This is a genomic window from Pseudovibrio sp. M1P-2-3 (assembly GCF_031501865.1).
Classification (GTDB): Bacteria; Pseudomonadota; Alphaproteobacteria; order Rhizobiales; family Stappiaceae; genus Pseudovibrio; species Pseudovibrio corallicola.
Genome location: NZ_JARRCW010000001.1, coordinates 1490172 through 1547152, shown reverse-complemented (window position 1 = coordinate 1547152; position 56981 = coordinate 1490172). Strand labels below are relative to the sequence as shown.

The window sequence follows — 56981 nt, the reverse complement described above, 5'->3', positions numbered from 1 at the left end:
TATTCTGGATTTCTTGACCAATATGCTTAATGATAACTCTATAGAAAAATAGAGCCTACAACCCTCTACTTACCTTTGGCTTCCATTTTTTGCAGAGCAACGGTAATTTGTCTTTCCGATAATCTAGAAAGCAAAATTTGAAGACGAAGAAGCCTAGACTCACTAATCATAACACCCCCTGAATCTCAATAGTAAGAATATTGAGGGCCTAGAGCACCTAACGTCAACGACGTTACTTTCCCAAAATGGGTTATCTATAACTGATTTCTTGACAACGGAAATGGCGGCTATCTGCGATAAAAGCAGCCTAAAATATAAACAACCCCTTAACGCATTTATTAAATCACCCCAAAATGGGTTATCGATAATTAAATATGCGCCATTCTACTTATGGCTGTTGATACATTGTCTACAACTCTGTTGAAAGTGTCTCTATGGGTTTGGTTTGGCCCAATAACCGAGATTGTATCAATCCACTTCTGAGTAAACGTATAGTGGTAGCCATTAGCCCCCCTATGACGTAACAAGTCCCCTCGCTTCAGAAAGGTGGCAAGGTGCCTATCAACGGTAGTCTTTGGTATTCCGGTTTGCTTCTCAAGACTACTAACAGTCGGTAGCTGACCAGAGTAAATCTGACTTGCGAGCGCTATAAAAAGCGCCGTCTCATTATAATCAATCGCCTTTGTCAGCGATTGCGCTTCCTTAAACGCATCCAGCATCGCTGTAGAAAATAGCTGCACACTTTGCATAGCTTCCGTTGTTTTTGTAATCATTTTCACGTTTTAGCATGCACCTAAATTCAAACTATGTTTCTTAAAGCATCATCCACACTCGTTTCTGCTGCAAAATCTATCCCCACACTATAAACAGGCTAAAATATGCTTTAGCATTATTTGGTGTATTTTTCTCCTTTACATTGATATGCAATTGCATATACGATAATCCACATCAACAGCACATAGCTGAGGGGGCCACATGGAAATAGAGATTGAAGACGTTGTTGAATTGGGCGGCCTGTATTTAGGCGACGAGCTATCACTCAAATGCGAAGTAGACATAGACCCAGATACTCAAGACACGCTCATCATCTCTTCCATTTCCGTCACTGACCTCAACAAAAAGACAATTATGCTAACGCCCAATTCTACGGACGAAGAAGCGCATTTATGGGCGCTGATCTCCGCAAGGGCTTATGCAAATGACTAATTGAGAAGTGAATTTTGGCAGCAATTTGAAGAGCTGGAAAGGGCAGCGGCATGACACCTACGAAAAGCATTACCGAATGTGATGGATACAGAAGCTTAAGGGCATCCGTAGACCACGACCTAGATCGCAACTTCCGCTCCCATAATTACGAAGGAAAGTTCCAATGGGTGATTGATCGGGCTAAGCATTATGCCGATGCGCTCGACATGGAGCCAGCCGACATCCTAGATGCTTGGGAGACTTCGCGCGATTATTGGTACATGAACTATTACCAAGAGTGTAACCAGCCGAAAATTGAAGCAGATAGTGTGCGGGTTTTTGAGACTATTGAAGAGCTTAAAGCTTCCATTGGCCCCCCTCGCTTCCGATGTCCTTCCTGTGAGGGTGTATCAAGCAGCGCATATACTTGTGATAGCGGGATCAAACGTGACGGCAAGCCTTGCAACTGGAAGGTTTACGGCCTGTTCGGAGCACTTGGGAAAGGTACCTTTGTCTATGTCAAAGAAAAGTTATCAGGACAAACCATATTCATGCCAGTAGCGTGGGAGTCTACCTCCGCTGAGCAATCAACAACACCCCAAGCAGCCTAACCACCCCTGCCCGTCTAACAGCGGGCACCCTCTCCAAGCACTCTCTGAGTGTTTTGAAAGGGAATAGGACTAGAGGAGATGGGAATGGAAGAAGTTGTGATCCGCTGTGAGATAGACGATACAGAGCTTGTATCCTGCTTGGAAGAGATTGAGCAAATTACCTCTAGTAAAAGCAATTTCTCGGATAGGCAAAAGGCAGAGATACTTTCTTTAGATAACCCTGACCTATTCAATTCTTTCTGTGATATTACCGACACTCCATCGCACATTGCTGAAAACGAACAGCATGTATTGTATAACTTCCGCCCCTCACAGCGCCTCCTAAACCTTCTCGCAGATTTAAAAGAGGCCGCATGATGGGATGGAGAAAAGCAGAGCGGCTAAATCTTGATTTTGATGGGCTTTGTAACCTTTTTCATCAACTTGTCGAGTTGAGCACTACTTGCATGTCCCTGAGGGATTTCTGCTTTCACTTCAAAGATATTATTGCAAGAGGTGCAAGCTACAGAAGCTCCAGTCTCCGCTACTGCAAAGCTAATTTTGTTCTCATACCCACACTTGGGGCACTTTGGATATACCGACATTCTCTTGGAAATAGACATTCATCTCTCCTTCTTTGGAGAGGAGTTCAAACCGAGTCTGCTGGAAGTGTCCAGCTCAAGAACTAGCAGTACTTTAAACCGGAGGATAGTGAAATGCTCTACCCTTTCAACGCAACTATACCCGTTCATACTGCGTCATGGGACACTCTGCCTGTATGTGACCTGAATGTACTTGCAGCAGTCAGGCCCTATCTGGACAAGGATAACACCGCCTACATCGAAGGCCATGAGACTGAGTTTTATATCCCTTTCTCAAGTGGTCCAAGCATAAGCCCGCGCTTTATCGTTGAGCATGGCGGCAAACAGTACGCCAGAGTTGACAGCTCACAGCAAGAAAATCATTGGCTCACAAATAAGCTGACCACAGCACTAGAAGACCATGAAGACAATATCTCTGACATGGCAATCCAATCAGGCGAGGCCCTTGTCTGGTCTGATGAACATGACCACTACATCCCATTTTCACAACTCACCGTAGAGCAGAAGGACGCCGCATGATGGCTAAGTATACCGATGAACAAATCCAAGAGCTTTTCACCGAAGCAGCCAAAGCAGAGTGTGCACTGCTCGGTTACTGCGAAGAAAATGAAATCACTACAGATGTGATTGGCAGCTCTATGGGAAGAAGCCTGTTCTGTTCTGCCTTCACCAGCTCAAAGCAGTGTGAAGAATACATGCGCCTCCAAGGCCAAATGCGCACAGCTCAGGAAGCTTATTACCAAGCGCTAGCTGTCAATCGGAAAGCCAAGCTTAGAGCTGAAACGGAGGCACTTAAAAAGGCAGCATAAGGCGCTCCCTCCCAAGCGCCAAGGTCAGCTGGTCCCCCTCCCTCGTCTCCCAAGACCAGCTGACCACCTTTCCAAGCCCTGTGCGCAGGGTTTCGATGGGTATAGCGGGAAACCTTCGACCGGAGCCGAACAAAGCCGAAGGGAAACAAAGGAGGCAGTTATACGAACTAAGGGCAACCCATACCAGCCGAAGATAAAGGCTGGTGCCCCTCCAAGCGCTTTACGAAGCGTTTCGATGGGTAGCAAGGAAAGGAAGCCGCATGACAGAACCAGGTGGAGTCGCAGCCGATCAACTCAAGTCTTTCATAGAGCGAGTGGAAAGATTGGAAGAAGAGAGGCAAGTCCTCTCTGACGATATCAAGGACGTTTACGCAGAAGCCAAGGGAACAGGCTTTGACGTGAAAGTCCTTCGTAAAATCGTAGCCCTTCGCAAACGCAAGCCTCATGAGCGTGAAGAGGAAGAGGCAGTCATGGATTTGTATCTCCACGCTTTGGGCATGGCCGGACCAGTGGAGGCTTAGGGCGATGGGAGTATCAAGCATCGCCGACAACGAACTGCTGAGACGAGCCGTAGGGAATGCAAGGCGCAAACAGGGCCGCAGCAGACATCCTCGATGGGTTGCTGTGATGGATGTATTTGGTCTTGGCTCTACCTACGCATGCGAGCTTTGTCGCCGCTTCGACTTAGACCCTGACGAACAAGTCAAATAACCCACCTCACAGGAGCAAGGCATGCGGGAACACTATACCAAACTAGCTCATAACCACCTTGCTCTTGCAAAGAACTGGGAGCGGGCAGCAAAGCGCACAGGGCAGTATTTCAAGCAGATCAATTACCACAGACGGGCAGCGAAACAGTACACGGCTAAAGCGGGGGTAGCAGTATGACTTTCCCAACCCTTCGCCCAGCGCGCGCAGTTTCAGAAATTGATTTTCATATAGCGGAGGTAATTAGATAAATGGCTTTCCAATTTCGCCGTCCCGCCAGTGCATTTAGTCTGGATCCGTCAGGTAAAAAGCAAAAGCGCTTGGAAGACCCTAAGCACTTAGCCTTTATCCGCACCCTGCCTTGTCTAATTACGGGCAAGTATGGAGTTGACGCCTGTCACATCAGATATGCGGACCCTCTCTACCGTAAAGCTGGAACTCCCAAAGCTAGAAAGCCAGACGATGCCTGGACTGTTCCAATGGTGCGTGAAAAGCACGATGAACAGCACAGCATGGAAGAGCGCCTCTTCTGGAGAAAATACAACATGAACCCGCTAGAGATTGCTTATGCGCTTCATGAGGTCAGTGGCGATCCGTCCGCCGCGAAAAAGATCATAGAAATAGCTCGAAAACAAAGCGCCCAGCGTCGGGGTATTTGAATTTCAGAAGAGGAAGGGAAAAACGGCATGACCGCCCCACACACTTTACCCCGCGCCAAGATCACGACTTTCCATGACAAAGGCACCCTATTTCACCGCATCCACTGGTGGGGTGTGAATGGATATTCATCAGAGGCTTACAAGTCCATAGCAGAGGCAGAGGCCAAGCTTAAGAGCGTTCGTAGGGCTGCAACTCAGTTAGCGGGCAGGAGGTGAATATGTCCAAATGTGCTTTTGACATTGCATGGATTGGAAAGTGCGGGAAAGAGGATTGCAAAGAGCATGGCAATCTTAAATGCGTTTCCTGCGGCGCAAAAGCTACCCGAGAGTGTGACGCAACAATGGGCTTGGTTTGCGGTGCCCTTCTTTGCGGCGATTGTGAGCATGAGCTTGACGAAAAAGGTACAACTGGTTGGGGCACCGGTCACGTTCCAAAGGCGGAGCAAAAATATAAGCCTTGGGATGCCCGCTCTCAGCAGGCAGGAGGTGAGGAATGAGTAAATCAGCATTTCAGATTGCAGAGGAACTTACCGCAGGTGCGGAGCGGGCAAGAGTTGCTGGAGATGCCGTCGCCAGCATCGCATTGGCAGTAAAAGCAGCCGAGTATCTACAGTTGGCAAAACTGCTTGGTGACAGCATTGCCACCACTGAGAAACAACAATCCAACGAGGCCCGCAATGCCAATCACACATAGCGACCCCATAGGCCGCTTTGCCGATTATCTAAACAGTAAAGCGGCTTTGCTAAAGAGGATGCAGAGAGAGGGAGGGAAGGATGGAAAGGAAGGATAGAATCCCCTTGGTATCCCCAAGAGGCTTAGGGAGGGCAGATGCAGCATCCTACATCGGTGTTAGCGTAACCACCTTCAATATGCTGCTAGATAAAAAGATGATGCCAGCTGCAAAGCTCATCGCCACCAAAAGAGTCTGGGATATTGTGGAGCTGGATAAGGCATTCTCTGATCTGCCATCGGAAGGCGGCGACGCTTATCCAGACGAAGGCCCTAACTGCGACTTTATTTAGTGAATTATCATGACACGTAAAACAAAGCCCAAAGAAAAGTACCTCTATTACGATATAGACCGCCACGGCAATCAGCGCTGGTACTATTGCCGGAAAGGTGCTCCTAAAATCCGCATTAGAGCTGAGTACGGAACAGAAGAATTTGAACTGGAGCTGACCAAGGCCAAACTTGGGATCATAGAAAAGAAGCCGGTCTCATATAAAAAACTGCCCGCAGAGGGGAGTTTTAAGTGGCTGGTCGATCAGTACATGACAAGGGCGCTAAAGTCCCATGCCCCTGCCACACGCGCTCAGAAAAGGCGGGTATTACATCATATCTGCGAGGAGACTTGCCTCAGTAAGTCCGGTCAAAAATTGGGAGATATGAACTTCAAAGGGCTTCAAAAGAAGCACATCACGATTCTGAGAGATCAAAAAGGAGATAAGCCAGAAGCGGCGAACCATAGAAAGCGGGCATTATCGACCCTGTTCAATTGGGCGATTGATGTAGGATTAGCTGAAACCAACCCAGCAGAGCACGTTAAAAAGGTCGCCAATAATTCAGGTGGGCACCACACAGTTACAGAGGCTGAAATTGAGCAGTATCTGGACCGTCACCATGTCGGCACCAAGGCTCACTTAGCCATGCAAATTCTCAGATACACAGGGCTTAGAATTTCTGATGTTGCGCGGCTTGGAAGGAAAAACCTGTACACTATAGCCACGCCGGACGGCCCGCAGCTGATGTTTAAAATCACGCCGAAGAAGTCCAGCAAGCTCCAGAAAACCCCTGTAACTATTGATCTTCCTGTATTGCCGCCCTTGGCAGAGGCGCTATCAAGGGTAGAGCATGGGCACAATATATTCTTGGTTACAAGAACAGGCGAGCCTTACACTGTGAAGGGCTTTGGCAATCGTATGCGGAGCTGGTTCGATATGGCCGGATTGCCCCACTGCTCTGCGCATGGCATCAGAAAAGCGGGGGCTGTTATAGCGGCTGAGAGCGGGGCTACAGCCAGTCAACTTCTGTCCATGTTTGGCTGGACAAAGCTGGAACAGGCTGAGCTATATACGCGCATGGCACAGAGGAAAATTCTAGGGAAAGAAGGGGCTCGGCACCTGCTAAAATCAGCCCAAAAAAGTGAGTGACTTTATTTCCAAAAACCCTTATTTTTCAATGGGGTAATTTTTACTCACTTTATGGTTAATGCGTTGTTTTAACTATATGTTAGCAGTCCGGTCGACGCCTCCAACCTCCCCCAATATTAAGAGTATACAAGCCCAGAGGCAATTCCTTTTATCTCGGGCGATCTCCGTACACAGCAAGACTCTGCTGGTTTTTACTATTTGTGAGCGGACTGAATCCGTATAATCTATGGGAACACTGGGGGGGTTGTCGCAGTGCCCCTTTCAAGCCATGCATCATCATAGGTTTGGGGTTATGAACGAAATCCTTCTGATTGTTGATTTACAGCCTAATTTTTCTCCGCCGGAGTGGGTAATCACTCGGGTTCAGCGCTTGGCGGGTCTTATGCCGTCCGTGGCAACGGTAATCCGTCACAATGAAGCAATTGTACCATTTGACAGGCAATTAAACTGGGTTCCCAACGAAGATGATGAGAGCATTGTTAAAGCTGATCGAGTATTCATAAAATATGGATACCTTCCTCCAAGCGAACTGATGGACTATCTTGCCACCTGCAAGCCAGAACGTGTTCTGGTTTGCGGCATTCAGGCTGAAACCTGTGTTCTTGCAGCTGGTTTCGCTCTTTTTGATGCAGGCCTCAACCCCACCTTAATAGGAGATGCAGTGATCGGCTCTTCACTCGATAAGTCCGGACGAAAGGGCATTGAGCTCTGGGAGCATCATTTTGGCCAAATTATCCATGATCACCAGACAATTTTGGACCAATACTCATCATCAAACCAGGCAGATACATTTTGATCGGCATTAGCTGCACTCCAACGCCTACAATCTTCCATTAGCGCTTTACAGTTAACCAAATCGCCTAAAGAAAATAAGGGACCGCTCCCCTATTAGGCAAACCGAAATAGAGCTGAAATAGTATCTTGCACACAGACCTAGCAGGCGTAGGCTAAGGGTCATTCAAGGAGCTTGTTATGGTAGACATTGAGTGCCTTTGGGAATGCGATGACGGTTTGGGCGAAGCTCCCCTTTGGGTTGCGGAGGAAACATCTGTGTACTGGTCCGATCACGTTGGTCCGGCCCCCGATCCAAACAGCTCAAAGCGCCCCTCAATTCGACGATTGAACATTGTCAGCGGGGAGCGCAGATCTTGGGAACTACCGGAACAGGTGGGGAGCTTTGGGCTCAGAACCGGCGGCGGCCTCATCTGCGGAACCAATTCCGGTTTCTGTACTTTTGACCTTGAAACTGGAGTTTTTGAGAAGATTATTGATCCGGAACCAGAGCATCCGCAAAACCGGCTTAACGATGGGAAAATTGACCGTCGTGGGCGCTTCTGGTGCGGCAGCATGGACACACGCTTGAGCGATAAGTCCGCTCACATCTATTGTCTGGAACCGGATTTAACCTGCCGTAAAGTTGCTCAAGACTTCTCTTTCATATGCAGCAACGGGATTGCCTTCGACCCTAAGGATGCACGCATGTACTTCGGTGATACCAAGGGAGGCATAATCTATGTTTTTGATCTTGATATTGACACTGGGCATATCCACAACCGCAGACCTTTCTTCTCCGTGGAAGAACGCTCCCCGGCAATTGTAGACGGCGCTACGGTCGACGCAGAAGGCTACTATTGGTTCGCCTTGAATCTGGGCGGTAAGATTTTGCGTATTGATCCCTCCGGTCGGCTTGATCGGGAGATTGATATGCCGGTTCGCGGCACCACTTGTGTTACATTTGGCGGCGATAATTATGAAACACTCTTCGTCACTTCACAGCAGTCATTTTTAACCGGTGAAGAGCTTAGTCGGCACCCAAAACCAGGCAGCATATTTGCCGTGCACGGTCTGGGCACACAGGGCCTGCCGGAGCCAAAGTTTGGCGCCACCAAAGAGTGACGCAAATAATCGCATCTAAACTGGCAAGCTGTATATTTGGAAGAAAACTGCTCCATTGCAGCACATAACTTTATCTGAAAACCTATGCCAACTACGTTGAGGAGCACTATCGTTTTTGAAAACCCAAGCCAAACTGCTTGAGAATATGAGGACCCAATAACTTCACCTCAACCACCAACACTCTAATGGAGAAATAGAAATAACCACCTACATAGAAAATAGCTTACCTAGGAGCAATAAATCTTATTAACATCAAGATTCCGTTACAGTATACATAACACTTCCTCATCGATTTATACTTAATAAATACTATTTCAGATATTTAATAATTAAATAATACGAGGTAAACGGGCTGCCGCATTGTCCTACTCCAATACGACAAGATAACCAAATGGCGTAATCAAATTAAAGTACATCTACGCCGATCTGTGAAGTGAGGACGACTACTTCCAGATAGATCTCACAGACAACTCCAGCTACCATAATGAAATCGATCTCTATGTATATGGTGGCACTGGAAGCGACATCACCGACGTGGCTGACATCACTGATGAAGGTGATAAACTCCGAAATTATTCTAACAGGTGGTGAAGGCGACGACTTAGGGTCCAGACTCATAACCAGTAACAGATAGCCGCATCCGGCTTTAGCGCTGACGACTTCGTATTTTCATAGTACGCTTACTGCCATCGCCCAACTCAAGTTGGAGCCGCTTAAAAGCCCCGGACCCTTCTCGGTCTGGGGCTTACACATATTGCTGGTGAGAAAGTCTGAACTCTTCCACAAAAAGTGAGCGCCAACATTCCTCCCAGCTTTCTTTCAACTTTCCCGCGCAATAGCACCGAACAGGCTTTTTTCGATCAACGTTGAGGCCTTTGTCAGATCATTTGCGACTTCAACAAGCTCCGCATCTTCCACCTGCCCAGCGATTGAAATGGCACTAAGGCCCAGCTTGGGCTGCCCTTCCTGATCACAAACTACAGCGGCAGCAACATCAATTCCCTTGAACAGGTTTCCACGGTCAAAGGCATAGCCGGTTGCCCGCGCGGCCTCTACATCCTGCCAGTAGGCATCAAAGCCGGGGGAGTTTTGCCAGCGGAATGTCTCGAATGCTTCTTTTGCATCCTCTTTGGACAAGGGCAAGCGCGCCGCGATACAGCGGCCCACGGCACCAATCAAAGATGGCAGTCTTGCACCAATTTCCATATCAGCGCGCACAATATTGGACGGAGCAACTCGCTCACTCAAGATAATTCTGTCTCCCGCTGTCACAGTCCACAAAGTGATCATGATCTGGTGCTCTTGAGCAAGTTGCACCAGAATTGGGTAAATAAGCTTGCTCTGGCTCTTGCCCAGCAAAGGAATAGAGAACTCCAGCACCCCCATCCCTATTGCATAGGTCTTGCGGGAGGCATCGAAAGAGACAAGATCTTCTTTTGCCAGTGTTTTTAAGATGTTGAATGTGGTTGAGACATTTAAATCTGTCTCACGGCCGATAGAGGCAACACCATCGGGCCGCCCAGCGCGCACCAGATAGCGCATCACTTTCACAGCCCCTTCAACGGCACCCACGTATTTTATATTATCCTTAGCCATAGTGCCGAACCTCTTAGCAGGCCAGAAGATTTAATAGAAAGTCTTTTTTGCGTCACTCCACATTCTCCGGCACTTTGCATCACCATTTCCACACACACACCAGCTCTTTAGGGCCCAATAGTTCGCCATTGGTAATAGAAAAACCTTTTCCTGTTACACCAGTCTTGCGGACATTCAATTATTCACATATTAGAAAGCTATTCTCTATAGTGAATTTAATGTTCTTTTGCCAGAGGGAGGCGCTGGCTGAAGACTCAGGTCACAAATAAGGACCTGAACGCAGCCCAGAGAACTTCGTGCTCGACATAAAAAGCACGTCAATGCGGTTACACAATTGAAAAGTGGAGGTTTAACTATGCCCAAGCGTAAAGACGAGATTACTTCGCGAATCGGATGGAGCACTGCGGACAAGATTAATGTTCATGGCCTTGATCTACCCAACGAAATCCTCGGTCACATGAACTTGGGCGATCTGGCCTTCCTTCTCTTAAAGTACCGCGCACCAACACCGGAAGAATCGCGCGTGTTCAACGCCATCGTGTTGACATTGGTCGAACATGGCATCACTCCTTCTGCTCTAGCCGCACGGATTACCTATATGGGTGCCCCTGAATCCCTTCAGGCAGCCGTTGCTGCGGGCCTTTGTGGCCTCGGCACTGTTTTCGTGGGGTCCATGGAAGGGGCTGCCAAAATGCTCAGTGCAGCCCTGCCCCCTGAAAAATTGGGTACTGGCGTCGACCTTAAAGCCCTTGCAAAGGACATTGTTGCCGACTTCAGAAGCCGCAAGGCTATTGTGCCAGGCCTTGGTCATCCGGTTCACAAACCCATTGATCCGCGTACCCCGCGCCTTTTCGAAATTGCAGCTGAAAACGGTATGGCCGGTGAATATGTAGAACTGATCCAGCTGGTGCAAAAAGAAGCCGAACAAGCTTCCGGCAAAGTTCTGCCAATCAATGCAACAGGTGCAATTGGTGCCATCTGCTGTGAATTCCAGTTCCCTTGGAACATTGTCCGCGGCATCGGGGTTATGGCCCGTTCCATTGGTCTTGTCGGGCATATTCTGGAAGAACAGAACAACCCCATGGCCTTTGAACTGTGGCAGCGTACAGAGGAAGAGATTTTGAAAACCAGTGGTGTCGAAAAGTAAATCTCTCTTGCCTGTGTGCCCGTAAGTGCTCAAGGAAGTTGCTGGCCGCCGCTTCCTTGAGCACCTTACAAACAGATTTACCTCTCCAGCTTTCAACACCCAACCACTGAATAGGTTTGCAACTGGGTGTATCCCGCGATAAGCAGCTCTATCTATTGTTTAGGGCTGCGGAAGAAAAATGAAACACGGTGGAGATTTATCAAAGGCCATTTGCCAGTATGGCGGCACGCGCGATGAGTGGCTGGACCTTTCAACCGGCATTAATCCGCAGGCCTATCCGCTAGACCTTTCGTTAGTCTCCCCATCTTTAGAGCCGCTCCCGGAAGACGGCGCGCACGATGCTTTGATAACTGCAGCGCGCTCCTATTACCGTGTTCCGTCTCATCTTCACATAACAGCGGCGCCGGGTACACAAAGCCTGCTGCACCGGTTGCCAAGCTATTTTGAGCCTCAGCCTGTTGCAATCTTCAAGCCCACCTATACCAGCCATGCTGAAAGCTGGGAGAATGCTGGTTTTACGGTTTGTGAAGTCACGCACATTTCGCAGGTTCCACAAGGCTGTAAACTGGTCGTGCTGGTAAACCCCAACAACCCCGATGGCCGCAGTTATAGCCATGAAGAAATACTGGAGCTTTCTAAGACGCTCAAACAGCAAAAAGGTCTGCTAATTGTTGATGAAGCTTTTGCGGAGATAACACCCAATAGGAGCATCCTGCCACATGTGAAGGAGGAACCTGTTTTGGTGCTTCGCTCATTTGGCAAGTTCTTCGGCCTTGCGGGGCTACGTCTTGGCTTTGCAATCGGGCACAAGGCGATCACTGACTATCTGGAGCACGAGCTTGGAAGCTGGGCGGTGTCCGGCCCAGCTTTAAGCATTGGCGCAACAGCCCTTGCAGACACCAAGTGGCAAGAGGACATGCTCCAAAAACTGGAAATTGAGACCAGCGCTTTCCATGAGCTTCTTAAAACCCACGGGCTTGCCATCAAAGGCAGTACCAGCCTTTACACGCTGGTAGAAGCTGAAGATGCGTTGGCACTCCATCAGAGTTTGGCAAAGCATCACATCTGGACACGTGTCTTCGATTATAACTCCAAGTGGATCCGCTTTGGACTGCCAAAAAACGAACATGAGCGCGCAAGAGTTCAGCAAGCCTTGTTAGCCCATAAAGAGCAGGTGTAATTCTGTGCTTGCTTTTGAATACACCCCCCTCATCGTTTTAGCCGCAATTATTCTGGATGCACTTTTTGGGGAGCCCGAGTGGCTCTGGAGGCGCTTGCCGCACCCTATTGTCCTTATCGGCAATTTGATCGGCACTGCGGACCTCAGGCTCAATAAAGACGGCCTCTCTCCCGCCTGTAAGAAACTCACTGGCCTTTGTTTCATCATCTCCTTAACCGCCGCAGCATTAGTTCTCGGGATTTTTCTGGAAACGCTTTTGCGCCTGCTGCCTTTTGGTGAGGCAGGTATTGCAGTAATCGGCGCTGTGTTTCTGGCGCAAAAGAGCCTTTACCAGCATGTAAAGGCAGTGGAGACCGGATTGCGCCGCGGGCTGGAGCAAGGGCGTTATGCGGTTTCTATGATTGTAGGCCGAGATCCCAAAACTCTGGACCAAGCGGGCGTTTCCCGCGCCGCTATTGAATCATGTTCAGAAAATTTCTCGGACGGCATCACAGCTCCCCTTTTCTGGTTCCTGCTCTTGGGGTTGCCGGGGCTACTTGCCTACAAGGCGATTAATACCGCAGACAGTATGATTGGCCACAAAACGGAGCGACACACGGATTTTGGTTGGGCCGCAGCTCGCCTTGATGATCTGGTCAATCTGCCTGCGTCCCGTCTTTCCGGTGTATTCATTTCTCTCTCAGCGCCCATTGTGGGCGGCTCTGTCTCCCGCGCATTTCGCACAATTTTCAAATACGCCCGCCAACATCGCTCCCCCAATGCGGGCTGGCCGGAAGCTGCTATGGCGGGCGCTCTTAATGTAGCCCTTGCCGGTCCGCGTGTTTACACCGGCTATAAGGTTGATGACCCTTATATGAACCCTGAGGGGCGCATCCAGCTGGACACCTGTGATATCAGCAGGGCACTTCAGGTGATGGTGAGCGCATGTAGTTTGCAAGCTCTAGCAGTTGCAGTGGTTGCCTTTGCCGCTTGATGGTTAGCGCTGGCGAGCAATCTCCAGCAGCTGATCCAGATCCATATGCGTTTCCACATGGTCACTAAGGGCATCCAGCCCTTCTTCCACCTGCGCTGCATACCCAAGAGAGCTATGGCTCCCCAAATCCTTCAAAAAACTCTGCCTAAACTCATCGGATGTGAAAACACCATGAAGATAGGTTCCAAATACCCGGTGATCTTTGGAGCATGCCCCCTCCTCGCCCTGCGAAAGGTTCAGGTAGGGACGTTGGCAATCTGGGCCGGATGTTTGGCCCGCGTGAATTTCATAGCCGCTTACACGGGCACCGGATGCCTTGTGAGTTCCCTCATTCTGCACAACGGATTTCTTCGGTGACAGAACCGTGTGGACATCAAGTAGTCCCAGTCCTTCCACATGCCCGCCTCCTTCAACACCTTCAGGATCGGCAATCGTCTTACCCAGCATCTGGTAGCCGCCACACAGGCCCAGAACCACGCCGCCGCGCCGTACATGGGCTTTAAGGTCAATATCCCATCCTTGGGCACGTAAAAAACTCAAATCCCCTATGGTGGACTTGCTGCCCGCAAGAAGAACCACTTGCGCATCCGCAGGCAAGGGTCTGCCTGCCTCCACCAGTTCAAGAGTAACATTCGGTTCTAGGCGCAAGGGGTCAAGGTCATCGAAATTGGCGATACGGCTTGTCACCGGCACGATGATTTTAAGCGGACCCTCGCCCATACCATCTTCAAGCCCTAGCGCATCTTCCGCCGGAAGCTTGGCGGCATCAGCAAACCACGGTACTACGCCTGCATTGGTCCAGCCGGTACGCCCCACAATTTCCTGCAGACCGCTATCAAACAGGCTCGGGTCGCCGCGAAACTTATTAATAAAAAACGCCTTGATACGGGCCCGCTCGGCTTCTTCAAGTACGCACCAAGTGCCCACAAGGGAGGCAATTACCCCGCCCCTGTCAATGTCACCCGCCAGCAGCACAGGAAGGTCAGCCGCCTCGGCAAAACCCATATTGGCAATATCACCAGCGCGCAGGTTCACCTCCGCCGGAGAGCCAGCCCCTTCTACAAGGACAAGATCCGCTTGCTTTTCCAGCTTTGAAAAACTCTCCAGTACGAAGGGAAGCAGCTCACTTTTTCGGCTGCCATACTCACGCGCCTTCATGGTGCCAAAGCGTTTTCCCTGTACAATAACCTGCGCGCCCGTTTCTGTTTCGGGCTTCAGCAAAACCGGGTTCATATGCACGCTTGAAGGAACGCCCGCAGCAAGGGCCTGCAACGCCTGCGCCCTGCCGATTTCGCCGCCGTCATCTGTGACGGCGGCATTGTTGGACATGTTTTGCGGTTTAAACGGCAGCACCTTCAAGCCCCGCCGGTTAAACGCGCGGGCTAGGCCCGCAACGATAAGGCTTTTGCCCACGTTGGAGCCGGTGCCCTGAACCATGAGCGCTGGGACTGCCATTTTATTTTCCTAGTAAACGTTAAGCGATTAAAACTCGATGCCTTCCTGCGGCTTTACGCCGGAGCGGAACGGGTGCTTGATCTGGCCCATTTCGGTTACAAGATCAGCCACCTCAATCAGCTCGTCCTTGGCATTACGGCCCGTGACAACCACATGCACATCGTTTGGCTTTTCGTTTTTGAAGAATTCCACCACCTCTTCAATAGGCAGGTAGTCATAGCGCAGAACGATATTCAGCTCATCCAAAAGCACCAAACGATGCTCGCCGCCGGTAATCAGCTCTTTAGCGGAATCCCATGCGGCGCGCGCCGCTGCAATATCGCGCTGGCGATCCTGCGTTTCCCACGTAAAGCCCTCGCCCATGCGCTTGATGGTGACCTGATCCTCAAACTTCTCCAGCGCCATGCGTTCGCCGGTTTCAATGCGCCCTTTAACAAACTGGACCACAGCCACCTTGTGCCCATGGCCAAGACTGCGGAAAATCATTCCAAACCCGGCGGTAGATTTGCCCTTGCCCTTGCCGGTATGGACAATCAACAGGCCTTTTTCGATGGTCTTGGTTGCCATGATCTTGTCACGGGCAGCCTTTTTTTTGCGCATTTTTTCAGCATGGCGAGCATCCAGTTCTTCCTGTGTCATCTCGGATTTTTTAACTGTCATAATTTGCCCCTTTTAATTCAGTTTGTAACGCCAATAGATCATAATGCGCACTGTTGCGTCGTGGGTTCCACAGGCCCCGTTCGATTGCCTCCAAAAAGCGATCAGTCATTTCCAGAAGCGCCGGTGTATTGTTCTCCCTCAAGAACGCCTGCACTTCTTCATTCACCAGATACGCCTCGTGGAGCTGGTCAAAGTGGTGGTTCTCAACCGCGTTGGTGGTTGCCCCGAATGCAAAAAGATAATCGAGAGTTGCGGACATTTCAAATGCCCCCTTGTATCCGTGGCGCATCACACCGGCGATCCACTTGGGATTTGCTGCACGTCCTCGAACCACTCTGCCAATTTCCTCGCTCAAACTGCGGATCACAGGGCGCTCGGGACGCGAATGGTCATTGTGGTAAACCTTGGGGGCTTCCCCCTTTAGAGTTTCCACGGTCGCCGCAAGTCCACCCTCAAACTGATAGTAGTCATCGGAATCCAGCAGGTCATGCTCGCGGTTGTCCTGATTGTGCGCCACCACATCAACGGTTTTCAAGCGCTCAGACAAGCCGTCCTTATCACGAACTCCCTGCACTCCAGCGCCATAACCATAACCGCCCCATTCAAGGAAGGCCTCGGCAAAATCGCTCCGCTCAGTCCAGATCCGCTCATCAATAAGTGCCTGCAGCCCAGCGCCATAAGCACCGGGTTTTGAACCATAGACCCTAAGGGATGCTCTTCGCTGCGCTTCTTTTGGCTCCACCCCCTTAGCTTGTAGCTGTGCTGCCTCGTTTTGAACACGTGCTGCGATGGGGTTGGCCTCTGCTGGCTCGTCCAGCTCGCTCACTGCCCGCACAGCACTGTCAAACAGGCTCACAAGCTGGGGGAAAGCATCGCGGAAAAAGCCTGAAATGCGCAGGGTCACATCCACACGCGGGCGCTCGAGCTTTGAAAGTGGGATAACGTCAAAACCGGTGACACGGCCAGAACCGGCTTCCCAAACGGGCGCCGCGCCAATCAAGGCAAGGGCTTGGGCAATATCATCGCCGCCCGTGCGCATATTAGCGGTTCCCCAGCAGCTCAGCACCAGCGAGGTGGGCCACTCGCCCTCTTCTTGAAAATGACGCAGTACCAGAGCCGCCGCACTGCGTGAGCCAATATCCCACGCCGTCGGCGTTGGCACTGAACGCACATCGACGGAATAAAAATTGCGCCCCGTTGGCAACACATCCGGCCTGCCACGCGTTGGCGCGCCTGAAGGTCCGGGAGGAACAAATCCTCCCGCAAGCGCTGTCAGGGCAGCAGAAATCTCCGCCTCTCCCGAAGCTTCAACCGCAGGCCCAATTTTGCTCTCCAGCTCTTCCAAAACGGCAGCGGTTGCAGTGAACCCGTGCGGCAGTGAAATGGACCCATTGATACAGCCCGCAGCCAACAGCTCAAGCCGTTCAACCGTATCTCCGTTTGAGCGCCAAGGGTCGGAGAGAACACCGGCCAAAATCTCCGGCTTACTCCCTGTCCAGTCCAGCTCGAACGGACAGTCCAGAGGGTCAAACCCTTTTAAATCCAAATCCTCAACAAGCGCCCGTAGTATACTGTTATCATTTGCATTTTTACCTCTTGAAATTCGAACTAGAGCCTGCTTCAAGTCATCAAGAAGTGCCCCGCGCGGGCTTTCACCTAAAATGTGAAGACCATCGCGGATTTGCATTTCCTTAAGGTCACATAAATGAGCATCCAGACGGGCGAGCTGGGTTTCCTCATCCATATCAACGGTAATGCCGATATCTTTATCAAGGCCGTGGCGGGCCGCGCTATTCAAGATCTCTTTAATAAGAACTTTCATGCGCCGCGGGTCTACGCCGCTGGCCAAATAAAACTCGTCCAGCAAGTTTTCCAGCTCCAGCGCCGCACCATGGCTTTCGGCACGTGAGAGCGGCGGTGTCAGGTGATCCACGATCACCGCCGAATTACGCCGCTTGGCCTGTGCCCCTTCACCGGGGTCATTCACAATAAACGGATAGATGTTGGGCATTGGCCCCAGTGCCGCTTCGGGAAAACACTCCTCACTCAAAGCCAGCGCCTTACCGGGTAGCCACTCCAGATTACCGTGTTTGCCAAGATGAATAACCGCATGCGCCTTCATCACATGGCGCACCCAGAAATACCACGCAAAATAGTGGTGTGGTGGCACCAGATCAGGGTCGTGATAGGTTTCTTTGGGGTCGATGTTATAGCCACGGGCAGGCTGAATACCAACGCTTACATTGCCAAAACCATGTATGGCAAGCTGGAAGCCTGCATCTTTTACATGAGGATCATTTTCCGGCGCTCCCCAGCGTTCACAAATTTTCTGCTTAACTGCTTCGGGAAGCTCTTCGAAGAATGTATTGTAGTGCGAAAGAGAAAGGATCTCCCCGTCCTTACGCTCACCCAAGGCATTGGTGGGACCCGCCAACAGGTGATCCATAAGATCGCCGGAGGTCTTAGGTGCGCCCTCAACATGATAGCCTTCTTTATCCAGCGCCCTAAGTACATTGATGCAAGAGGCTGGTGTGTCCAGCCCCACACCATTGCCAAGGCGACCATCTTTGTTGGGGTAGTTGGCAAGCACGATGACAACTTTTTTGTCCACCACTGCATTTGCCCCAAGCGCCGCCCAATTAGCGGTCAGCTGCGCCACAAATTCCATACGGTCAGCTTTTGGAACAAACCGTACAGGCGTGGACTGGGTGGCCTCGTCATAAACGCCTTCTTCCTTGAAAGAGACGGCTCTTGATAACAGGCGCCCGTCCAACTCCGGCAGAACAACATGCATGGCAAGATCTCTGGTGGAAAGCCCTTGATTGCTCTCCGCCCACCCCTCTTGCGAGGCAGAGGAAAAGATCACTTGCAGAACTGGCTTTTGCGGCGCATCCAAAATGGTACCGCTATGCTCCTGCCCAGCCTTCGACAGGGCAAAGGCCGTCGCATTCACCACCACATCCGGATTTGCCTGTTCGAACAAACTCGTGACAACCTGCGCGCACTCTGCATCCTTCAAACTGGAGACATAGATAGGCAGTGCGTTCACGCCCTGTTTGTGCAAGGCATTCACCAAGGCCTCAACAGGGGCCATCGCTCCGCCTTGCAGCAATGCGCGGTAAAAGACGAGAGCGGCAACCGGTTTTTTATCAGTGCCCCAACGGCCCTTGAGGTCGGCAAGGCTCGGCACAGCGTGTCCGGCCAGATACAGACCCGCTTTTGGCAGTGGCCGCGCCTCTTCGGGCTCATCACTTACAAGTTTGAGGCTGTGGGCTGCATAGTGTAAAGCGCCGTGCAGATTGTCCGGTCCACCTTCCACGCAGTATCGCCAGATACGGTGCGCCACATCCAGCGGAACACTGGAGCGCTTGGCAAGTGTTTCATCCCACTTGTCATCTCCGGGAATAAAAACGGTTTGCAGCCCGTAGCCACGGGCCAGCTCCTCAAGGCGCTCTACCCCATAAGTCCAGTAGTCCGCTCCGCCCAATAGGCGGGCAATAACCATTTTGGACTTTAAAAGGGTTTGCTCTGTATAAAGATCTACGGAAAAGGGATGGGACAGCGCCAACAGACTTGCAAGGCGCAGGCTGAATGCATGCCCCCCACGCTGAAAAGCTTGGGCAAATCCTGCAAGTTCCGTATCCGCAGAGGAAAGAACAACAATATCAGCGGGAGACTGTGCCAGATCGACAGCCTCATCCCCTTCATCAATACGTCGGGTTTGCCCCGCCAGAATATGCATTGGTCTTATACAGGCTCACTTGCTTTCAAGGCCGTTTTCACTGCCTCCAGATCAAACTTTGCAAGGCCGATAACCACCAGCTTGTCCTGCATTTCACTTCCCGCAGAGAACCACGCTTCCACACGCGGGCCAACGGCCTGCACCATCACAGGCGCGGGCTTTCCTGCAACGCGCACAACACCCTTGATCCGTAAAACTCCGGAAACCGCCATAGCCTTGGCAACGCTTTCCTCAATGTCTTTCAGGTTTGTGAAACTGCCAGTGGACACAACAGTGCTGTCAAAGTCATCATGGCTATGATCGTGATGATGGTGGTGATCATGATCGTGGTCATCATCATGGTGGTGGTCATGCTCTGCATGGTGGGCTTCATGGTGCGAAAGGCGTGCATGCATATCATCTTCCGCGCCCGCATCGCGGCCCAGCAGAACTTCCAGAGCCAGATCGCCCTGTCGTGCAGGAACAATCTCCACTGCATCGCGCAATCTGGCACCAAGGCTCTTTTTCACTTCTTCAAGCGCTTTATCGGAGACCAAATCAGCTTTGTTCAACACGACAAGATCAGCGCAGGTGAGCTGATCCTCGAACAGCTCTTCAACAGGGCTTTCATGGTCCAGCGCCTCATCAGCTTTTCTTTGTTCGGCAACTGCCTCTTCATCACTGGCCACACGGCCAAGCGCAACAGCAGGTGTATCCACCACTGTCACAACGCTATCCACGCTCACAAGCGGCTTCACTGTAGGCCAGTTGAACGCCCGCACAAGCGGCTGCGGCAGGGCAAGGCCTGAAGTTTCAATGATAATGGCATCAGGGCGCGGGTTACGTGCTAGCAGCATTTCCATTGTGGGCAGGAAATCATCTGCAACCGTACAGCAGATGCAGCCATTGGCCAGCTCTACCACTTCCTCGGCGCTACACTTGGGGTCGGCGCACCCGTTCACCAGAGAGCCATCAAAGCCCATCTCGCCAAACTCGTTCACAATAAGCGCGATCCGCTTGCCTTCAGCTTTTTCCAGAAGGTTGCGCACAAGGGTTGTTTTACCAGCCCCCAAAAATCCGGTCACGATAACAGCCGGGATTTTGGTGGTAGGTGCTGCAGAAAATGAAGGGGTCACAGTCGGATCTCCGGAGAATTATTAGGTTTAAGCTGTAGGGCTTGGCCAGCCGCGACAAACACAACCGTGTCGCAAGCCTCCGCCACTTTTTGATTGAGGCGGCCGGCTTCGTCGCGAAACCGGCGTGCCAGCGCATTTTCTGGGACAATGCTCAGCCCCACCTCATTGGATACAAAGATGAGGGGGCAAGCACTGCTGCTTATGATTTGGATCAGCTTGTCGCTCTCCTCATCAATGTTGCGCTCGCTATGCATAAGGTTGGAAAGCCAAAGGGTCAGGCAGTCCACAAGCAGCACGCGCCCCTCCTTTGCGTTTTTGGCAAGGCATAAGGGCAAGCCCAGCGGCTCTTCAAGGGTCATCCACCCCTGCCCCGCCCGCTGGCTCTTGTGCGCTTCAATTCGAGTACGCATTTCCTCATCAAAGGCTTGGCCGGTTGCCACATAAAACGCAGACAAGCCGCTCGAAAGTACCAGCTGCTCGGCATAACTACTTTTGCCGGAACGGGCGCCGCCTAAAACAAGAACGGATTTTGCTTTGGTCGTTAAGCTCACCCGCGTTTTCCTTGCCCCTGCAAGAAACGCGGGTGCGCTACCTTGGCATGGGAAACGCTGGCAACAGTCAGGACCGGCTTTGGCAGCCCTTCGAAAAATCTCATTTATTCAAACTCCCTGACTGTCCACCCGACAGCAATTGAAGGTTTATCTCTCAGCCGGTCTCCTGGCTCGCGGATTTTAAAAGCAAATCAGCCTTCCCAGCTTCCGATAGACGCCAGTGGCATGGATATGTTTGCTTCACTCCGCTTACAGTTGCGGGGGCAGCTGTGGCTTTACCGGCTTTTATACCGATCACCACATTCCCGTTTCATTTTTGTCCAAGGCGTTCACAAACAACTTGATTTATAAATTGCCCTAGCAAAAAAACTGAAAGAACTTGCTCCATAAAGGGGGGTGAAGGGCCTTTGTGTCAATCATCCCAATGAATAGACATGGGGCACACTGACAAAAAGCTGCGTAAAACCGCTCATTTCAGCCTGAAAATAATCGAAATAATAATTTCACCCACAGCAAATCTGCATTTTCTTTCCACAATCACAAGATTTTATCAAAAACAGGCTTGGCAAACCCCATCGGCTTTTATAAAAGCTGGCTCACACAAACGGCGACGGTTCGTTTCGATAAGAAATGATCCCCGGTAGCTCAGTGGTAGAGCAAGCGACTGTTAATCGCTTGGTCGCTGGTTCGAATCCGGCCCGGGGAGCCATTCTTCGTTTGTGATATAAAGCCTGAAAGTGGCAAGTAGGTTACCTAGTAAATTGCTAGGCAAGCTCGATGATCCCCGGTAGCTCAGTGGTAGAGCAAGCGACTGTTAATCGCTTGGTCGCTGGTTCGAATCCGGCCCGGGGAGCCATTTTCCGATTATAATTCAGATCCCAAAGCTTGGTTTATTTATATAATCGGTTTATAGGGTGTCTGAATAAGGTATTCCCCGGTAGCTCAGTGGTAGAGCAAGCGACTGTTAATCGCTTGGTCGCTGGTTCGAATCCGGCCCGGGGAGCCACGTTTTCAAATCCCCCCCCGTTATATTTTTGCCTTGATCACGGAAAATTTAACACGCCGTCATCCAATGTGCATTCAGCCTAGATTAACTAACAGGAACAAAACTCTACGTATTTTGTTCTGAAATGCTGAACTCTTTCATTTCATCACCCAGCTGAAACGTTTCACCTCTACAATTCCTAGTACATGGAACAGCCCCCCCATTAATTTACCTTAGGGAAATAAGGGGAATTCCAACGCATTGGCTTCGAATTGGGACCATCCACCAAACTTCTTAAATAATAAAGGGTGAGATCGAAATGTTACCGGGCGCAGTAAATCACAGCCAACTTTTTGCGGTTCGCCGCTTAACACGCACGTTCCTAGCCCTCTTTCTATTTCTTGGGCTCGCTGTCATTGCAAGAGCTGGAGATAAAGAAAGCCCTGTAACCAAAAACATCTCCCAGACGGGTATCTCGAAAGACGAGACCACAGAAACGCACGTTTCTGAAAAGGGAACAGTTTCTGCGCAGACATATCATCAAGTTGTTGTCTCACCGCCAAAGTCCAACCCTGACGCCGACCCTTTCGACAGCCCTTTCAACATTTGGCTGGGCGAAGTGACACTCCAAGGACGCACGACACTTTGGGTCGAACTTATTGATGAATATGGCGAAGTTATTTACGATTCAGAAGTCCACCCCAATGAAACGCATATGCTGCCAGATGGGCGGGCCCTTGTTGTCAATGAGTACGCCTCTCCCAACCCATCCGCCACAACACTCGCCAGCACCAAAGACCAGAGCAGAGTAACACCGGACGCCAAAGTATCCGTAAGTGTCCGCAGTGCTTCCAGCACCAGCACTGGCACGCAAGTCCATTTCATAGATGTGAAACAACAACCTGAGGCTGGCAAGGAGTCTTTTCTCCTGAATCTTGGCCGAACGGGTGACGCGCTATGGAACAGGCTTACCTCCTATTTTTAAATTCTTTTAAGGGAAAACCCATTGGGGATTCCCTTCAGTTCCTTTAAAGCTAAAGCTGAAGTTTACGCTAACAATCAACCCTTGGTATATTTTACTAATATTCCCTTGGTATCTGTAATTTTATACTACCACTTTCCTGTCTATGGGAGACTGTCCCTTGAGAGGGCCTGCACCCCGTTATACTTTCCAAGGCCAACATCTAAACCGAACTTGCACAAAGCGCGTTCACTCAATGAAACGCCAACAGTTTGCCACCATTTTACACGAGGTCCCGATGGATATTCGAAATTCCCTAACCGAGACAATCGGCAACACTCCTTTGATCAAGCTGCGCAAGGCCTCAGAGCTAACCGGTTGTGACATCTACGGTAAAGCGGAGTTCATGAACCCCGGGCAATCTGTAAAAGACCGCGCAGCCCTGTTTATCATCGAAGACGCTGTCAAGTCGGGACGCCTTAAACCGGGCGGAGTTATTGTTGAGGGGACCGCTGGTAACACCGGCATCGGCCTAGCCTTGGTTGGAAATTCACTGGGCTTTCGCTCTGTCATTGTTATTCCTGAAACACAAAGTCAGGAGAAGAAAGACATGCTGCGGCTGGCGGGCGCGGAACTGGTTGAGGTTCCTGCCGCTCCCTACAAGAACCCCAACAACTACGTAAAGATTTCTGGCCGGATTGCGCAGCAACTGGCCCAGAGCGAGCCCAATGGCGCTATCTGGGCCAACCAGTTTGACAACACCGCCAACAGAAACGGTCATATTCAAACAACGGCTCCGGAAATCTTTTCCCAAACCGACGGAAAAGTAGATGGGTTCATCTGCGCTGTTGGAACAGGGGGCACCCTTGCAGGAGTTGGCATGGGGCTGAAAGAGAAAAACAGCGATATTAAAATCGGACTGGCTGACCCGTTTGGAGCGGCTCTTTACAATTACTATGTCAACGGTGCCCTAAAGGCAGAAGGCTCCTCCATTACCGAAGGCATCGGCCAAGGCCGCATCACGGAAAACCTGAAGGATGCACCCGTTGACATGCCTTTCCAGATCTCTGACCGTGAAGCCCTTGAAGTTGTCTTTGATCTTTTAGAAAACGAAGGCCTGTGCCTTGGCGGATCTTCAGGCATCAACATAGCCGGAGCCATCCGCATGGCAAAAGAAATGGGACCGGGCAAAACCATTGTCACCGTTCTATGTGATTACGGCACCCGTTATCAGTCAAAGATGTTTAACCCGGACTTCTTGCGCAGCAAGGATCTTCCCGTACCCGCTTGGATGGAAAAGAAACCAACAGTTTCCATACCTTTTGAAAACGTGGATGTGTAAACAGTGGGATTAAGCCCACAGTCTTAAAGGCAAGATACGTGAACTGTGGTATCCATGTAGCTTAGGAGTTGAGCTACATGGATTATTGGTCAGAATTTCTTCCACTTCTTCCCTATATTGCGATTGCCTTCTATACGTTGGCAGCCGTGTGCGCTGCCCGTGAGGTCATGTGGAGCAGAACTTCACAGGGTAGCATTGCATGGCTTATTTCGCTTTTCTTTCTCCCTTTTCCCACGGTTCCTTTGTACTTCGTCTTTGCCTGGAAGCACTTTGGTGGTTACGCAACCATTCAAAGGGAAAGAGGAAATTTTGAAGATGATATTCAAAGCCGCCACGGCGCAATGGTGGACCACGCGGCCAATGAGCAATGGCCTGTTCACACTCGCATTGCCCCTCTTCCTTTTTTAAAAGGTAATAAAAGTCATCTACTTATTGATGGAGAGGCGACGTTTGCCTCCATCCTTGAGGGTATTCGCGGCGCTAAAGATACGATCCTGTTCCAGTTTTTCATTGTCCGTGATGACGCTCTTGGCGAGAAAATTGCCGATGCTCTTATTGAACGTGCACAAGCCAATGTGCAGATCTTTTTCCTTTATGACGATATCGGTTCACGTACCCTTTCCAATGCTTATATCTCCCGATTAAAGAGCGCCGGAATTTTCATCAGCGGCTTTAACAAGCGTCACCGCCTGTTACGTATGCTGGGGCCCATGCGCCTCAACTACCGTAACCACCGCAAAATTGTGGTTATCGACCACGACACTTGCTGGGTTGGCGGGCATAATGTGGGTGTGGAGTACCTTGGACAAGACAAGCATTTTGGCCACTGGCGGGACACGCATGTCAAAGTTACCGGCCCCGCAGCACTTGCCGCCAGCCTGTCCTTTGCCGAAGACTGGCAGTGGGCAACAGGCTACCCATTGGAACTGGACCCGCCCAAAGACATCAATACGCATGAGGGCGAACCCATCCTTGTGATGCCTACCGGCCCGGCTGATCCACTAGAAGATTGTGCGATTGCCTTCGTTGAAACAATTTCCCGTGCCCGTGAACGGCTCTGGATTGTGAGCCCCTACTTCGTACCGGGACGTGAGGTTCTCACCTCCCTTTATGCTGCTGCGCTGCGCGGTGTTGATGTGCGGATTTTGCTGCCGCGCAAAGCCGACCACCGGCTGGTCTGGCTCGCCAGCTATGCCCACGCAGATGATCTGGCAAGCCACGGAATTAAAGTTTACCGCTACCTAGAGGGATTTTTACATCAGAAGGTTGTTCTGGTTGACAATGTACTTGCAAGCATTGGTACAGTTAATTTTGATAATCGTTCGTTCAACATCAACTTTGAAATTACCCTGTGGTTCACGGGAAAAGAAACAATTCAGGAAACGGCATCCATGCTGGAAAGAGATTTCAATGACGCCAGACGGACCGATTCTCTAGAGCTTTATAACCGTCCATATCTCTTTCGCGTTCTGGCTCAAGCAGCAAGGCTCTTCTCACCTGTTCTTTAAACCGTAATATTCTTAGTTTACTGGAGTTTGCATGACCCAAGAAATTTTTCTGGACGAGCCTTACCTGCGCACCTGTGAAGCCACTGTCCTTTCCCTGACAGAAGACGACGGCGTTATTCTTGACCGCACCATTTTTTACGCCACAGGCGGGGGGCAGCCGGGAGATACGGGGGTTATTGAGCGCAGTGACGGGGAACGACTGGAAGTTACAGCCACATCCCGCAGCAAAGACCGTTCCCAGATAGTCCATAGTGTTTCACTGGCCAGCACCCACCTGCAGGCAGGCGACAAAGTGACGCTGCATATCGACTGGGCCAAACGCTATAAGCATATGAGAATCCACAGTGCCTTGCACCTTTTGTCAGTTGCTCTCCCCTATCCCGTAACCGGTGGTCAGATCGGTGAAGGCAAGGGGCGTCTGGACTTCTGCCTACCGGATGTTACTGTGGGGAAAGAAGAGATAACAAATCAGTTGGCAACTTTAATCGGTCGGGATGAGCCTATTACTGTGAGCTGGATTATCGAAGAGCAGCTAACGGCTAACCCCAATCTGGTAAAGACCATGAGCGTGAAACCTCCAATGGGTGCTGGGGCTGTCCGCCTTGTAAAAGTTGGCGAGGATACAGACTTGCAACCGTGTGGTGGAACCCATGTATCCACGACTTCGGAAATCGGAACGGTATCCGTTGATAAAATAGAATCCAAAGGGAAACAGAACAAACGGGTTCGTATCTCCCTTGCAGATTAACTAAAACCCTAGGGGGCCAGAAATGACGACAAGCTGTATGGTTACGACACAGTGGCTGGAAGATCACTTGGGGGCGCCGGATCTGGTGGTGCTTGATGCTTCTTACTACCTTCCAGCCATGAACCGCGATGCAAAGCAGGAGTATGATGAAGCCCATATTCCCGGAGCTTTGTACTTCGATATAGACCAGCACAGCGATAAAAACTCCCCCCTTCCCCACATGTTGCCAGAGGCCCATGTTTTTTCCTCTGCCATGCGAAAAATGGGCATTGGCGATGGGATGACTATCGTTGTCTATGATGGTATGGGCCTGTTTTCTGCAGCCAGAGTTTGGTGGATGTTTCGTATCTTTGGCGTGGAGCAGGTCTTCGTTCTGGATGGTGGTCTGCCAAAGTGGACACAGGAAAACCGCCCCCTGACCAGTCAGATCAGACAGCGCAATACCCGCCATTTCACTGCACGTAAAAACAACCTTCTTGTAAGCGACATGGCTCATGTTCAACGGGCATTGAGCGAAGGGTGCTGCACCGTTCTGGATGCACGCTCACAAGACCGGTTTGAAGGACAGGTCCCTGAAGCACGGGAGGGTTTGCGGGCAGGCCATATGCCCGGCGCTAAAAACCTCCCCTTTGGCCAGCTTCTAAAGCCGACTGGCGAGCTGGAAGACCCCGCAACACTTCAAGCTATATTTGCCGAGTTCGACATTGACATCAATACAAATGTCATCACGACTTGCGGGTCTGGTGTAACAGCCTCCGTTATATCTCTCGCCCTAGCCCAAATTGGCCATAAACAAGTGTCAGTATACGATGGCTCTTGGACTGAATGGGGTGGCCACCCTGAAACGGATGTTGCCACAGGACCAGCATAAAGCTGAACTCTGACGATTTTAACTTCAATACACTCTGGAAAGAGGCCACTATTGGCTTCTTTCCTGTCAAACTCATATCTGTTTCATCACTCAATTATGCCTGGACCCTGACGGTTTACAGGTCCTAAAGCTATTTACTTCAAGATACTCCGAGTATTTCTTCTGTGAGAAGCAAGATGAAAAGAAGTGTTGTTGCTCTAGCCCTCATTATGTTCACCGCAATCGGATCTACCGCAATAAACCGAGCAAAGGCTGATGATCATAAGCTGAACAGGCCCTACTCTTTGCATGACAGTTGCGAAAGGCTTTTAGGGAACCGGGAAGCGACCGAGAGAACCTATAAGTTTGTGCTCAGGCGGAAAGAAAAAGGCGTTGAACCCGTGGTGCCGTTAAGCGATATTCAGGCCCAAATTGATGAGCTTAATTCCCTAGGCAAACAAAAGGGCTGCGATTGGAGCATGAAGAAAAACTCACAGGCGCCAAACAAAAAGCCCCCCTTTTCAAGGCCAGATTCAGGGTCCTAATCTGGGCCTCCCAAAGTTGAAACAGCAGTTTCCGCTTTACACTCCAGGAGCGCACACAAGTACTGAAATTAACTGCCCTATTTCCCAAACCTGTCAAAAGCAGTCTTGGGCATTTTGCCTCCCGATAACCGGCCCATGACGGCTGGACGCGTTCCAGAAAGGTGCTCCGCAGTTTCAATTTCCAGAGCCTGTATCAGCCCCGAACGCGGGTGCTTACTCATCAGGCTTTGAAGACTTGATCTGCCAATCCTGCGCGCCCCCAAACTAAAAACATCACACATGGCACCACGGGATAACAAATGAGCGACCGCGCCGTGGGTGCGGGCGGAGACGTAAAGGTTCATATGAAGAGAGATGGCATCTCCTATACCTCTTGCTTTTCGTTCACAGTGGCCACAGGAGATCAAATGATCACGCGAGCGTTTGCCTCCCGCAACAGCAAAGCAGCATGCACTCACATCAACGGGTCTCTCTTTCACAAGGCCCGTATCATGCAATATGGCAGCGGCGAACAGTAATTCCCTATCCACATCCAGCTTGGCATACCTGCCCAAAAGCGCCCCGAAATAATAGGTACGCCAGCTATGGTCCAAAAGGCTCTTGCTGTGAGTTTCGCGAGCAAAAGACAAGCTGTCTTCAACGAGGGCGGTTTGAGGAGGCAGCAAGTCTTCCAGCGAGGCTTCAGTGCGGGATATCCGGCCAAACTTGTAGAGAGCTTGATCCTTTGCCTCCAACAGTCCCATTCGGGCGACATTACCAAACAAACGCACCTTCTCCCAATTCGTCAAACGCCCTTTGTCATAGGGAGCTTGGCGCTCGCTCCAAGCCAGCGTTCCCATCATCGTTGAGCTCGGCTCATTCTCCCCACTCACTTTCAGCATTGTACTCCCTTTCCTTTGATATTTTGTACTGTATCGCATAGAATGAAGCAGTCAAATATTTATTTGCGAACTGGCACAATAATGAAAACACCAAAACCCAGAGGGCGTCCGCGCGCATTCGACCGCACCGAGAAACTGGAAATTATCCGCAACACCTTCTGGAAGCAGGGGTATGAGGCCACAAGTCTGGACCAGATCGCACTGGCAACAGACCTCAAGCGGCCAAGTCTTTATGCGGCGTTCGGCAGCAAGAAAGACATGTATCTTGAAAGTCTGGAGGACTTTGCCACTTTTATGGAAGTTACTCTCGTTTCCGGTGTCACAGCCCGTATGCAACCTGATGATGCCTTGAAAGCAGTCTTCTCCCGCGCAATAGAAATTTATTGCGCAGCAACTGATACAGCAGGACCATTGGGCTGCATGGTCGCAGGAACAGCTCCAGCCCCCTCGGCATATGATGATCAGATACGCAGCACTCTTGGCTATATCATGCAAAAACTGGACACACAGCTGAGAACTTTTCTCGAGGTCTCCTTGAAGGATGACGGTCCGACCCTGTCCAAAGAGCCGCAAATGGCCTCGCACATTCTGGGTACGTTTTTAAATGGGCTCAGCGTACGTGCAAGGTCCGGCCAACCTGCAAGGCAACTGGAAGAAACAGCTCATAGCTTGATAGATTTGCTCTTTCAAAACAAAGCTCAGAACATTTAGCCGGAGGCCTATTACTCAAAAACACAGCCGCCGCATTTTACTGCGGCGACGATTTTCAAAAACTCTCTATTTCTTGCTTTTGCTCAAGAAGGCCATAATGCGCTCTGTTGATTCCTCGCTCCCCAATGCGAAAGCCATGGCATCTCTTTCCCGGTCCAACTGATCAAGGAATGCCTGCTCTGTTGGCGCATTGATCATCTCCTTGATGTTCCCAATGGTTCTTGCAGGAGAGGCAGCAATTTTATCGGCCAATTCACATGCCGTGGAATATACTTTATCGGCATCTGTCACGGCATTGACCACGCCAAGTCCATAAAGCCTGTCAGCAGTAATGGGCTGGCCCAGCATGCACAGCTCTCCCAAAAGCTGTTTCGGCAAAGCACTATGCAAGTTGGCCGTTGCACCTCCATCCGGTACCAAGCCCATTTTCACATAGGCAATGGAAACTTTTGCAGCCCGGTCCATAACGACAAAATCACAGGCGACAGCAAGGGAAACTCCGGCTCCGGCAGCCCCGCCCTCCACTGCGGCAATCACCGGCTTCTTAAGCTTGCGTATGCCACGAATGATATTGTGAAAGATGTCAATGCTTTTGGAGCGGTCTTCTATGGGCATGTTCCGGCGTTTTATCAGCCCGTTCAGATCGCCTCCCGAACAAAAGTAGCCCCCCTCACTGCACAGAACGATTGAGCGAATGCTGTCATCCTCTTCCGCCTCAGTAACGGAATGCATCAGTGCCTCATAGTAGGGAACAGACAAGGCATTGCGCCGCGACACGTTTTTATTCACGATCACCAAACGGCTCTCTTCGCGCCTAACTTCTACCAGATCACTCGACATGTCTTTCTCCTTTACTGTCCGCCTACCCATTTTGGGGAGACATTTATGACTGCGCTCCTCCCAAGTGAGCTCCCAAACTCACGAGAACGACAGATGTTTACCCTTTCCGCCCTACCTGCGAAAAAGAAACTTACTGAATGCCCGTAAACTATCAGAACACGCAGTCATTTCAAGATGCAGGATGTTTTTCTAGTATGCGGAATTTTCTAATTTGGTTAATTTCAAAAGCAATTCGGATACCTTTTTCAAACTGCCACTTTCCTTATTCTAATCCTTAACCCACTATAAATTAAGGGGTCTCTCAGATTATCATTAAAGCCAGATAAGAAGCTCCCCCTCGCCTTGGTAAAGTTACTGAGGATGCGGGGACAGGAAATTCTAAGACTATTGCTGCAATTTTTGAAGTGAATAAAACGCATCAACGCCGCCTCTTGAGAATAGAGGCGGCGTGGCGGGTAAAGGCTCCCCTTCCAGATTAGAGGCCTTGTCCTATGTAAACAGGAAGTCCGATTGGGACAAATCGTCTGCTGAAACATCCGTCAACGTAATCTGGTTGCCTCCCTCATAGGTGATGACAGTGCTGTAACCGTTGTCTGCGGTATCATCAGCCACTTGCTCGATTGTCAGATCATCATAGGAGAGGTCGGGGAAATCTGCCGCATAAAAGCGGATCGTATCCTCACCAACGGTGAAGTCGGTTACGGTGTCGTTGCCGGCATTGGCCTCGAATACGAAGGTGTCAGCATCACCGTATCCGGTCATGGTATCATCGCCTTCGCCGCCGAAGATATGATCTTTGGCGTCGCCGCCTTCAATCACGTCATCGCCGCCAAAACCATACATGTAACCTTTGGCTTGAGTATCATGAGTAACCGGATTTTTGGCATACATGGCATCGCCGTAGTTGGTGCCGACCATATACAGGTCGCCAGCTTCTTCTACTTCCTGACCAATCATGAACTGGCCGGAGTAGGCTCCGGTCATCAACATAGTCTGACCATCTTCCAGTCCCATGCCGTCAAGGCTGTCTTGCAAGGTAATATCCGCGCCGGTGTCGGGGTCGGTATTCACAACCTGAGACAGGGCGTCGTCACTGATCCTATCGCCTTCGTCATCGTGGTAGTGGCCCTCATGATAGGTCACCGAGAACGCGGTGTTCATGATCCCCGCTGCGATGTCTTTGGCAATGGTTGTTTCAGAGGCACCGGTAGCCGATGTTTCCTGCAGATAATCAATCAAGTCATGGTCAAAGTGCATCTGGGCAATCAAGCCGCCATTGCCCTGCTGGGTCACATCACTCCACAGCTCATAGGTGCCGCGGCTTTCGTTAATCATGCCTTTGAAGTAGCCAAGGGTATCGCCGTCAGTCAAAGTAGCGGTGTAGATGAACTGGTCTTCAAGCGGATTGAAGTCCTTCATGGAGACATAGTCACTGGAATCGGTCACCGTATAGGTGTTGTCACCGTCACCGGAAATGGCGTTTGACAGCGCTTGGGTAGCAAAGCTTCCAGCTACGCCGAACATAACTCCTAACATGGGGTTGGCCATGCCAACCATTTCCAATCCCATTTGAGCGATTTCCAGACCGGTTTCCGCACCCTTTTCCGCGCTAAATCCTCCCCAGTCAAAGGGTTGACCATTTTCTCCGTAAAGATAATCGGCCTGCATGCCGCCAGTAATGATGGTATCGGCACCAGCACCGCCATAGACCGTATCAATATCCGAGCCGGTCCTTTCGCCTACGTGGATGTAATCGTTACCATCGCCGCCGTAGATAGTATCGCTGCCTCTACCAGCTGAGATCCAGTCATCGCCATCGCCGCCATAAATGGTGTCATCGCCATTGCCAGCAGATATGGAATCATCGCCAAAGCCGCCATAAATCAGGTCATCACCGCTGCCTGCATTGATAGTATCATTATAGGACAGGTTAGGGTTAAAAGCTGTGTCGATGTAACTAGTATAATCCTTATCGCTATTCCAGGAAACGACATCGAGCGGCGGACTATCGGAAGTCTCAAAATCACCATAAATGGTATCATCGCCTTCACTTCCCAAGATCGTATCGTCCCCCGAGCCACCGCGTAGAGTAACGTAGGAGTTATCTCCTTTATCTGGAACATTTGAGACGTCAATGGTGTCGTCTCCAGCTTCTCCATCAATTTCAATCTCGATTGCGTTGTGATAATTTTGGGAGTGCTTTAAGTCCACCCGCATGGAATCATCGCCATCACCAAGGAAAGAGTGAACGGATTTAAGCCGGCCATCACTATCTGCCTTGTTCCACTTAATATAAAAGTCGTCGTCTCCGCCTTTTCCGTAGATATAGTAGTTTATATTCCAACTGTATGTAACATTATTACCTGACCAGACTTCACTGTTATCGTTATTATTGCCGTTGTAGGTTTTAGTTTTACCAGCCATGGTTCTTCTCGTTTCATTCTTAGAGTTTAGAAAGATTCTGCTGTGAGGTAGCCACTACTATTGCAGGAGACCTGAACCAGATTTTTTACTTTCTACGTCGTCTTCGAAAAACACAGTTACTGATTTATTGACCGGAGACATCACGTTCAAATCAACTAGAAGTGCCGGAGACACACGTGAATGTGAGTGAGAATAAGAAAAGTAACGCTAGGTTACTCTATTCTTTATAGCAAGCAAGTGGTTAACTGGCCGTGCTGGTAACGCCGAGCCAAACCTGCCACTCTTTCAACTTAAAATATAAATAAAAATTTAAATTGTACTTATATTTATAGAGCTATCTCTAATTGATTAAATGAAGAATTCGTAAACTCTATGGCGCTGCGTCTACTTAGTTATCAGTTGGAAACGGCCTCATTCCCAACTGACTTTTCTTATTGAAGGGTTACATTTATACCTTTGGAAGCGCTTAGCAGAGAAGTTTTAAATTCCAATTCCAAGGTCACGTAGAAACCATCTTGCTATCCCCGTGCCGAGCCGCAGCCATTTCATCGCGGGGCGACAGAATGGTCTGTGCACTCTCCTTATCCTTTGCGAAGTGTTCGGTGCTCTATACGTTTTTCAAATGTGCCCTGACAAATACGGTCAACAAAGATGCCGGGGGTGTGAATCTGGTCGGGATCAACCTCCCCTGTCTCCACCAGTTCCTCAACTTCCACCAGTGTTACCTTGCCCGCTGTCGCCATCATCGGGTTAAAATTGCGAGCTGTTTTACGGTAGACTAGGTTTCCCTCATGATCCCCTTTCCAAGCCTTAATAAAGGAAAGGTCAGCTGTCAGGCCAGTTTCCAAAATATAGGTTTCCCCATTGAAATCCTTGTGCTCTTTTCCCTCGGCGATCACTGTTCCCACACCTGTTTTGGTGTAAAAGCCTGGAATTCCAGCACCTCCAGCACGAATACTCTCCGAAAAAGTTCCTTGCGGGCTAAACTCAAGCTCCAGTTCTCCACCTAGGTACTGCTTGGCAAACGTTTTGTTTTCTCCCACATAAGACGCAATCATTTTTTTAATCTGCCGCGTAAGCAGCATGATTTCAGGCCCCAAATCATCAACACCACAGTTATTTGATATAACAGTCAGTCCTGACACTCCTGAATTACGCAGTGCTATGGAAAAATTCTCGGGTATTCCACAAAGACCAAAGCCACCAAACATTACAGTCATTCCATTAAAAGGAAGGCCTTCAAGCGCCGCAGTTGCTGACGGGAAAACTTTATTCATTACGATCTCCCTTTAGGTTTACATTGCACACGCAAATAAGAGAAAGCGACGTTTAAGGCGGGCATTATTGTAAGCGACCCATAGAGTTACAAGTAAGTTGGATACCGCAATCTAGTTATGAAACCATTAGACTGCTCCATAAAACAGATGCCACCTCTGTTCGGCTAGGAACAGAAAGTCCTCACGAAACGGCCGGACAAATAGGCAGTGACTATTGCCTTTGATTTTCTGGAGAAGGCCAAGGTCAAAATGGCCCTCAAGCATAGAGGCATATAACCTTGGCCAAAAAACCGACAAAATATATTTATTTTTCTGAGGCCAACAAACATACCGCAATTGGCAGATGCAAACTAAACCAAATCAGGGTCAGCTATTCACAGATCGTTTTCCTGCAATGATACTCTACCCATTAAGGTAACAGATAGAGCCAAGTGAAGGGAGGTTCACTTGTTATGCATGATGTTTTCATCTGTGATTATATCCGCACGCCAATAGGACGTTTCGCCGGGTCTCTTTCCATGGTGCGGCCTGATGATATGGGGGCTTGGCCAATTAATGCTCTTATGGAGCGAAACTGCTTGACTGACTGGTCTTGTGTGGATGAGGTGATCTTCGGTTGTGCCAAGCAAGCAGGAGAGGACAACCGCAATGTGGCGCGAATGTCGGCACTGCTGGCCGGGTTGCCGGAAACAGCTGAAAATGTGGCCGCGGAGTTTTGTATTTCCAGAAGTGATCAAGATGCTTTTGCGCTGCGTTCCCAGAAAAAGACGGCAACTGCACAAGCCTGCGGGCGCCTTGAAAAAAATTATCCCTGTCTCCGTATCTCAACGAAAAGGGGACCCTCTTTGGGTAACACAGGATGAACACCCAAGGCCGGGAACAGCACTAGATGCGCTTGCCGCTTTGAGAATTCCATTCAAAAAAAATGGCTGCGTTACAGCTGGTAATGCATCGGGTGTTCATGATGGCGCAGCGGCCCTCCTCCTCGCGTCAAAAGACGCCGTCGAACGCCACGCACTCACACCAATGGTTAGAGTTCTCGGAGGGTCTGTCGCAGGTGTTGCTCCGCGCATAATGGGTTACACGCCGGTTCCGGCAACAAAAAAACTGATGCGCCGCCTTGGACTATCCGTAAATGAGTTTGATGTGATCGAGCTCAATGAAGCATTTGCCTCACAAAGCCTAGCAGTTCTCCGAGCTCTGAAAGTAGAGGAAGATGCCGCTCATGTTAATCCAAATGGCGGCGCAATGGCTCTTGGTCATCCCCTAAAGCAATGAGGCGCAACGCTGAATCGATTGGGGATTCCCAATCAGGTTGATTTGTGATTCACTCCTTTTAGGGAGGAGATCACATGGGCCGGCCACTTTCACTTGATTTACGCCTTCGCTTTAAAAGGCTCATTTTATCCGGGATGAGCGGGCGTGAAGCAGCACGCCGCCTGCTGATCTCTCCAGCATCAGGATCTCGCTTGGCCCGTAAAGTTCGGGAGGGGCAGAGTTTAATCCCGGTCAGGACAGGGCGCCCAAAGGGAGGCGGAAAATTGGAGCCCTACCTCTCCTTCTTGCGCGAGCTGGTCAATCAAGACGGAGATATCACGTTGATGGAGTTATGTGATGCACTTTTCATGGCTGAGGGAGTGAGGGTTCACCATACTTCCGTCTCCAAGGCTTTGCGCCGTCTTGGCTACACCTATAAAAAAAATCGTTGGTGGCAACCGAGCGTGGCAAACTCCATGTACAAAATGCCAGAGATGAATGGCGCCACACCCGTCAGCCTATAATGCGTGATCTGCCTGAGAGACTGGTGTTTCTCGATGAAACCAGTGTTAAAACGAATTTAACCCGGCTGCGAGGCCGAGCCTTTAAAGGGGAACGAGCCCTTGACACAGCGCCGTTTGGACGCTGGCAGAACCAGACCTTTATCGCCGGTTTGACCCACGAGGGACTCATTGCGCCCTGGGTTCTGGACGGGGCCATGAATGGCAAGGCATTCACCACTTATATCACGACACAACTGGCTCCATGCTTGCACCCTAAAACGGTGGTCATTCTGGATAACCTGTCCACACACAAAGTTCCAGAAGCCGCAAGGGCCCTCAGACAAAGCGGGTGTTGGTTCCTTTTTCTGCCGCCCTATTCTCCTGATCTCAATCCTATCGAAATGGCGTTTTCCAAGCTCAAAGCACACCTACGCAGAATGAAAGCCAGAACCTTTGAGACCTTGATAAAGGCTCTGGGTGACATATGCGATCTGTTCACACCCCAAGAGTGTTGGAATTACTTCAAGGCAGCTGGATATGTTTCAGTATAAAGGCTCAAGACTATAGGTATGTCTGGTGCGCGAATACTAGGAACAGCCGCACTGGAGTTAGTTTTGAAAGACCAAAACTTAGCTCTCGCCACCATGTGCATTTGAGTTGGACAAGGGATCGCAGTCGCACTGGAAAGGGTTTAGTACCTGAAACACCCCTTTCTAAGTAGCTCTGTATATAAGCCTTTTGAGTAGAGCCGAAAGACCACGTTACCTCACTCAGTATTGTAAATACCTGAACGCAAAAACCGTGAAGTCGAAAAGGCCAGCTCGTACTTACGCACATACCTTTTGAAGAAAGACACGGCTTTGTAAAACATATAAAAAGGCCCGCTCGAAAGCGGGCCTGAAACAACTGGTTGACACCCGCGGTGTCTTAGTGGTGCAGGATTTGAGAGAGGAACAGTTGCGTTCTCTCGTGCTGCGGATTGTTAAAGAATGCTTCCGGCTCGTTCTGTTCAACAATCTGGCCCTGATCCATAAAGATCACTCGGTTTGCAACTTTACGAGCAAAGCCCATTTCGTGGGTTACGCAAAGCATGGTCATGCCTTCTTCAGCAAGACCAACCATCACATCCAGAACTTCCTTGATCATTTCAGGATCAAGGGCAGATGTTGGCTCATCAAACAACATGATCTTCGGGTTCATGCACAAGGAGCGAGCAATAGCCACACGCTGCTGCTGACCACCGGAAAGCTGACCTGGATACTTGTTGGCCTGATCCGGAATTTTCACCCGCTCAAGATAGTGCATGGCAATCTCTTCCGCTTGCTTTTTCGGCATTTTGCGGACCCAGATTGGGGCCAGTGTACAGTTTTCCAAAATGGTCAGGTGCGGGAACAGGTTGAAGTGCTGAAAGCACATGCCCACTTCCCGGCGGATTTCATCAATCTTTTTCAGATCAGATGTCAGTTCCGTTCCATCAACGATGATCTTACCGGCCTGGTGTTCTTCAAGGCGGTTGATACAGCGGATCATAGTAGACTTACCCGAACCGGACGGGCCACAGATAACAATCCGCTCACCGCGCATAACCTTCAAATTCACATCGCGCAGCACGTGGAAGTCACCGTACCACTTGTTCATGTCCTTCAGTTCAATTGCAACATCCGTGTCGGAAATCTGCATTTTAGAGCGGTCTGCCTCTACTGCTAAATCAAGATCACTCATAGTATTCTCCAAATTCTTATCTTTTGATCAAGGGCCGGCGTTTAGTTGCGGTGTCCGGTATTCAGCTTCCGTTCCAGATACATGGAGTAACGGGACATGGAGAAGCAAGCGATAAAGAAGAACACAGCGACAAACGCGTAGAGTTCCACCACAATACCGTTCCAGTTAGAATCCGCCCGAATAGGATTGATAATTCCCAATGGATCTTCCAGCCCGATAATAGCAACCAAGGTCGTGTCCTTGAACAGACCGATGAATGTATTCACGATGCCGGGAATCGAAATTTTCAATGCCTGAGGCAGAATGATCAACCGCATGCTCTGCCAGTATGTCAAGCCAAGTGCATCAGCAGCTTCATATTGCCCTTTTGGCAGAGCCGCAAGACCACCGCGGATCACTTCTGCCATATACGCAGAGGCAAACAGGGTCACCATGATCACAACACGCAAGATAATGTCGAATGTGGTTCCCTTTGGCAGGAAGTAGTTGAGCAGCATGGATGCCACAAACAACAACGTAATCAAGGGTACACCGCGAATGAACTCGATGAAGCCCACGCAGATCCCCTTAAGCAGAGGCAGGTTGGAAACGCGGCCAAGCGCCAGAAGAATGCCAAGCGGCAAACTAAAGGAAATACCCGTTACACCGATGATGATGGAGAGCAGGAAACCGCCGAACTTGGAAGATTCCACGTGCTCCAGCCCAAGGCCACCCCACAAAAGGAAGTAGGCAACAATCGGGTAAAAGGCAGTAAAGATAAGGAGATAACGGCGCAGCGGCAGTTTCTCGAACAGCACCGGTGCCATTGCCACGAACAGCAGCACAAATGCAAGGTTAGGACGCCAGCGCAGAGCCTCAGGATAGTATCCATAGACAAACTGACTTAAGCGCTTGTCAATCACAGCCCAGCACGCACCCTCAGCAGAAATAGCACGGCACTCTTTCAAGGAGTTGGCATTGACAACAGACTTAAGCACTGCCCAATCAATAATTCCGGGCAAAGTCCACGCAACAAAGATTATTGTCAGCAGCGTAAGAACCGTATTGAGGGGTGAAGAAAACAGGTTTTCTCGTGACCACCCCAGTGCCCCTGTTGTGCTGACAGGAGCAGGCTTTGGTTTTTTAAAGTCACTCGCAACTTGGGCGATAGTAGAAGTATTTATTGGCATCCTATCGCTCCCTTAACTTTACTGTTTCGTTGTACATGTTCATCACAAATGAAATCAGCAATGACACAACAAGATAGAACGCCATGAGTAGAAGCATGGCTTCCATTTCGCGCCCTGTCTGGTTCAGCGTAATGCCTCCCAGAGTTCCAGTGACATCCATGTACCCAACAGCAATGGCAAGTGAGGAGTTTTTAGTAAGGTTCAGATAATTACTGATCATCGGGGGAATGATGATACGCAATGCCTGTGGAAGAATAACCAGCCGCATAGTACGGCCAGGGCGCAAACCAAGTGCGTGTGCGGCTTCTGACTGTCCTTTACTGATAGCCTGAATACCAGCGCGAACGATCTCAGCGATGAAGGCACCTGTGTACATGGAGAGAGCCAACCACAAAGCAATAAGAGAGTTATACGCTTGTATTCCGCCTTTGTAGTTAAAGCCCTTCAGTTCTGGTACATCAACGCCAAACGGTGATCCCATAGCAAAGAACGCAAGTGTTGCTGGTACAACAAGGATTCCCAGACAGATCCACAATACGGGTAAGGCCTGACCTGTTGCTTCCTGTCTGGCTTTTTCCCAGCGACGGAAGAAGAAGATGCCGACAATAGACGCGGCGAGAACTGCAAGAACAACACCGGCACCATTTTCCATCGTTAAGGAAGGGAAATAGAATGCGCGGTTGGTGGCAACAAAGTACCCTCCAAACATCGGTTCCGCCTGTTTTGGAGACGGTAGGAGTTCGATAAACACTGCATACCAAAGGTAGATCTGCAGCAAGACAGGAACGTTGCGCACGCCTTCAATGTAAACGGTCATCAATTTGGAAATGACCCAGTTTTTTGAAAGGCGCAGTACACCTGCAACAACTCCGATGATGGTTGCTGCGATACACCCAAGAAACGCCACAAGAAGGGTATTTAAAATACCAACGAGAGCCGCCTTCCAGTGTGGTGACTGAGTACTGTAGTCAATTAGGCTCTGATTGATCCTATAACCAGCTTTATTGAAGAGGAAGCTGAAGTCAAAAGTCTTCCCCATTGCGGCAAGGTTTTCAATAACGTTGTTGATGAGGAACGTCCCAAACAACATTACGACGATAACTGCGATTGTTTGTATTGTGTAGGATCGATACCGGGAATCTGTCCAAAGCATCCCCAGCCGAAACCTCTCCTCGTTTCGGATCGTTGCTACGCTCATTTACTGCCCGCTCTATATTTTTTTATATTTTATTAAAAAGGCGCTGGCTTTTGACGCCAGCGCCTAAGGCTTGTAAAAATTAACGGAAAGGAGGCGCGAAGATCAGGCCGCCATCTTTCCACTGGGCGTTCAGGCCGCGAGCCAGACCCAGAGCTGTGTTTTCACCCAGATACTGCTCGAAGATTTCGCCATAGTTACCACCTGCCTGAATAGCTTTCAGGGCAAAGTCGTTGTTAAGGCCAACCATTGCACCGTAGTCACCGTCAGTGCCCAGCAGACGCTTCACTTCAGGATCCTTGGAGGACTGAGCAACTTCTGCAGCGTTTTCTTTGGTGATGCCTTTTTCTTCAGCAATGATCAGTGCATTCAAAGTCCAGCGTGCAATGTCCGCCCACTGTTCGTCACCTTGACGTACGAGGGGACCAAGAGGCTCTTTGGAAATGATTTCAGGCAGAACAAGGTGCTCTTCCGGGTTTTCAAATGTGGCGCGTGTTGCGGCCAGACCAGAAGCATCTGTTGTGTACACATCACATGCGCCGGCAAGGTAGTTCTGCTGGGCTTCTGTGAATGTTTCAATCGGCAGTGGCTCGAAGTTGATGTCGTTGCTCTCAAAGAACTCGGCAACGTTCAGCTCGGTTGTTGTACCTGTCTGGATACAGATGGTTGCACCGTCCAGCTCAAGAGCGGATTCAACACCAAGGGATTTAGGGACAAGGAAGCCCTGACCGTCGTAGTAGCTAACGCCGATGAAAGTGTTCTTCAGGTCCGCATCACGCTGGAATGTCCAAGTAGTGTTGCGGGACAGAACGTCGATTTCACCAGAAGCAAGCGCGGAAAAGCGGTTCTTACTGGTCAGTGGAGTGAACTCAACAGCGTTGGCATCGCCCAGCACTGCAGCGGCCAATGCACGGCAATAAGCTGCATCAAAGCCCTGACGCTCACCGCTATCGTCCACATACAAGAAGCCAGCAAGACCGGTATTCACACCGCAGTTCAGCTTACCGCGGGCCTGAATGTCTTCAAGAGTTGTGGCGGATGCGGCACTTGCTGCAGCCAAGCCAAGAGCTGCGCCCAAAGCGACTGGAAGGAAATTGCGTTTCATTGAATTGGAGCCTCTCCTGTTGTCCAATTATTTATTTTTCATGAATGCAGCCGAAGACACACTGTTAAGCACACGTCTTAAACTTTGTGATTACTCTCCCGGACCCCCCACGGCCCTACTGCCTCTCATGGAAGCATTCCAAACTATTCCTTGGCTTTGGTCAAGGGGTATTTGAAATAGAATTTTGTATTTCTGCCGTTAGGTGAGGAATATTTTGTGAACTGATGAATTATTAGGTAGGTTGCATCAAAACAAACTGAAGTTTGACCATGTATTGTGCAGCGCATTCATAAACTAAATTAAAAATATACATCATACTTCTTAAATAGAGAAGAAGAACAAGCCTAGACCACCATATTTTAAATTTTAATAGTTTTTGCGTAATGAAGTTCTTTAATTAGGTAAATAGACGGAGTTTTTTGTCTTTTCCTTAAATTTTTACGCAACAAACCTTAAATTTTCCGTCATAAAGGCTCGATTAGGTGTTTCAAGAGTCCGCATCCTCGGCGGATTTTTTTTTTGAAAAATAACTCCTCACGACCAACTTTTTCTTAAAAACTGGGGTCAGAACGCTTCTCTTTGTATATGAGCCATAGGTTGCGGAAATAAATAACTATACCCAGAGATTGTCCTGCAATGAAAACCGGATCCTGTCGGACAATGGAATATGTGAGCAATAGACTGCTTCCGCCGATGGAAAAAAACCAGAATGCAACCGGCACAATTGACTTTCCGACCCGCTCAGACGCAATCCACTGGATCACAAACCTCATCATAAACAAGGCCTGCGCAATCATGCCCAGAATAACCCAGAGGTCCAGCTGCTGCACAAAAACGGTGTGAAGCCAGCTCAAAAGCTGATGGATCATGACAGCTCGAGCTCCTTTTGCGGCCTTAATTCAAGCTCGTCCAGTTTGGGGATTTTTTCCCGCCGCCGGCGCAGCCACCAAACCCCGAACAAATCAAGGGCGCCAATGAGAGCCCGGTCAAAAATACCGTAGTTCGAGCGCCCGAATTGTCGTTGTCGATCCACCACATCAACATGGGTGATTTCATAGCCCTCACGCAGCACCAGTGCAGGAATAAAGCGGTGCCAGCTGTCAAAGTATGGCAACTTCAAAAAAACATCACGACGAATTACCTTCAACCCACAGCCGCTATCGCGCGTACGGTCCTTTAAGAGAGCCCCCCGAATAGCGTTAGCGGCTTTTGAAGCATATCTTTTATAAAGGCTGGCCTGCCGCCCCACCCGTTGCCCCGCAGCCAATGCAACAGCAGGTGCAGCCCCTTCCAATGCACCAATGAGGGCCGGAATATAAGCTGGGTCATTTTGCCCATCCCCGTCAATAGTTACAATAAACTCACCCCTTGCGTGGAGAAGCCCGCTGCGAACCGAACAACTCTGCCCGCATGAATTATGATGGTGAATAACTCTAAGATACCCATGTGAGTACGCGTAGGATCTGAGTGTATTTTCCGTATCATCATCCGAGCCATCATCAACCACAATAATCTCGAAGCTCCTGCTCTCCAGAGCCTCCCCAATTTCCCCGAGGAGACGGGGGAGGTTTTCACTTTCATTCCTTGCAGGAACTACAACACTGATTGATGGTCGACCGGAATCTGGGGCTGTAATCATTTACAATATCCACTAAGTCATTAATTCACTACGTAAAAAATATCTTTAACAATTTGTATTTATTTCATTTTCTCGGAATCTTACGCTTATATGGCGACGACTACGGCTTGAGAAAGCGCAGGCGAACCATCCAGTACCAGAACACGAACGATGAGAGAGCGCCCAGCATAAATCCGGCAAAAACATCACTAGGATAATGTGCGCTGATAATAACACGGGTCATAGCCAGACTGCCTCCGACAAGAAACAGCGGCACCCGATAACGGGGAAACAAAAGCCCAAGAGCAACGGAAAGAGCACCCAAAGATGTGGCATGACCGCTGGGGAAGCTTGTATACATAATCTTCCATGCAAACAACTCAAGCTTGTAGGGACCAACGACTTCATAAAGAGCTGGTCTAGCTCGGCCAAGGCTCCATTTTATAATAAGTGCGATCAACCCACTGGAGGCAACGGACAAGAAAATTAAGGCGCCATATACAGCCAGCTTATATTGCAATATGCGCGCATGTACGCCCAGCCCCTGCACCTTAATTGAGAGCATGAGAAGAAACAGCCCGCCGGAGCCAACCAGCATCCAGTCTGATTTTCCCAAGTCCGTCACAAGCCTGAAACTCTCTTTGAACTCATGGGGCATCTGCAAAAGCGTTCGCCGTGCCCAGTCATCCAGCGCTGCCAGCACCAAAACAGTGATAGACACCATAAGAACGCAGAAGATAAGCATAGGCACTCCCACCATATGGAACGTGCGCAAGCGGGTCATGCGACGCTTGATAAGCGCTGGAAGCCCCCTCAAGTTTTGCCGGAACTCCCTTGCGGAAAAATTCGCCAGAAAAACCCGAAAAATTCGTTTTGGGTCACCTCTTGTGCCTTTACCGGAGGTATAAGTGTTGGTGCCAGTTCTATCCACCCTCAAAAGCCCCCAAGGTCACTTTGTTTCCGCCGTTCAGTTTCAATCCTGACACTTCCCCCAACTGCTTTACCGTGATATTTTGAGCCTTTGCAGCTTCCATAAATGCCTGCTGATACCGCTTTTCGACAATGGCCACCCGGCATAAACGCTCAGCATTGACATCTGTCGCCCCGGATACAGGGCGCAGGAATGCGGCAGCCTGCTGGGCGTTGCCGTTCTGGGTAGAGAGTGTATTGAGGAAAACCAAACTCGGCTCGTTATAACCAACAGTAAACACCTGTGTTTCCTCGCAGTGTGGCAAGTCTTTTACAACCTTGGCTATGGCCGGAGAAACCCACAGAGGTGTTAAAGCAGGGGCGCTATAAAACCAGAAACCAAAATTGATCGCCGCCATTGCCACAACAAGAGCTGGTATAGCTTTTAACGGCTGGGACTGGCGCAGATGCTGGGTTGCCAGAAAGGCCAGAAAAGCACCGCAGACCACAAGAACTACACCTGGGGGAGAGGGCCAGATCTCAAGGTATACCGGCCCAATGACAACAAACAGAGCCAGAAGCAAAGGGATCATGGCACAAAGGATTACGGAGGTCCCGCGAAAAAAACTGTTCGTTTTTCCTTGGGGGCTGCCAACCAGACAATAGGCAACGGCAATTGCCAATGCAGGAAGCATGGGCATTGTGTAATGGGGCAGCTTGGTGGACACCAGCTCAAACACAATCCACGAAGGCACCAGCCAGCAAAGCATAAAGGAGACAACCTCCTGTCCCCTTGAGCTCCATAGGCGGGGCACCGCATAAACAATGAACACACTCAGCGGCCAGAATGTTGCAAAGCCCGCGAGAAGGTGGGTCAGCGGTGGGGCGCCATGGGCTTCTTTCCCTTCTCCGATTTTTGCAAGAAAATCACCGCCGAGCGCTTTGCGCAAGAAAGCCCCTTCAGAAGCGATCTCGATTGCAACGACCCAGGGCAGCACCAGCAAGCACAGGTAAATCAAACCGATAACGGGAGCCAGCCCCCGCACCCACGCCCCCTTTCTTTGCCACAGGCACAAGGCCGCGATGGTCAGGCCGCACACCATTAAAATGATCGGCCCCTTCAGCAGCACGCCCGCCCCCATCGCCGTCCAGAACAAAAAGGCAAGCCACCAGTTGACTTTAGGAACTGCGCGTTTCCACACACGTGCCAGCGCTCCTTGAGCTAGAACGATACATGCCAGAAGCGCCGCATCCGCTTTTGCCAGATGGGCTTCTGCAATCACAATAAAGCTTGTTGCCACCAATAGGCCGGAGAGAAAAGCCCCTCGCCGATCTGCAAAAGCAAGGGCTGCCCAATAAACGAGCAAAACAGCAAGGGACGCCCCCAGAACTGAGGGCAAGCGATACACCCAGATCGGAGCATTTTCTCCATATCCAGTCAGTTTTGCAGCTGCCGCCTGCAGCCAGTAGATGCCAATGGGCTTCTTGTAGCGGCCCTGTTCCTGAAAACGGATATTTACGTAATCACCGCTTTGCAGCATTTGCTTTGTTGCCTGTGCAAACCGCGGCTCGTCCCGGTCTAGCGGCGGAACACTGGCAAGGCCGGGTACATATAACAGAGCACATAGAATTATGAGCAGAGCCGGTGCCACAATAGGAAGGCCCGTCAGTCGCAACCAGAGCGGAAGGCGCACTTCCCCCTCTTGCGGCGCGTCCACATGGCTCTTCTCCACCGTTGCCCCGTCCTTCACCCACACAAATCCTTAGAATTCACCCACCCATAGCAAGTGGACTTTCACGTTTGATCTCACGCGATAGTCGCTGGAAAAGACCTAGGCTGTAAAACCTGTAGTTTTGGCTACTTCATTCTTTCCGCTGAAAAACAGGGATAAGTGTCTTTTCATTACACCAAATCGTTTTGCTCCATGTTTTCTCCATTTTCCTGATAAAGAAGAGGCTCCAGCTCTTGAAACATAAATTTGCTGCAAAGCTCTTCAGCTTTCTTTGGGGAACAGAATGACACTCTCATTGCACAGACCTGAATCACGGTCTGTCCATTTGCTCGGCAAGCTCATGCCTGTTGCATCTTTCATCACCTGCCTATTGCTGCTGGCGGGCTGCGCCGGTCTGAGCGGAGCAAGGACAAAGGCGGACCTGAGCGAAATCAGCATCAACCGGCAGGAGGTTCTGCGCCAGACCAATGAATGGCGCGCCAAGCATGGCCTGCCTGCACTCAAGCTGGACCCGCATTTGAACGAGGTTTCTCAAGATATGGCAAACCATATCGCGGCAAAAGATTCTCTTGGCACATCCAGACATTCAGCGGGTAGCCTGCAACGCCGCACGGCAAAGGGTGGATACAGGTCCTATGCAGGTGCGGAAAATCTGGGGGCGGGTTACGCGGATATCAACGCGGTCATGGTGGGCTGGAAAACGTCCAAGGACCACAACAAGAACCTGCTCAACTCCAATGTCACCCACATGGGTGTTGCCCGCACCAACCGGACAGATGGAACCTACCGGAATTTCTGGGTAATGACGCTGGCGGCCCCAAAGACAGCCACAAATACAACCCGCGGCCCCATGCTGCCAATGCGCACAGGCCAAACTACCGTCTCCATCACGCCTTAAAGCACATCGCCGAAAAATGAATACCGGTTTTTGGTTAAAGATACGCGCCTAAACAATATGTTAAAGCAGTGAGTTGTTTCAATTAAACGCCTCAGTGCTTTAACCGGCCTTTTCCGGTCCCTGCCCCTAAGATTATGCAGTAACCTCTGTAATCTCAGGGGAATCTATCACAATCCCCCACCTCACCTCTTTACGCTCTCCAACTTCCCACCATATTGTTGGTAGGACTGCACCTATCAGGAGAGACGAGAGTTATGGATGCGATTCAATCGGCATTGTTGCAAGAGTGGGAAACTCCATTTGGAATTCCGCCGTTTTCAGCAATCAAAGCGGAAGAGTTTGTGCCTGCATTCGAGCATGCCATAGCTGAGGCAAAGGCGGATGCCCAAAAAATTGCAGGCAACCCGCTTTCTCCGACATTTGAAAATACAATCGAAGCCCTTGAGCAGAGCGGCAAAATGCTCAAACAAGTCTCAAGCGTGTTCTACAACCTGTCCAGCGCCCACACGAATGACACACTGCAAGAAGCTGAACGGATCATTGCTCCCAAGCTTGCGGAGCATTATTCCGGCCTGATGCTGGACCCAAAGCTGTTTGAGCGCGTTGACGCCTTGAAAGCCCGTGAGGCCGAGCTTGGCCTGACACCAGAACAGGCCCGTGTTCTGGAGCGCTACCACACCCGCTTTATGCGCGCCGGTGCTGGCCTTGATAAAAACGCGAAAGTGCGCATGGCCGAGATTACCAAACGGCTTGCCACTCTTGGTACCCAGTTTTCACAAAACGTTTTGGCCGATGAAGCCTCTTACAAGCTGGTACTCAGTGAGGGGGACGATCTGGCTGGCCTGCCGGAGTTTCTCGTCAGCGCTGCTCGCGAAGCAGCTGCAGAGCGCGGGCTGGAAGACAAGTACGTAATTACCTTGTCCCGCTCTTCAATCGAGCCGTTCTTGCAATTCTCCACACGCAGGGACCTGCGCGAGGAAGCGTTCACCGCTTGGGCTAAGCGCGGTGAAAACAAAGGCGAGACTGATAACACAGGCATCGTCAAGGAAACTGTTGCCCTTCGCAAAGAACGTGCCGCCCTTCTGGGCTTTGACAGCTTTGCCGCGTTCAAGACCGACGACACCATGGCCAAAACCCCACGGGCGGTCAACGACCTGCTTATGAAAGTATGGGCCCCAGCCAAGACAAAGGCAGCAGCAGAAGCCGCCGACCTTCAGGAAATGGCCCAGTCCCTTGGTGATAATATACAAATCGCCCCGTGGGACTGGCGTTATTACAGTGAGAAAGTGCGCAAAAGCCAGCATGATCTGGATGAAGCGGAAGTAAAGCCCTACTTCCAGCTGGAACGGATGATTGAAGCCTCATTCCACACGGCTAGCAAACTGTTCGGCCTCTCCTTCAAGCCATTGAACACTCTGGAGCTTTACCATCCAGATGCCCGTGCATTTGAAGTTCTGGGACCCGATGGCAAACATGTTGGTATCTTCATCGCCGATTATTTTGCCCGCACATCCAAACGCTCCGGCGCATGGATGAGCGCTTTCAGGGAGCAACATAAGCTGAACGGGAATGTTTCTCCCGTTATCATCAATGTGATGAACTTCTCCAAAGCGCCGGAAGGTCAGCCAACACTGCTCACATTTGATGATGCCCGCACCTTGTTCCACGAGTTTGGTCATGGCCTGCACGGTCTTTTGTCCAATGTCACCTATCCCGTCATATCCGGCACGAGTGTTGCCCGCGATTTTGTAGAGCTTCCCTCACAGCTCTATGAGCACTGGCTTTCCGAGCCGCAAATTCTAAAAGAGTATGCCCGCCACTATGAAACGGGAGAGGTAATTCCGCAGGACCTTCTGAACCGCCTGCTGGCTGCTTCCAACTTCAATCAAGGCTTTGCAACGGTTGAATACCTGTCCACCGCCATTGTTGATATGGCGCTGCACAGTGCCGATCAGGTGGATGATCTGGATCCGCTGGCGTTTGAGAAGAAAACTCTTGATGAAATCGGCATGCCCGCGCAAATCATCATGCGCCACCGTACGCCGCACCTTGCCCACGCATTTGCTGGAGATGGCTACTCAGCCGGATACTACAGCTACATGTGGTCGGAGGTGATGGACGCTGATGCGTTTGAGGCTTTCAAGGAGACGGGCGATCCCTTTGATCGAGAAACCGCACACAGACTGAAGGAGTTCATCTACTCAGCCGGTGGCACACAGGACCCCGCAAAAGCCTATACTGATTTTAGGGGTAAGATGCCAAGCATCGAACCGCTTTTGAAAGGCCGAGGGCTCATATAGCGCCGGACTTACTGCGTCAGCCCCGCACAAGAACATTATATTTAAATGAGGATGCGGGGTACAAATATTACTTGTACCCCACTGATGCACCAAACTTTAATGAGCAGGACTTGTCCTGCTCTTTTTTTGTTTAAGTCAATCCACCCTAAATACCGGTCACTCTTGCTGTTTTGATCAACGTCTAGCTTAGAGTAAACACGGGCTAACGAATCCAACCGTTGCACTTCGCTCGTGAGTCTCCAGCCCCGGATCAAGTCCGGGGTGACATCCTTGTCTTTTTACGACATCATCCCGGCCAACAAGCCGGGATCCAGAAGGAGCCCTATAGGTTCCTATTATTGCTGACTGGTACAACCACCTGCCCAAGGCCGCCTTACTTTCTTTCAGTTCAAGCCCTTTTATAAAAACCGAACAGGCCAGCAAGCAGTACGTTCAGCCATCCCAAAATCATAAGGAAACCACCTGTGGGTGCGGCTTTGTCAAAAAGTTTGGTTCCAACAAACATGCGCAAGCCCAAGTCACCACAAAACAAACTCAAACCGGCAAAAATCAGAATCATTCCGAATGCCACCAGTTTCGACCCCGTTTTGTCATAGGCAAGGCCGAGCGCCACAAAGGCGGCCGCATGCATCATGGTCAGGCTGCTGATAATGCCAAGAAAGGGATTAGTTGTCATATGGGACGCAGCAGCTGCGGTGATGATGGCTGTAACGCCGCAAAAGCCGCCCAAAATCAAACCTGCTCTCAAACCAGCAGTGGAATAGCTCACCTCATTTGTCACAGGACCCTCTCATCATACTTGCGGCTCACCCCGCACCTATCGTTAAACTCTCTATGGTTTCCTAGATAAAACAAACCTATGGATATTGGGAGGTCGCCGGATCAGCAACATCCATAATGCGCATTTGCACTTTTGGACGCCCCTGCCAGGTATCAATGGAGAGGTTTCCGGCAACGTGTAGCAGCCTGCCGCGCCCCTCCAGCAGTGCCTTTCCAAGGGGTTGGTCTTCTGCTTTGAAGGCAATGGCTTTGAGCTGGGAACCATCATTCCCCCCCAGTGTCACCCGCACATGCCCCTTACCCACCACATCGGCAAACTTGATCCGCGCGGCGGGAATGGCAAACACCGGTTCGGGATGGGCCGAGCCATAGGGGCCAGCTTGCGTCAACTCCTCCAACAGCTCAAGGCTCGCGCCGCCCACACTCACCACTCCATCAATGGTCAATTCCTGATCCCGCATAGCCACGGCAACATCGCCCCCCAAGCGCTCATTCATAAACACTTCCAGTTCGGCAAGTTTGTCCTTGGCCACTGTTAGCCCTGCGGCCATGGCATGCCCACCGCCTTTTTCCGCAAGGCCAGCCTCAACGGCAGCTCGAACCGCCGCCCCCAAGTCAACGCCGTTCACGGAGCGTCCAGAGCCCGTTCCCATGCCTTGCTCATTAAAGGCAATGGCAAAGGCAGGGCGGCGGTAGCGTTCCTTGAGCCGCGAGGCAATGAGCCCCACAATACCCGAGTGCCAGCCGTCCGAGCCGGTAAACAGAACCGATACATCGCCGCCTTCGGTTTTTTGGAAGGCCTGCCCTTCCCCCTCTTCCAGCATAACCGCTTCCAGCGCCTGCCGTTCTTGATTGAGACGCTCAAGCGTTGCAGCAATTTGTTCCGCTTCCCCGCGATTATCACAGGTCAATAGCTTTGCTCCCAAAGCTGAATCCCCAATACGTCCACCTGCGTTAATGCGCGGGCCCAGCATAAAGCCCAGATGATATGGAGTTGGCGGGCCGGAGACACGGGCCACATCCACCAAAGCGCACAGTCCCACGTTTTGCCGCTTTGCCATCACCTGCAGCCCCTTGACCACATAGGCGCGGTTTAACCCTTTAAGCGGCACCACATCACACACAGTGCCCAATGCCACCAGATCCAGAAGGTCCATGAGGTTCGGCAATTTGTCCGCGCCAACTACTCCGCGCTTTCGCAGCTCCCGATTCAAGGCCACCAGAAACAGGAAAGTCACGCCGACAGCCGCCAGATGCCCCTGCCCCGACAAATCATCCTGTCGGTTTGGGTTCACCAGAGCATGAACATTTGGCAGTTCCTCTCCCACCTGATGGTGATCAAGAACAACTACCTCTAGCCCCAACTTGTGCGCCGCCTCAAATGCCTCGAAAGATGTCGAGCCACAATCAACGGTCACCAGAAGGCGTGCGCCTCCTTGATAAAGCTGTTCCAGTGCCGTGGGGTTTGGCCCATACCCGTCAATGATTCGATCAGGGATATAGACATCAGGAGAAAGCCCTAGTGCACGCAGATAGCGGCAAAGAAGGGCGGAGGAGGTTGCCCCGTCCACATCATAGTCGCCAAAAATGGCAAGGGAAGTGCCCTGCTCGATCGCCTCGGCAAGTTTAATGGCCGCCCGGTCCATATCCACCAAAGAGGAAGGGTCCGGCATCAGTGATTTCAACGTGGGATCAAGAAACTGATCCGCGTCTTCCAAGCTCACATCCCGGCCAATAAGGACCCGCCCAACAACCTCGGAGATTTCTGTACGCTGAGAAACCGCGAGGGCCTGTGCGGCTCCAACTTCATTAAGCCGTTCGCGCCATTCCTTGCCGTTGGCGGATTTTCTCACGCCCAGAACTGTTCGTCGGCTGGTTTTATCCAAACTTGTCATCATCACTGTCACTGCTAGAAAGGCTGTCTCAAAAAGCAAAGGGGCGAGTGTGTACTACACCCGCCCGTTTCAGCTGTCATCAAAGAGGAATAAGTCTCACGTCACCCTAGAATTTATCTGCATGAGCATGGCGGGCTTCGATATAACGAACTGTGCCTGATGTGGAGCGCATCACCACTGTGTGTGTTTTCACACCGCTAGACGCGAACTTTACACCTTTGAGGAAGTTGCCATCAGTCACACCGGTTGCGGCAAATAAAACATCCCCGCCCGCCAATTCCTCAAGAGAGAACTTGCGGTTTGTGTCAGTGATGCCCATACGCTTGGCACGCTCCACCTGTTCTTCACGGGTTATCACAAGACGCCCTTGCATCTGCCCGCCAATACAGCGCAGAGCCGCAGCAGCCAGAACACCTTCCGGCGCGCCGCCGATACCCACATAAAGGTCAATACCGGTCTGCTCCGTATCGGTTGTATGGATAATACCAGCCACATCGCCATCACCGATCAGGTAGATAGACGCACCACATGCACGAATATCGTCAATCAGCTTGGCATGGCGTGGCCGGTCCAGCACACACACTGTCAGCTCTTCAACCTCAACGCCTTTTGCTCGCGCAACAGACTTCAGATTCTCAAGGATAGGCCGGTCCAGATCAATCACACCCTCAGGGTAACCCGGTCCAACCGCAATCTTTTCCATGTAGCTGTCAGGCGCGTTCAGCAACCCGCCAGCAGTCGCCATGGCAATAACCGCCAAGGAGTTCGGCATATTCTTGGCACAGATTGTTGTTCCCTCAAGCGGGTCCAGAGCAATATCAACCTTCGCGCCGGCCTTTGTGCCCACCTGCTCACCGATATAGAGCATAGGAGCCTCATCGCGCTCCCCTTCTCCAATCACCACAGTGCCATCAATAGGCAGCTGGTTGAGTTCGCGGCGCATGGCATCCACGGCAACCTGATCCGCTGCCTTTTCATCTCCACGGCCACGCAAACGTGCTGCGGCTACAGCAGCACGTTCCGTCACGCGTGCCAATTCAAGTGTAAGAATTCGGTCCAGAACGTTTTCGTCGTTCCCTTGACTCTCAGCCATAGCTTTTTAAACCTCTAGGTGTTCGATGGCCTGTCCATATAGGAAAAGAAATTTTATTTCAATTTCTCAATACGTAAAACCTGCGCCATACAGGTAGTAACATTTTCGGAAGCAATCGCTTCCAGAGCTTCCCTGACCATCATCTCCGATGTTTCATAGGTGATCAAAATGACTGTTTGCGGGTCATCCGGATCGTGCATTCCCGACACATTGCTGTGGGCATCCCGGCTTTTTTGGACGATAGATTCTAAAGAAATCCCTTTGTCAGCCATACACCGCGCAATAGTTGCAAACGAGCCAGGTTCATCCACAACACGTAGACGAATGTAGTAGCCCCCTTCATGAGAGCGCATTCTGGCTTTTTTATAGGGGGTAAGTGTTTCCGCTTTCTGACCAAAGACAGCCAGATCATCACCACGTGCAATATCTGCAATATCCGAGACAACAGAAGAGGCAGTCGCATCGCCGCCAGCACCTGGACCCACAAGAATAACTTCCCCCACAGCATCCCCGTCTACGGCAACTGCGTTCAAGACGCCGTCAATACGGGCAATCGCCGAAGACTTGGGCACCATTGTCGGGTGAACCCGCTGCTCGATACCGCTGTCTGTGCGCTGTGCAACACCAAGCAGTTTGATTCGGTACCCCAGCTCATCAGCCGCTTGAATGTCTTCGGGCGTAATGGAGGTGATACCTTCCACATAGATGGCATCACTGTCCACTTCGCAACCAAAGGCCAAACTGGTCAGCAGTGAGAGTTTATGGGCAGTATCGAAACCTTCAATATCAAACGTCGGGTCCGCTTCTGCATAACCAAGACGCTGTGCATCAGCCAGACACTCGGCAAATGCAAGGCCTTCCCCTTCCATGCGGGTAAGGATGTAGTTACAGGTTCCGTTCATGATCCCGTAAACACGGTCCACACTGTTACCTGCCAAACTCTCGCGCATGGTTTTAACAATCGGGATTCCACCGGCAACGGCTGCCTCGTAGTTCAGGCTCACGCCTTGGCTCTCGGCCAGTGCGGACAAAGAAACCGCGTGTTTTGCAAGCAGTGCCTTATTGGCCGTGACCACATGCTTGCCTGCTTCCAGAGCTGCGCGAACGCTGGCTTCCGCCGAACCGTTCTCGCCGCCAATCAACTCAATAAACACATCAATCTCGGGGGAGCGCGCCATTTCGACCGGATCATCGAACCACAAAGCACCAGAAAGGTCTACTCCACGATCCTTGTCCCGGCTTCTTGCGGAGACCGCCACAACCTTGATCTCCTTGCCGCTACGATGGGCAAGGATATTCGATTTACGTTCCAGTATGCGCAGCAGCGAGGTCCCAACCGTACCCAGACCTGCAACACCAACTTTCAATAGTTCACTCATGAAACTCTTTTACCACTGAGGTTACACGTTAAACGTCCGAGTTGCTCAACTCTTCTGAATTGCTACCGGTTTCATCAAAAAACCTGCGAATGCCTCTTGCTGCCTGACGGATACGTTGCTCGTTTTCCACCAAGCCAATGCGAACAAACCCTTCTCCGTGCTCGCCAAAGCCAACCCCTGGCGCCACGGCAACGTCCGCCCGCTCAATGAGAAGCTTAGAGAATTCGAGGGAACCAAGGTGCTCAAAACGCGCCGGAATTGGTGCCCACACAAACATGCTTGCCTCAGGAGCTGGAATTGGCCAACCCGCGCGGGTGAAGGCTTCAACCAGAACATCACGGCGCTTGCGGTACATGGTGCGCATTTCTTCAATGCAATCTTCCGGTCCATTAAGCGCAGCGGTGGCGGCTACCTGAATAGGCGTGAAAGCACCGTAGTCCAGATAGGATTTTACACGGGCAAGCGCTGCAATCAACCGCTCGTTGCCAACAGCAAAGCCCATGCGCCAGCCGGGCATGGAGAAGGTTTTCGACAAGGATGTAAACTCTACGGCCACATCCATTGCGCCAGGAACCTGAAGAATGGATGGTGGCGGTGTTTCACCGAAATAGATTTCTGAATAAGCAAGATCGGAGAGTACGAAGATATCATGCTTACGGGCAAAGGCCACAATATCGCGGTAGAACTCAATATCCGCACAAGCTCCCGTCGGATTGGACGGATAGCAAAGCACAATGGCAATCGGCTTTGGAATGGAGTGTACAACAGCCCGCTCCAGCGCTTCAAACACCTCCGGCCCCGGCTGAGCCGGAATGGAGCGCAAAGAACCACCAGCCATAAGGAAGCCAAAGGCATGGATCGGGTAACTTGGATTTGGCACCAAGACCACATCACCGGGGGCCGTAATGGCCTGCGCCATGTTGGCAAAGCCTTCCTTGGAGCCAAGGGTGGCCACAACCTGCGTATCAGGGTCCAGTTTCACGCCAAAGCGGCGCTCATAGTAGGCTGCCTGCGCACGGCGCAAACCGGGAATACCTTTGGAGCTGGAATACCGGTGGGTGCGGGGATTTTGAACAGTCTCAACCAGCTTATCAACGATGTGCTGCGGTGTAGGATGATCGGGGTTGCCCATACCCAAATCAATAATATCCGCGCCCGCCGCTCGTGCTTTGGCCTTAAGACGGTTTACCTGTTCAAAGACATAGGGCGGGAGCCTGCGTGTCTTGTGAAAGTCGTCCATACCAAAAGCCTCGCTTATTTATTAATACTCATGTTTTCTAGGGGCAACTACAGCGTCTGCCCCTTGGGCGGCTGTTTTAGCAGGAACCACAGGCTTTTGCATGGGGTTGAGGGCGGATTTGACGATATTTTTTCTCAATTAATACGCCAGATGAGAATTCCTCCCCAATTTTCTTTGTGAGCCCCCTCAAAAGTTACCCACTTGTATAAACAGGTAAACTTCTTCGGCAGGTCCATCAATTTGTATAAAATTCAGAGGAGATTGACTCTATTTCTACGGATTTTGTGCACTTTGCTGCGCCTCGTCAGCAATCTGCTCAAGCTCCGAGCTCTGCCCGCCCGCTTGCTGGCTGGCGGCTCCCGCGCGCTGTGCATTCTCATTCAAAGCCATAAGTTCAGCTTCCGTCTGCTGACGCTGTTCATCTGAAAGCAGGCCATCATCATTATAAAGAATAGGCTCATACTCCGGCTCACCAGGAATTTTGTCATCCTGCTGCATGGCTTCCGAAAGGGTCAGGTTCTCGTTAAACGTGCAGCCGGAAAGGATCGCCAAGGCAGTTACAAAACAAAGGCCAAAGAGTGATCGAGAACGGTTGTTTGTCATGGATTTATGATGCTTTCATTTCGGTGTCAGGGTGAGCGGTTATTGCGATAGCTTTGCAGAACCAGTTACTGCAGACCATCACTCGATAGCTAGCGCCCGACTATATTTATAGACAGTCTATACACGATTCTCACCGGTTTCGGCTTGCATGACCCCCGCATAGCGCCGGTTCTCCCCATCAGCCAGCGGCAAAAACCTCAACTTTAGGTAAATATTTTATTTATGGGCCTATTTAATTAGGCATAGCGACACATAACCCAATAGTTTTCATAGGAAAATAAAAAAACCCCTCTATAATAGAGGTGAAGTTTCTTGGAACTGTAATAATCAATGAATAAAAAAACTTTACCTAAAGTTACTGGAACTATTTTTTGGAATTTAAAGTAGATTAGGGACCCTTTTCATGGGTCTCCTCCGAAAATAGGGATTTGTAAAGTCAATGACCACTGATCATAGGAACCTAATTTCACAGTACACAGTAAAAGACCCGGAAGAACTATCAAGAAATATTGCCAAAATATTTGAAAACGGCGGTCGTGCCCTTGCAGCCTATCTTGAGCCTCGGGAAAAAGGTGAAATCGAGCCGGACTCTCCCGATCAGGTGGCGGGTATCCTGAAGGCCCTTGTTGAGGTGGGGGGCTATTGGGCCAAAGACCCCGGCAGAGCCATTGAAGCCCAGTCTCGCCTTTGGACTGGTTACATGAATGTTTGGGAAAGCTCCCTTAAACGCATGAGCGGCGACAGTGACGAGCCTGCCGTCAAACCAACTCCCACGGACAGGCGCTTCAAAGACCCTGAATGGAACGACAACAGCATTTTCGACTTCCTCAAGCAGATGTACCTGCAAACGAGCAACTGGGCCGAAGACCTGGTGGAAGAAGCAGATGATCTGGACGAGCACACTAAACACAAGGCAGAATTTTACATCCGCCAGCTCGCAGACGCATTCTCCCCTTCCAACTTTGTTTTGACCAATCCAGAGCTTTTGCGCGAAACTTTTGCCACAAACGGCAAGAACCTTGCCACCGGCCTTGGCAATCTTGCGGAAGACATTGAGGCCGGCAATGGAGACCTGAAAATCAGGCAGACAGACAGTGCCGAGTTTGAGGTTGGCAAGAACCTTGCCACTACCCCTGGCAAGGTGATCATGCAAAATGATCTATGCCAGCTGATTCAGTACAGTCCAACCACGGAAAACGTCCTCAAACGGCCACTTCTGATCATTCCACCCTGGATTAACAAGTATTACATCCTGGATTTGGATGCGGAAAAATCTTTTATCCGTTGGGCAGTCGAACAAGGGCACACAACCTTTGTGGTCTCTTGGGTGAACCCGGATGAGAGACAGGCCAAGAAGAGCTTTGAGCACTACATGAAAGAGGGAATCCTTGAATCCCTTGAGGCCGTGGAAAAAGCAACAGGCGAAAAAACAGTCAATGCTATCGGCTACTGCGTGGGTGGTACTTTACTGGCATTCACACTGGCCTACCT

Annotated in this window: 57 protein-coding genes, 3 tRNA genes, 1 pseudogene and 1 riboswitch (2 of these 62 cut by a window edge); of the genes and pseudogenes, 35 read left to right on the top strand and 26 right to left on the bottom strand. The window is 50.6% G+C overall.

Annotation, left to right across the window (positions count from 1 at the left end; genetic code table 11):
* On the top strand, positions 1-52 hold the 3' portion of the coding sequence (locus tag P6574_RS07055; RefSeq protein WP_310619655.1) for a helix-turn-helix domain-containing protein. It extends 281 nt beyond the left edge of the window; only the last 52 of its 333 coding nucleotides appear in the window; its start codon lies off the left edge, out of view; the stop codon is at positions 50-52.
* A gap of 316 nt (positions 53-368) precedes the next feature.
* Here the strand turns inward: P6574_RS07055 and P6574_RS07050 are convergent, their stop codons facing one another.
* Positions 369-773, bottom strand: a complete 405-nt coding sequence (locus tag P6574_RS07050) for an IclR family transcriptional regulator (protein WP_310619654.1) — start codon at positions 771-773, stop codon at positions 369-371.
* A gap of 202 nt (positions 774-975) precedes the next feature.
* On the opposite strand from P6574_RS07050, the gene P6574_RS07045 reads away from it, so the two are divergent.
* The 3 genes from P6574_RS07045 to P6574_RS07035 all read left to right on the top strand — a co-directional run bounded on the left by P6574_RS07045 (position 976) and on the right by P6574_RS07035 (position 2153).
* Positions 976-1206: a hypothetical protein gene (locus P6574_RS07045; protein WP_310619653.1), complete on the top strand. Its 231-nt coding sequence runs from the start codon at positions 976-978 to the stop codon at positions 1204-1206.
* Between the two features lie 50 nt (positions 1207-1256).
* Entirely contained in the window at positions 1257-1796 is a 540-nt protein-coding gene (locus P6574_RS07040; protein ID WP_310619652.1) for a hypothetical protein, read from the top strand.
* Between the two features lie 84 nt (positions 1797-1880).
* Complete coding sequence (locus P6574_RS07035) at positions 1881-2153, top strand: hypothetical protein (protein ID WP_310619651.1); 273 nt, start codon at positions 1881-1883, stop codon at positions 2151-2153.
* 23 nt (positions 2154-2176) lie between these two features.
* Here P6574_RS07035 and P6574_RS07030 read toward each other — a convergent pair whose 3' ends face one another.
* Positions 2177-2398 carry a hypothetical protein gene (locus P6574_RS07030; protein ID WP_310619650.1) on the bottom strand — a complete coding sequence of 74 codons (222 nt, stop codon included), beginning with the start codon at positions 2396-2398 and terminating at the stop codon, positions 2177-2179.
* Between the two features lie 93 nt (positions 2399-2491).
* On the opposite strand from P6574_RS07030, the gene P6574_RS07025 reads away from it, so the two are divergent.
* The 13 genes from P6574_RS07025 (at position 2492) to P6574_RS06965 (ending at position 8600) form a co-directional block, all read left to right on the top strand.
* Positions 2492-2896, top strand: a complete 405-nt coding sequence (locus P6574_RS07025; protein ID WP_310619649.1) for a hypothetical protein — start codon at positions 2492-2494, stop codon at positions 2894-2896.
* Complete coding sequence (locus tag P6574_RS07020; protein WP_310619648.1) at positions 2893-3186, top strand: hypothetical protein; 294 nt, start codon at positions 2893-2895, stop codon at positions 3184-3186. The genes P6574_RS07025 and P6574_RS07020 overlap by 4 nt, the downstream gene beginning before the upstream one ends.
* A 260-nt stretch (positions 3187-3446) precedes the next feature.
* Positions 3447-3707: a DUF2312 domain-containing protein gene (locus P6574_RS07015; RefSeq protein ID WP_310619647.1), complete on the top strand. Its 261-nt coding sequence runs from the start codon at positions 3447-3449 to the stop codon at positions 3705-3707.
* A 4-nt stretch (positions 3708-3711) separates the two neighbouring features.
* Complete coding sequence (locus tag P6574_RS07010) at positions 3712-3897, top strand: hypothetical protein (RefSeq protein WP_310619646.1); 186 nt, start codon at positions 3712-3714, stop codon at positions 3895-3897.
* Between the two features lie 21 nt (positions 3898-3918).
* The gene (locus P6574_RS07005; protein ID WP_310619645.1) at positions 3919-4074 is read left to right on the top strand and encodes a hypothetical protein; all 156 of its coding nucleotides are present in this window, start codon (positions 3919-3921) and stop codon (positions 4072-4074) included.
* 71 nt (positions 4075-4145) lie between these two features.
* Positions 4146-4553, top strand: a complete 408-nt coding sequence (locus P6574_RS07000; protein WP_310619644.1) for a DUF968 domain-containing protein — start codon at positions 4146-4148, stop codon at positions 4551-4553.
* Between the two features lie 27 nt (positions 4554-4580).
* The gene (locus tag P6574_RS06995) at positions 4581-4769 is read left to right on the top strand and encodes a hypothetical protein (protein WP_310619643.1); all 189 of its coding nucleotides are present in this window, start codon (positions 4581-4583) and stop codon (positions 4767-4769) included.
* 2 nt (positions 4770-4771) lie between these two features.
* The gene (locus tag P6574_RS06990; RefSeq protein ID WP_310619642.1) at positions 4772-5050 is read left to right on the top strand and encodes a hypothetical protein; all 279 of its coding nucleotides are present in this window, start codon (positions 4772-4774) and stop codon (positions 5048-5050) included.
* Positions 5047-5247, top strand: coding sequence for a hypothetical protein (locus P6574_RS06985; protein ID WP_310619641.1), 201 nt, complete (start codon positions 5047-5049; stop codon positions 5245-5247). The genes P6574_RS06990 and P6574_RS06985 overlap by 4 nt, the downstream gene beginning before the upstream one ends.
* Before the next feature lie 80 nt (positions 5248-5327).
* Positions 5328-5576, top strand: a complete 249-nt coding sequence (locus tag P6574_RS06980) for a hypothetical protein (protein WP_310619640.1) — start codon at positions 5328-5330, stop codon at positions 5574-5576.
* Positions 5577-5585: 9 nt separating this feature from the next.
* Positions 5586-6704: a tyrosine-type recombinase/integrase gene (locus tag P6574_RS06975; protein WP_310619639.1), complete on the top strand. Its 1119-nt coding sequence runs from the start codon at positions 5586-5588 to the stop codon at positions 6702-6704.
* 292 nt (positions 6705-6996) lie between these two features.
* The gene (locus P6574_RS06970) at positions 6997-7500 is read left to right on the top strand and encodes a cysteine hydrolase family protein (protein WP_310619638.1); all 504 of its coding nucleotides are present in this window, start codon (positions 6997-6999) and stop codon (positions 7498-7500) included.
* 176 nt (positions 7501-7676) lie between these two features.
* Positions 7677-8600 carry an SMP-30/gluconolactonase/LRE family protein gene (locus P6574_RS06965; protein ID WP_310619637.1) on the top strand — a complete coding sequence of 308 codons (924 nt, stop codon included), beginning with the start codon at positions 7677-7679 and terminating at the stop codon, positions 8598-8600.
* A gap of 819 nt (positions 8601-9419) precedes the next feature.
* Here P6574_RS06965 and P6574_RS06960 read toward each other — a convergent pair.
* Positions 9420-10196, bottom strand: a complete 777-nt coding sequence (locus P6574_RS06960; protein WP_310619636.1) for an IclR family transcriptional regulator — start codon at positions 10194-10196, stop codon at positions 9420-9422.
* Positions 10197-10551: 355 nt separating this feature from the next.
* Between P6574_RS06960 and P6574_RS06955 the strand changes: the two genes are divergently transcribed.
* From P6574_RS06955 to cbiB, 3 genes are all read left to right on the top strand, one after another.
* Complete coding sequence (locus P6574_RS06955) at positions 10552-11343, top strand: citryl-CoA lyase (protein ID WP_310619635.1); 792 nt, start codon at positions 10552-10554, stop codon at positions 11341-11343.
* A gap of 178 nt (positions 11344-11521) precedes the next feature.
* Positions 11522-12523: a threonine-phosphate decarboxylase CobD gene (cobD, locus tag P6574_RS06950; protein WP_310619634.1), complete on the top strand. Its 1002-nt coding sequence runs from the start codon at positions 11522-11524 to the stop codon at positions 12521-12523.
* Positions 12524-12527: 4 nt separating this feature from the next.
* Positions 12528-13496 (top strand): adenosylcobinamide-phosphate synthase CbiB, encoded by a 969-nt coding sequence (gene cbiB, locus P6574_RS06945; RefSeq protein WP_310619633.1) that lies wholly within the window; start codon positions 12528-12530, stop codon positions 13494-13496.
* Positions 13497-13499: 3 nt separating this feature from the next.
* Here cbiB and P6574_RS06940 read toward each other — a convergent pair whose 3' ends face one another.
* The 5 genes from P6574_RS06940 to cobU are packed head-to-tail and all read right to left on the bottom strand — an operon-like array spanning position 13500 to position 21019.
* Positions 13500-14951: a cobyric acid synthase gene (locus tag P6574_RS06940; protein ID WP_310619632.1), complete on the bottom strand. Its 1452-nt coding sequence runs from the start codon at positions 14949-14951 to the stop codon at positions 13500-13502.
* A 27-nt stretch (positions 14952-14978) separates the two neighbouring features.
* Positions 14979-15590, bottom strand: coding sequence for a cob(I)yrinic acid a,c-diamide adenosyltransferase (gene cobO / locus P6574_RS06935; protein WP_405048132.1), 612 nt, complete (start codon positions 15588-15590; stop codon positions 14979-14981).
* 10 nt (positions 15591-15600) lie between these two features.
* Positions 15601-19353: a cobaltochelatase subunit CobN gene (cobN, locus tag P6574_RS06930; RefSeq protein WP_310619630.1), complete on the bottom strand. Its 3753-nt coding sequence runs from the start codon at positions 19351-19353 to the stop codon at positions 15601-15603.
* Between the two features lie 5 nt (positions 19354-19358).
* A complete protein-coding gene (cobW, locus tag P6574_RS06925; protein ID WP_310619629.1) occupies positions 19359-20468 on the bottom strand; it encodes a cobalamin biosynthesis protein CobW in 1110 nt (369 codons plus the stop codon).
* Positions 20465-21019, bottom strand: a complete 555-nt coding sequence (cobU, locus tag P6574_RS06920) for a bifunctional adenosylcobinamide kinase/adenosylcobinamide-phosphate guanylyltransferase (protein ID WP_310619628.1) — start codon at positions 21017-21019, stop codon at positions 20465-20467. Before cobU ends, cobW begins: the two co-directional genes overlap by 4 nt.
* A gap of 140 nt (positions 21020-21159) precedes the next feature.
* Positions 21160-21378: riboswitch (cobalamin riboswitch) on the bottom strand.
* A gap of 275 nt (positions 21379-21653) precedes the next feature.
* Here cobU and P6574_RS06915 point away from each other — a divergent pair.
* The 9 genes from P6574_RS06915 to P6574_RS06875 all read left to right on the top strand — a co-directional run bounded on the left by P6574_RS06915 (position 21654) and on the right by P6574_RS06875 (position 27958).
* A tRNA-Asn gene (locus P6574_RS06915) sits at positions 21654-21728 on the top strand.
* A gap of 72 nt (positions 21729-21800) precedes the next feature.
* Positions 21801-21875 (top strand) — tRNA-Asn (locus tag P6574_RS06910).
* Between the two features lie 75 nt (positions 21876-21950).
* A tRNA-Asn gene (locus P6574_RS06905) sits at positions 21951-22025 on the top strand.
* 298 nt (positions 22026-22323) lie between these two features.
* Positions 22324-22989 carry a hypothetical protein gene (locus tag P6574_RS06900; protein ID WP_310619627.1) on the top strand — a complete coding sequence of 222 codons (666 nt, stop codon included), beginning with the start codon at positions 22324-22326 and terminating at the stop codon, positions 22987-22989.
* A gap of 274 nt (positions 22990-23263) precedes the next feature.
* Entirely contained in the window at positions 23264-24307 is a 1044-nt protein-coding gene (locus P6574_RS06895; RefSeq protein ID WP_310622115.1) for a cysteine synthase A, read from the top strand.
* Positions 24308-24384: 77 nt separating this feature from the next.
* Positions 24385-25815, top strand: a complete 1431-nt coding sequence (gene cls, locus P6574_RS06890) for a cardiolipin synthase (protein WP_310619626.1) — start codon at positions 24385-24387, stop codon at positions 25813-25815.
* Between the two features lie 31 nt (positions 25816-25846).
* A complete protein-coding gene (locus P6574_RS06885) occupies positions 25847-26563 on the top strand; it encodes an alanyl-tRNA editing protein (protein ID WP_310619625.1) in 717 nt (238 codons plus the stop codon).
* 22 nt (positions 26564-26585) lie between these two features.
* Positions 26586-27434 carry a 3-mercaptopyruvate sulfurtransferase gene (gene sseA / locus P6574_RS06880; RefSeq protein ID WP_310619624.1) on the top strand — a complete coding sequence of 283 codons (849 nt, stop codon included), beginning with the start codon at positions 26586-26588 and terminating at the stop codon, positions 27432-27434.
* A gap of 176 nt (positions 27435-27610) precedes the next feature.
* Positions 27611-27958 (top strand): hypothetical protein, encoded by a 348-nt coding sequence (locus P6574_RS06875; RefSeq protein ID WP_310619623.1) that lies wholly within the window; start codon positions 27611-27613, stop codon positions 27956-27958.
* 77 nt (positions 27959-28035) lie between these two features.
* On the opposite strand, the gene P6574_RS06870 is transcribed toward P6574_RS06875, so the two are convergent.
* Complete coding sequence (locus tag P6574_RS06870; RefSeq protein ID WP_310619622.1) at positions 28036-28839, bottom strand: HD domain-containing protein; 804 nt, start codon at positions 28837-28839, stop codon at positions 28036-28038.
* Positions 28840-28920: 81 nt separating this feature from the next.
* Between P6574_RS06870 and P6574_RS06865 the strand changes: the two genes are divergently transcribed.
* Positions 28921-29550 carry a TetR/AcrR family transcriptional regulator gene (locus P6574_RS06865; protein ID WP_310619621.1) on the top strand — a complete coding sequence of 210 codons (630 nt, stop codon included), beginning with the start codon at positions 28921-28923 and terminating at the stop codon, positions 29548-29550.
* A 66-nt stretch (positions 29551-29616) separates the two neighbouring features.
* Here P6574_RS06865 and P6574_RS06860 read toward each other — a convergent pair whose 3' ends face one another.
* The 3 genes from P6574_RS06860 to P6574_RS06850 form a co-directional block, all read right to left on the bottom strand.
* Positions 29617-30390: an oxepin-CoA hydrolase, alternative type gene (locus tag P6574_RS06860; RefSeq protein WP_310619620.1), complete on the bottom strand. Its 774-nt coding sequence runs from the start codon at positions 30388-30390 to the stop codon at positions 29617-29619.
* Between the two features lie 489 nt (positions 30391-30879).
* Positions 30880-32814, bottom strand: coding sequence for a calcium-binding protein (locus P6574_RS06855; RefSeq protein WP_310619619.1), 1935 nt, complete (start codon positions 32812-32814; stop codon positions 30880-30882).
* Between the two features lie 581 nt (positions 32815-33395).
* Positions 33396-34091, bottom strand: a complete 696-nt coding sequence (locus tag P6574_RS06850) for a CoA transferase subunit A (protein ID WP_310619618.1) — start codon at positions 34089-34091, stop codon at positions 33396-33398.
* A gap of 452 nt (positions 34092-34543) precedes the next feature.
* Here P6574_RS06850 and P6574_RS06845 point away from each other — a divergent pair.
* A pseudogene (locus P6574_RS06845) lies at positions 34544-35360 on the top strand (thiolase family protein); the annotation flags it as partial.
* Between the two features lie 83 nt (positions 35361-35443).
* Positions 35444-36402 (top strand): IS630 family transposase gene (locus tag P6574_RS06840; RefSeq protein WP_310619020.1). Its coding sequence is split into 2 segments (ribosomal slippage): positions 35444-35785 and positions 35788-36402, totalling 957 coding nucleotides; the frame shifts between segments, so codons are not numbered across the junction.
* Between the two features lie 376 nt (positions 36403-36778).
* On the opposite strand, the gene P6574_RS06835 is transcribed toward P6574_RS06840, so the two are convergent.
* From P6574_RS06835 to P6574_RS06800, 8 genes are all read right to left on the bottom strand, one after another.
* Positions 36779-37573 (bottom strand): amino acid ABC transporter ATP-binding protein, encoded by a 795-nt coding sequence (locus P6574_RS06835; protein ID WP_310619617.1) that lies wholly within the window; start codon positions 37571-37573, stop codon positions 36779-36781.
* A 41-nt stretch (positions 37574-37614) separates the two neighbouring features.
* Positions 37615-38742 carry an amino acid ABC transporter permease gene (locus tag P6574_RS06830; protein WP_310619616.1) on the bottom strand — a complete coding sequence of 376 codons (1128 nt, stop codon included), beginning with the start codon at positions 38740-38742 and terminating at the stop codon, positions 37615-37617.
* Between the two features lies 1 nt (position 38743).
* Complete coding sequence (locus tag P6574_RS06825) at positions 38744-39940, bottom strand: amino acid ABC transporter permease (RefSeq protein WP_310619615.1); 1197 nt, start codon at positions 39938-39940, stop codon at positions 38744-38746.
* A 79-nt stretch (positions 39941-40019) separates the two neighbouring features.
* Complete coding sequence (locus P6574_RS06820) at positions 40020-41042, bottom strand: amino acid ABC transporter substrate-binding protein (protein ID WP_310619614.1); 1023 nt, start codon at positions 41040-41042, stop codon at positions 40020-40022.
* 551 nt (positions 41043-41593) lie between these two features.
* Positions 41594-41911 (bottom strand): lipid-A-disaccharide synthase N-terminal domain-containing protein, encoded by a 318-nt coding sequence (locus P6574_RS06815; RefSeq protein WP_310619613.1) that lies wholly within the window; start codon positions 41909-41911, stop codon positions 41594-41596.
* Positions 41908-42681: a glycosyltransferase family 2 protein gene (locus tag P6574_RS06810; RefSeq protein ID WP_310619612.1), complete on the bottom strand. Its 774-nt coding sequence runs from the start codon at positions 42679-42681 to the stop codon at positions 41908-41910. The genes P6574_RS06815 and P6574_RS06810 overlap by 4 nt, the downstream gene beginning before the upstream one ends.
* Positions 42682-42781: 100 nt before the next feature.
* Positions 42782-43591: a phosphatase PAP2 family protein gene (locus tag P6574_RS06805; protein WP_310619611.1), complete on the bottom strand. Its 810-nt coding sequence runs from the start codon at positions 43589-43591 to the stop codon at positions 42782-42784.
* Entirely contained in the window at positions 43584-45320 is a 1737-nt protein-coding gene (locus P6574_RS06800; protein ID WP_310619610.1) for an ArnT family glycosyltransferase, read from the bottom strand. Before P6574_RS06800 ends, P6574_RS06805 begins: the two co-directional genes overlap by 8 nt.
* 265 nt (positions 45321-45585) lie before the next feature.
* Here P6574_RS06800 and P6574_RS06795 point away from each other — a divergent pair, with 265 nt between their 5' ends.
* Positions 45586-46200 carry a CAP domain-containing protein gene (locus P6574_RS06795; protein ID WP_310619609.1) on the top strand — a complete coding sequence of 205 codons (615 nt, stop codon included), beginning with the start codon at positions 45586-45588 and terminating at the stop codon, positions 46198-46200.
* A gap of 254 nt (positions 46201-46454) precedes the next feature.
* A complete protein-coding gene (locus P6574_RS06790) occupies positions 46455-48500 on the top strand; it encodes a M3 family metallopeptidase (protein ID WP_310619608.1) in 2046 nt (681 codons plus the stop codon).
* A 388-nt stretch (positions 48501-48888) separates the two neighbouring features.
* Here the strand turns inward: P6574_RS06790 and P6574_RS06785 are convergent, their stop codons facing one another.
* The 6 genes from P6574_RS06785 to P6574_RS06760 form a co-directional block, all read right to left on the bottom strand.
* Positions 48889-49281: a DUF423 domain-containing protein gene (locus tag P6574_RS06785; RefSeq protein WP_310619607.1), complete on the bottom strand. Its 393-nt coding sequence runs from the start codon at positions 49279-49281 to the stop codon at positions 48889-48891.
* A gap of 76 nt (positions 49282-49357) precedes the next feature.
* Complete coding sequence (gene recJ, locus P6574_RS06780) at positions 49358-51178, bottom strand: single-stranded-DNA-specific exonuclease RecJ (protein ID WP_310619606.1); 1821 nt, start codon at positions 51176-51178, stop codon at positions 49358-49360.
* Between the two features lie 103 nt (positions 51179-51281).
* Positions 51282-52268 (bottom strand): class II fructose-bisphosphatase, encoded by a 987-nt coding sequence (glpX, locus tag P6574_RS06775; protein ID WP_310619605.1) that lies wholly within the window; start codon positions 52266-52268, stop codon positions 51282-51284.
* Between the two features lie 53 nt (positions 52269-52321).
* Entirely contained in the window at positions 52322-53647 is a 1326-nt protein-coding gene (locus P6574_RS06770; protein ID WP_310619604.1) for a homoserine dehydrogenase, read from the bottom strand.
* 28 nt (positions 53648-53675) lie between these two features.
* Positions 53676-54887: an LL-diaminopimelate aminotransferase gene (locus P6574_RS06765; RefSeq protein WP_310619603.1), complete on the bottom strand. Its 1212-nt coding sequence runs from the start codon at positions 54885-54887 to the stop codon at positions 53676-53678.
* Between the two features lie 273 nt (positions 54888-55160).
* Positions 55161-55490: a hypothetical protein gene (locus P6574_RS06760; protein ID WP_310619602.1), complete on the bottom strand. Its 330-nt coding sequence runs from the start codon at positions 55488-55490 to the stop codon at positions 55161-55163.
* Between the two features lie 439 nt (positions 55491-55929).
* On the opposite strand from P6574_RS06760, the gene P6574_RS06755 reads away from it, so the two are divergent.
* On the top strand, positions 55930-56981 hold the 5' portion of the coding sequence (locus tag P6574_RS06755; protein ID WP_310619601.1) for a PHA/PHB synthase family protein. 757 nt of this gene lie beyond the right edge of the window; 1052 of the gene's 1809 nt are visible here — the first part of the coding sequence; its start codon is at positions 55930-55932; its stop codon lies off the right edge, out of view.

Bases quoted from the DNA above. Each gene is read 5' to 3' on its own strand.
- P6574_RS06825 (WP_310619615.1), bottom strand. From the start codon at position 39,940: ATGAGCGTAGCAACGATCCGAAACGAGGAGAGGTTTCGGCTGGGGATG.
- P6574_RS07025 (WP_310619649.1), top strand. From the start codon at position 2,492: ATGCTCTACCCTTTCAACGCAACTATACCCGTTCATACTGCGTCATGG.
- P6574_RS06770 (WP_310619604.1), bottom strand. From the start codon at position 53,647: ATGAGTGAACTATTGAAAGTTGGTGTTGCAGGTCTGGGTACGGTTGGG.
- cobO (WP_405048132.1), bottom strand. From the start codon at position 15,590: ATGACACAGGAAGAACTGGATGCTCGCCATGCTGAAAAAATGCGCAAA.
- P6574_RS06955 (WP_310619635.1), top strand. From the start codon at position 10,552: ATGCCCAAGCGTAAAGACGAGATTACTTCGCGAATCGGATGGAGCACT.
- P6574_RS06820 (WP_310619614.1), bottom strand. From the start codon at position 41,042: ATGAAACGCAATTTCCTTCCAGTCGCTTTGGGCGCAGCTCTTGGCTTG.
- P6574_RS06970 (WP_310619638.1), top strand. From the start codon at position 6,997: ATGAACGAAATCCTTCTGATTGTTGATTTACAGCCTAATTTTTCTCCG.
- cls (WP_310619626.1), top strand. From the start codon at position 24,385: ATGGATTATTGGTCAGAATTTCTTCCACTTCTTCCCTATATTGCGATT.
- cobN (WP_310619630.1), bottom strand. From the start codon at position 19,353: ATGCATATTCTGGCGGGGCAAACCCGACGTATTGATGAAGGGGATGAG.
- P6574_RS06760 (WP_310619602.1), bottom strand. From the start codon at position 55,490: ATGACAAACAACCGTTCTCGATCACTCTTTGGCCTTTGTTTTGTAACT.
- recJ (WP_310619606.1), bottom strand. From the start codon at position 51,178: ATGATGACAAGTTTGGATAAAACCAGCCGACGAACAGTTCTGGGCGTG.
- P6574_RS06995 (WP_310619643.1), top strand. From the start codon at position 4,581: ATGACCGCCCCACACACTTTACCCCGCGCCAAGATCACGACTTTCCAT.
- P6574_RS06865 (WP_310619621.1), top strand. From the start codon at position 28,921: ATGAAAACACCAAAACCCAGAGGGCGTCCGCGCGCATTCGACCGCACC.
- P6574_RS06765 (WP_310619603.1), bottom strand. From the start codon at position 54,887: ATGGACGACTTTCACAAGACACGCAGGCTCCCGCCCTATGTCTTTGAA.
- P6574_RS06835 (WP_310619617.1), bottom strand. From the start codon at position 37,573: ATGAGTGATCTTGATTTAGCAGTAGAGGCAGACCGCTCTAAAATGCAG.
- P6574_RS06895 (WP_310622115.1), top strand. From the start codon at position 23,264: ATGGATATTCGAAATTCCCTAACCGAGACAATCGGCAACACTCCTTTG.
- P6574_RS06985 (WP_310619641.1), top strand. From the start codon at position 5,047: ATGAGTAAATCAGCATTTCAGATTGCAGAGGAACTTACCGCAGGTGCG.
- P6574_RS06855 (WP_310619619.1), bottom strand. From the start codon at position 32,814: ATGGCTGGTAAAACTAAAACCTACAACGGCAATAATAACGATAACAGT.
- P6574_RS06885 (WP_310619625.1), top strand. From the start codon at position 25,847: ATGACCCAAGAAATTTTTCTGGACGAGCCTTACCTGCGCACCTGTGAA.
- P6574_RS07030 (WP_310619650.1), bottom strand. From the start codon at position 2,398: ATGTCTATTTCCAAGAGAATGTCGGTATATCCAAAGTGCCCCAAGTGT.
- P6574_RS07045 (WP_310619653.1), top strand. From the start codon at position 976: ATGGAAATAGAGATTGAAGACGTTGTTGAATTGGGCGGCCTGTATTTA.
- P6574_RS06940 (WP_310619632.1), bottom strand. From the start codon at position 14,951: ATGGCAGTCCCAGCGCTCATGGTTCAGGGCACCGGCTCCAACGTGGGC.
- P6574_RS07015 (WP_310619647.1), top strand. From the start codon at position 3,447: ATGACAGAACCAGGTGGAGTCGCAGCCGATCAACTCAAGTCTTTCATA.
- P6574_RS06850 (WP_310619618.1), bottom strand. From the start codon at position 34,091: ATGAATAAAGTTTTCCCGTCAGCAACTGCGGCGCTTGAAGGCCTTCCT.
- P6574_RS06990 (WP_310619642.1), top strand. From the start codon at position 4,772: ATGTCCAAATGTGCTTTTGACATTGCATGGATTGGAAAGTGCGGGAAA.
- P6574_RS07050 (WP_310619654.1), bottom strand. From the start codon at position 773: ATGATTACAAAAACAACGGAAGCTATGCAAAGTGTGCAGCTATTTTCT.
- P6574_RS06860 (WP_310619620.1), bottom strand. From the start codon at position 30,390: ATGTCGAGTGATCTGGTAGAAGTTAGGCGCGAAGAGAGCCGTTTGGTG.
- P6574_RS06810 (WP_310619612.1), bottom strand. From the start codon at position 42,681: ATGATTACAGCCCCAGATTCCGGTCGACCATCAATCAGTGTTGTAGTT.
- P6574_RS06795 (WP_310619609.1), top strand. From the start codon at position 45,586: ATGACACTCTCATTGCACAGACCTGAATCACGGTCTGTCCATTTGCTC.
- P6574_RS06980 (WP_310619640.1), top strand. From the start codon at position 5,328: ATGGAAAGGAAGGATAGAATCCCCTTGGTATCCCCAAGAGGCTTAGGG.
- P6574_RS07020 (WP_310619648.1), top strand. From the start codon at position 2,893: ATGATGGCTAAGTATACCGATGAACAAATCCAAGAGCTTTTCACCGAA.
- P6574_RS06965 (WP_310619637.1), top strand. From the start codon at position 7,677: ATGGTAGACATTGAGTGCCTTTGGGAATGCGATGACGGTTTGGGCGAA.
- P6574_RS07010 (WP_310619646.1), top strand. From the start codon at position 3,712: ATGGGAGTATCAAGCATCGCCGACAACGAACTGCTGAGACGAGCCGTA.
- P6574_RS06960 (WP_310619636.1), bottom strand. From the start codon at position 10,196: ATGGCTAAGGATAATATAAAATACGTGGGTGCCGTTGAAGGGGCTGTG.
- P6574_RS07035 (WP_310619651.1), top strand. From the start codon at position 1,881: ATGGAAGAAGTTGTGATCCGCTGTGAGATAGACGATACAGAGCTTGTA.
- P6574_RS06830 (WP_310619616.1), bottom strand. From the start codon at position 38,742: ATGCCAATAAATACTTCTACTATCGCCCAAGTTGCGAGTGACTTTAAA.
- P6574_RS07005 (WP_310619645.1), top strand. From the start codon at position 3,919: ATGCGGGAACACTATACCAAACTAGCTCATAACCACCTTGCTCTTGCA.
- P6574_RS07000 (WP_310619644.1), top strand. From the start codon at position 4,146: ATGGCTTTCCAATTTCGCCGTCCCGCCAGTGCATTTAGTCTGGATCCG.
- P6574_RS06815 (WP_310619613.1), bottom strand. From the start codon at position 41,911: ATGATCCATCAGCTTTTGAGCTGGCTTCACACCGTTTTTGTGCAGCAG.
- glpX (WP_310619605.1), bottom strand. From the start codon at position 52,268: ATGGCTGAGAGTCAAGGGAACGACGAAAACGTTCTGGACCGAATTCTT.
- P6574_RS07040 (WP_310619652.1), top strand. From the start codon at position 1,257: ATGACACCTACGAAAAGCATTACCGAATGTGATGGATACAGAAGCTTA.
- P6574_RS06875 (WP_310619623.1), top strand. From the start codon at position 27,611: ATGAAAAGAAGTGTTGTTGCTCTAGCCCTCATTATGTTCACCGCAATC.
- P6574_RS06900 (WP_310619627.1), top strand. From the start codon at position 22,324: ATGTTACCGGGCGCAGTAAATCACAGCCAACTTTTTGCGGTTCGCCGC.
- P6574_RS06790 (WP_310619608.1), top strand. From the start codon at position 46,455: ATGGATGCGATTCAATCGGCATTGTTGCAAGAGTGGGAAACTCCATTT.
- P6574_RS06870 (WP_310619622.1), bottom strand. From the start codon at position 28,839: ATGCTGAAAGTGAGTGGGGAGAATGAGCCGAGCTCAACGATGATGGGA.
- sseA (WP_310619624.1), top strand. From the start codon at position 26,586: ATGACGACAAGCTGTATGGTTACGACACAGTGGCTGGAAGATCACTTG.
- P6574_RS06975 (WP_310619639.1), top strand. From the start codon at position 5,586: ATGACACGTAAAACAAAGCCCAAAGAAAAGTACCTCTATTACGATATA.
- cobD (WP_310619634.1), top strand. From the start codon at position 11,522: ATGAAACACGGTGGAGATTTATCAAAGGCCATTTGCCAGTATGGCGGC.